We start from the raw sequence: 53,848 nt of genomic DNA on the forward strand, positions 1-53,848 counted from the left end.
CATTACCCAAGGCCTACCGCGAACCACCGAATCGCCGCTCACGAAATCAACACCGGTGGATCAGGGTTCAGTCGCTGATGAGTCGGCGCAGATACCCGGCTACCTCCTCACGTTCGTCTTCCCTTTCGTATTTCTGGATGCCTCAGACTGGCGCGACGGTGTCGCCTGGGCGCTGTTCGCCGTCCTCGCGGCCGCACTGGTCGTGACGACTGACCTCGTCTTGGTCAGCCCGGTCCTGCTGCTCGCGGGGTACCGCATTTACCGCGTAGAGACGACCTCTGGTTACGCAGGCATCATGCTGTCGTCGTTTCGGCCGCACCGACACCAAACGGTCGAGGCTGTGCAACTATCTGCGGGAGCGATCAAGACGGTGAACGTCCAGAACTAGGGGGATGAATGGCCATAAGCCCAGCCCTGTCAGACATCGATCCCGACTCACCAATTTCCCTGTCTGTCGGGTGGCGCTCGGGAACGAAGCTGAGGTTAGCCCAGATGGTGTTGGGGGAAGAGGTAGTCGAGCAGTTCCGACAACTCGTCGCCGACACGCTTGACAGCCTGGAGGAACGGACCTCCGAGGAGTGGAGTCCTGAGGCTGACCTCACGCCGGAGACCTATCTGACACTCAACCGAACCCTCCTGGGTGAGGCTCCGCTGCTCGCTAGCGAGCACGAGGACCTCACGTTCGTTGATGCCCTGCTCGCCCCAGAAGCGCTCCCGGTTCTCCCACCCAGCGACCTCCCGGCGAGAGACCTTGAGCTTTACGCCATCACGGTAGGTTCGCAGCCCGGAGAGAGGGCTTCCTTCGTGAGGAGGTCGAATCCGCGCCGCGGCCTGCGCGCCGGTCGGCTCCTGACCAGCTACCACGACGTCTTAGCGCGCATCGACGCGCCCGTCTTCGGCTTCGACCTCGACATCGACCTCATCCTCGTGGGCGACCTCGTTCATGTCTTGTCTCAGACCACCTTCGCCAAGCTGTTCCGCGACCAGGAAACACTGATCGGGCGTGTGCCTGCGTGGACGGGAGCCGTGGCCGCGCACATTCCGATGGCCGACGAAGGTCGTGCTCGCCTCGAGGCCAAGGTCCTGCGAGATAGCCGTCTTGCGCGCCGCCTGGAGACGATCGCCAACAGAGGGCACCTTGAGGGCATCACCACGGAGGAGATCCGCTCGAAGATGGCGGTCGTGGGGCTTGATCATGAAGTGCTGATAAACGCTCAGGGGGAACTGACGCTAGAGGAGGAACACATCCCCAGCGTTCTCCACTTCCTGAACGAGGACCTCTTCCACGGTGTCTTGACCAACGCCGGTTTCCGGGCAGACCGCAAAGCGCCCCGCTAGACCCTGGATGCATGCCAGCCCGGCGCAGCCATCCGGCGCCGTGTGCAAACTACGCACCGGACGTGTGAAGCTACCCCGATCGCGACCTTTCCCGGCCGCCAATCTGCGCGCAACGGATGATTTCGGGAAAGCCCTCACCGATCTGATGTCCACGACATCGAAGCAGCCCGGACCCCCGTCACGTGGGTCCGGGCTGTGCTGTTTCCACGAGCATCCGCGTCGACTCAGCCGAGTGCCTCGCAGAGGCGCGTGTCGCGCAGCGTCTCGGAGTCCTGGCACTGCTCCTGCGCCCAAGCCCTGACGTCGGCACCGACGCTGCGCAGGATCTCGGGGGAGTCCTGGACCGCGGCGCCGAGCTCGGCCAGGTCGCGGCAGGCTTCGAACACCGGCTCGAGGTTGACGTCGTCCTCGAGGTTCGTCGACTCGGCGGCCCGCGCCACCGCGTCCTGACAGCCGCCTGCTTCCTGGTCGCCGTCCGCTCCCTCGCCGTCCCCGCACGCCGCCAGGAGAAGCGCGCTGAGTGAGAGTGCCGCGACCTGCCGGAGCTTCCTCATGCCGGTCGAGTCTAGTGGCGTGACGCGGCGGCCCGTGGACGCGGCGAGGCCCACAGGGACGGCGGACCCTTGGCGGAGCAGCCTCCGCGTGGGAGCGACGGTCGCGCGATCGGCCAAAGGGCTGTCAGACCACAGGGCATTACGTACCGTTGTGTCCGAACTGGTGAACGGGCAGGGGAAGCTTGATGAGTGGCCAACAGCGTGGCCTCGGACGCGGTGAAGCGGCTGAGCTGCTCGTCGACCTGTCCGAGGCGATCAACTCCAACCTCGACCTCACCGAGGTGCTGCAGGCGGTCACCGACGTCGGCACCGAGATCTCGGGCGCTGCGTTCGGCGCCTTCTTCTACAACGCCGTCGACGATGCCGGGCGGTCGTACCGACTGCACGTGCTCTCCGGCGCCGACACCCAGCAGTTCGTCGGCCTGCCCTCCCCGCGGATCACGCCGCTGTTCGAGCCCACCTTCTCGGGGACCGGCATCGTGCGGATCGACGACCTCCACCACGAACCGCGGGCCGGCACCCTGCCCACCGGGCACCTGCCCGTGCGCAGCTACCTGGCCACCCCGGTGGTGACCGCGGACGGCGAGATCATCGGCGGCCTGCTGTTCGGGCATCCCGAGCCGGGCGTCTTCGGGGAGCGGACGGAGACGCTGGCGCGGACCGTCGCGTCCCATGCTGCCGTGGCCGTGCGCAACGCGCGGCTGTTCGCCGCGGAGAAGGAAGCCCGCCGCCGGGCGGAGGAGATGGCGGCCAGCCTCGCACTGTTGCAGGACGTCACCGCCAAGCTGGCGACCGCCCGGCGCACCGAGGACGTCCTCGACACGCTCGTCGAGGCGATCGTGGAGCCGCTCGGGGCGGAACGGCTCGGTGTGTACGCGCCGGGCCAGGACGGTCGACTCAGGTCGCTCCCGACGGCGGACCTCGGTCCCCGTGTGCGCACCGCCTACTACGAGGTCGTACCTGACTTCCCCTCGCTCGGCAGGCGCGCCTTCGAGGAGGCTCGGCCGCTGTGGCTCACGAACCGGAACGAGCTCGAGAAGGGCTATCCCGAGCTGTCGGCCGACCTCGCCGAGGTGCACGCCCTCATCGCACTTCCGCTGATGGTCGCCGGCATCTGTCACGGCTCGATGGTCCTGACCTGGACCTCCGAGCGCGACTTCGGCACCGAGGAGATCGGCCTGCTCGAGGCGGTGGCGGGGCAGCTGGCCGCCACCATGGAGCGGGTGCGAGCCGCGGAGGCCGAGACGATCGCCCAGGCCGAGCTGCACCAGTACGTCGCCGAGCTGACCGAGTCTTCCCGGACCCTGCAGCGCTCCCTCCTGCCGCAAGCGCTCCCACAGGTCGAGGGCCTCGAGTACGCCGTGCGCTACCTGCCCGGGACCGCCGGCGCCGAGGTCGGTGGCGACTGGTACGACGTCGTGGTCAGCCCGCAGGGCGTGGTCACCCTCGTCGTGGGCGACGTGGAGGGGCATTCCTTCTCGGCTGCCGCGGTGATGGGCACGGTGTCCACCGCGCTGCGCGCCTACCTGCTCGAGGGCCATGCTCCCGAGGTCGCCCTCGCCCGGGTCAACCCGATCGTCGAGCAGACCGGCGTTATCGCGACCTGCTGTCTGGTGAGCCTGGACCCCTCGACCGGCGAGGTCTCGGTGGTCCGCGCCGGTCATCCGTACCCGATCTACCGGGTCGCCGACGGTACGACGCGTGAGGCCGGCGTCGAGGGTGGCCCGCCGCTCGGCGTCGCACCCACGGCCGTGTGGCCGGTGACCAAGGGTTGGGCCGCTGCGGGGGACCGGTTGGTGCTCTACACCGACGGGCTCGTCGAGCGCAGCCAGAAGGCTGACGAGGTCGAGCTCAGCCAGCTCGTCGGCGTGGTCGCCGGAGCCTCGGGTTCGCCCGAGCACGTCGCTGACCTGGTGCTCGACTCACTGCCGGGCAGGGCCGAGGACGACGTCGCCCTCCTGGTCGCAGACTTCACCGGGCGAATCCTCGAGACCTGTGCCCGGATCCGCGTGGAGTCTCAGCAGGAGGTGGCGGTGGCACGGCGGTTCAGCCGGGAGACCCTCCGCGACTGGGAGCTGGTAGGGCTCACCGAGTCGGTCACCCTGCTGGTGAGCGAGATGGTGACCAACGCGCTGCTGCACGCAGACGGGACCGCGGTGCTCGAGCTGCGTCCGGAGCGCGGCGGGGTCCGCGTCTCGGTGACCGACACCACCGCCTTGACCCCGCAGCCTCGCGACGCCGACGGCGATGATGTCAACGGCCGAGGGCTGCTGCTGGTCGAGGCGCTCGCCCAGGACTGGGGCGTGGAGCCGGCGGCCTCGGGCAAGACCGTGTGGGCCCGCGTCGTCGACGCCGAGCCCATGGCCGAGCAGGTCGCTCGCTGAACGCTCCTGCCTGCTGTGCACGACGGACGCCCCGGTCCTCTCGGCCCGGGGCGTCCGTCATCTGTGCTGCACGGATCAGGTGATCCGGATCGCGCCCTTCAGCACGCTGCGGGCCTTGGTTGCCTTGTCGACGAGCACCAGCGTGCGCGCCGTACGACGGGCGCCGGGAGCGACGTACACCCCGACCCGGATCCGGCCTGAACCGATCCATCGGACGGCATCGACCCGAACGCCGGCACCTCGGACGAGCACTGCCGTCGACCGCGAGAAGTTGGCGCCACGCAAGGTGAGCCAGGCGAAGCTGCCGCGGACGAGCGCCTTGCGGCCCATGCCGGCTGCCTTGGGAGCCGGAGCCACCTTCAGGCATCCGGTGCAGGTGAACCTGCCACCGTCCCGGTGAGTCACGGTGAGCGTCCGCGCTCCGACGGCTGCGTCAGGTGCGACCCACAGGCCGAGCCGGACGACCTTCGCGCGCCGGGACAGGATCCGCGTCCGCACGCCCTCGCCGGAGACCGTGACCTTCACGCCGGGCCCGAACTGCCCGAACAGCCGGATCACTGCCTTGCGCGCACCCTGTCCGACGGTGTCGCCGGACATCGCACGCAACCGAGGCCCGAAGCCGGTGCGTAGGCAGCCGCTGCACACAGCGTCCGCCAGGCCCGGCGCGCTCACCGTGAGGTCGCGAGCACCCACCGGTGCGCCCTCGGCAACATCGACCGTCAGCACCAGCGTGCCCGGACCGACGACCTGGGTGCGCCTGACGGTCACGCCGGCACCGGAGATCGCAGCCCTCGCGTCGTCGGCGAAGCCGGCGCCGCGAACCTTGAGCACCAGTCCTTGCGCGCCCTGCGGGAGCACCTTTCGGGTCACCGAGTCGACCCGCATTGCCTCGACGGGAAGCGCGACACCACTCTTCACGATGAACGTCACGGCGTTGCTCGTGCCCGTGTTGCCTGCGTCGTCCTTCTGCGTCGCCTGGGCGGTGTAGGTGCCGGCGGCGAGCTTGGCCGACGTCACGGCCCAGCTTCCGTCCTTGCCCACCTGCGCGGTCAGCTGCTGTGCGGCCTTCCCGCCGGTGGCCGTGCCGGTGAACAGCGACAGCGAGACGCTGCCCTTGTCGCCGGCCCCGGTGCCCGCCTTGCCCGAGAACGCCGGACGGTCGCTGACCGTGCTGCCGTTGGCCGGGCTCGAGATGCTCACGCTCGGTGCCGTGGTGTCGGCAGGCAGTCCGCCGCCACCGCCACCACCGGCCGGGGGAGGCGTGCCGCCACCGCCACCGCCGCCACCAGGCGGAGTCGTGGCGACGTCCACCGTGAACGTGCTGGTGGCTGTCCCGATGTTGCCGGCCTGGTCGGTCTGCGTCGCGACGACCGTGTAGTCGCCGTTGGCCAGGTCGACCTTTGGGGTGGCCGTCCACGTGTTCCCAGAGCCGAGTGCAACATCGGGGTCCGGCATGACTGAACCCGTGCCGGAGTGCAGCGTTACCGTCACGCCGGCGAGGTCGCCGGTGGCCGTGCCCCGGGTTCCACTGATCACCGGCTTGCGGGTGTTGGTCACAGTCGAGCCTGATGCCGGGTTCGTGATCGTGACCGCCGGGTCCGTCGTGTCCGCAACGACCGTCTTGACGGTGAAGGTCACCAGAGCGTGACCGACGTTGTCGGCGTCGTCGCGTTGTGTCACCTGCGCCGTGTAGGTGCCGTCAGCGAGTGGGAGGGAGGTTGCCCAACCGCCCTGCCGGTCGATCGTGACGGATCTGGTCGTAGGCGCGGCACCGACCACGTCAGGAGTCACCCTGAGCGTGACGGTCGCGTCATCGCCGGGCTCCCGACCCGCCGTCCCCCGGATCTCCACGGTGCCTGAGGTGAGGGTGGTCTTGTCTGCCGGTGCGGTGATCCGCACTGCCGGTGCCGTGGTGTCGGGCACCAGCTGGAAGCGGACCGGAACGCTGATGCCGGTGACGCCGGCGTCGGAGGTCACCGAGGCCAGGGCGGTGTAGCTACCGGGCGGGAGCGTCCCAGGCACCGTCGCCGACCAGGTCCCCCCTGCGCTCTGGGCCGTGACGGTCGCGGCCGGGTCTCCCTTGCTGTAGCTGCTGGAGTAGAGACGAACCAGGACGGACCCGTCGACACTGGTCGTCCCGGACATGGTCGCGGGGCTCTCCGCGTCGGTCGCCGGTGCGGGCGTCGAGATCGCAACAGCGGGCACCGCTTGCCCTGCGTTGAAGACCTCCGAGACGGTCTTGACGGAGATGCCGCGAGCGACCTGTTCGGGTGCGGTCAACCAGGCGACGAAGGCGTCGAGCGTCGAGGAGTCGATCGGGCGGGAGCCGTTCATGCATTCGGCGTAGGCCGCGGGATCGGCGGAGGAACAGACCCGATGGAAGAGGACCGGAAGCCAGCCGCCCCCGGCCGTGTGGGCGGTCTCCACGGCTGTCTGCAGACCCTCGAGGGTGAGCGCGGCGCTGCCGACGCCGCCCAGGATCCGGATGCCGTAGGGGCCGTCCACCGGCCCCGCAGGGGGCAGGCGGTCAGCCGACGTCGGGCTGCCGAACTGGAGACCACCGGCCTTGCGCGCGGTCTGGTAGCCGCATGCCTGGACCAGTTCGATCGCCTCGGCGTCGAAGCTGCCTGCCGCGTAGGCGAAGGAGTGAGCGGGGAACCCCTGCTGGGCGAGGCGGATCCGGTCGTCGCACAGCTGGACCCACTTGTCCTCCGGGCTCAACGCCGGTGAGGTGATGTCGATGTGGTCCCGGGTGTGGCCACCGATCTCATGACCGGCGGCAGCGAGCTCTTTGGCCTGGTTCCACGTCATCGTGCCGCCACCGCCGCGCTGGTCGATGGCGCCTGAGTTCAGGTAGAACGTGCCGCGGGCGCCGTGCGCCTCGAGGATGCTCGCCGCGTTGTACTGCGCGGTCAGTCCGTCATCGAAGGTCAGCGAGACGACGACCGGTCCGGCTGCCTGTGCTGGTGCTGCGCTCAGGGCCGTCAGCCCTGTGATGCCGATCGCCGTAGCGACCGCAGCTCGCCCCCACCGGGCGATCCTGCCATGAGTGTCCATCTGGCCCCCCTCGGATTGGCCTCGAACGAGTACGCGGCCTGTCACCGCGTGTAGGGACGATGGAAACAAGGCTTGGGCGTGAGGACGCCCCCAAAGTTGGTCATCTTTGGGGGCGTCCTCGTGAGCGGCGGAGAGTCAATCGATGCGCAGGCCGCGGCGCAGCGCATGGCGTCCCCACGTGGCCGCGTCGGTGAGCACGAGGGTGCGCGGAGTGCGACGGGCACCGGCGGCGACGTCCAGCGAGACCTCGATGCGCGACGGCCCGACGTGCCGCACCCGAACCACGCGCACCCCGCCTCCGGACACGGAAACCCTTGTCTGCTTGGTGAATCCGGATCCGAGCACAGCGACGCTCGTCAGTTCACCTGGCCGCACGCTGCCGGGCTCGACGCGTCGGGCCTTCGGGCCGCGGACGACCTCGAGGCATCGGTCACACGTCACCTGACCGCCCACGCCATCGGTGACGCTCAGGGCACGCGCCCCGGGCCGGGCCGCAGCACCGACCGTCACTGCGACCCTCATCGTCCTCGCGGTGCGGGAGAGGAGCATTGCCCTGGCGCCCTTGCCCGAGACCTGCACCGTGGAGCCGGGCGCGAAGCTTCCGTGGAGCTTCACGACCGCCTTGGAGGCGCCCTGTCCGACCGTCCGGCGCGAGACGCTGTCGATCCTCACCACCGGCCTGGGCACGACTCTGAAGGGCACCGGCACGCTGACCCCGGTGACGCCGCCGGCGGTGACGCGGGCTCTGACCGAGTAGTCACCGTGGGGCAGTGCCGCCGGAAGAGCGACCCGCCAGCTGCCACCGCTGCTGGTCGTGCCGAGCGTGTGCAGGGGTGTGCCGACGCTGTACCTGCCCTGGAAGACCTCGACGGTCACCGGCCCGTCAAGACTGGTCTGTCCACGCAGCTCCGTGGGCTCGGCGACGTTGCCCGCGAGCGGTGCGGTGACGCCCACCCAGGGGACAGCGCGCCCGGAGTTGAACGCCTCGGTGACCGTCCTGACCGAGATCCCCCGAGAGCGTTGGGCAGGGGCGGTCACCCACGCCAGGAACCGGTCGAACACGGCGGCGTCGATCGGCCGGTAGCTGGCCATGCAGTCCTTGAACTCCGGCTGACCCCGGAAGCACACCCGGTGGAACAGCAACGGCAGCCAGCCACCGCCGTGCGCGTGAGCGGCGTCGACCGCGGCCTGCATCGACTCCGCGGTGACCGGGCCGTTGTAGCTCGTTCCGAGTGCTTGGATCCGGTAGGGCCCGTGCAGCGGTGGCACGGTCTCGGCGTAGTGCGGGCCGGTCTCGAGGAGCGAGCCCGCGGTGCGCGCCGACTGGTAGCCGCAGGCCTCGAGGATCTCGATCGAGGTCTCCTCGATGGCGCCGGTGGGGTAGGCGAAGCTCGTCGGACGGAGCCCCTGCTCGTCCAGGCGAGCACGGTCGGCGCAGATCTGCTGCCACCGCCCGGCGTAGGTGAGCTCCTCCCCCGAGAGCGCATAGTGGTCCCGGGTGTGACCGCCGATCTCGTGCCCGGCCCTGACCAGCTGCTTGGCCCAGGCCCACGACATCGTGCCGTGACCACCGCGCTCGTCGATCGCTCCGGAGTTGACGTAGTAGGTGCCGCGCACGCCGTGCTTCTCCATCAGAGCGCCGGCCTTGTACTGCGAGGTCAGCCCGTCGTCGAACGTCAGGGACACGGCGACCGGACCCTCGGCGGCAGCCGAGGGCCGGGCGGTGAGCACGAGGACGCCCGCCGCGCCGACCACGAGGGCGAGCGCGGCACGTGCCTGCCGGACGAACCATCCGCGTGTGGCCATCGGCGTTCCCTCCGTCCGCGCGCACCCTCCCGCCGGGCCGCTGCGACACGTCGATGGAAGCAGTCGCGGAGAGCCCCGTCGTCCTCAGAGTTGGCGAGATGCGGACGGTTGAGGACACAGCACCGCCCGGGCCGATGGGGGATGACGGCCCGGGCGGTGGTCTTCGGGGTGGGTCAGACGAGTGCGGGCTCGCGCTCCTCCGTCTTGCTGCGCAGGGGGCAGCCGGGCACCAGCTTCAGGCAGGCGACGGCGGCACCGGCGAGCACCGCCATGGCGCCGACCATCGGAACCGCCCAGCCGTCAGGAGCCTGCTGCACGAGGACGAACCCGCCCATGACGAGCACGAACCAGCCGAAACCCTTGCGCAGCGCGGCCTCCGGGATGCGCCCGGCCAGGCGTCCGCCGATCACGCTGCCGACGATCGCGGCAGCGGTCACCGCGAGCACGAGGCCCCAGTCGAGGTGCACCGAGCTGAGGTACCCGGCCAGTCCGCCGAGGGACTTCATCGCGATCACCAGCAGCGAGGTCCCGACGGCGACGGCCATCGGCAGGCCGCCGAGGAGAGCCAGTGCCGGCACGACCAGGAAGCCGCCACCGGCGCCGACCAGGCCGGTGACCAGACCCACGACCAGGCCGTCCAGCAGCACCCGGAACACCGGCAGCTCGGTGTGCTTCCTGGTCTCGTCGACCTTGCGGCCGCGGATCATCGCGATCGAGGTGGCGACCATCATCAGCGCGAAGGCGATCAGCAGCAGCTCACCGGGCAGGTGGCCACCGAGCATCCCGCCCAGGAAGGCGCCGACCAGACCTGCCGCTCCGAACAGCAGACCGGTGCGCCAGCGCACCCGTCCGCCGCGAGCGTGGCTGATCGCACCTGCCGCGGAGGTCACACCCACCACGAACAGCGAGGCGGCGATGGCCTCCTTGGGATCCATCCCGGCCACGTACACGAGGATCGGCACCGTGAGGATCGAGCCCCCTCCGCCCAGCACACCGAGGGAGACCCCGATGAGCAGGGAGAGGGCGAGCACGATCACGAGAGTTGCTGACATCTACACATCACGCTTTCTGACGGCTGTTGCGGTTGTGGGGGGAGCGGCTCAGGCGACGATCGGCAGGCCGGAGGCGGCAGCGTTCTCGTCGAAGGAGTCGTCCACGGAAACCACGTCGTAACCGCGGGCGTCGAGGATCGAGGCGACCACGCTGGCGCGGTAGCCGCCGGCGCAGTGCACCCACAGCTTCTTGCGCGGCACGTCGTCGAGGTGCGCGAGGATCGCGTGGATCGGCACGTTGACCGCACCCTCGATGTGCTTCTCGTCGAACTCGGCCGGGCGGCGTACGTCGAGCACCACGATGTCCTCGTCGCCGCTGTCCAGCGCGACCTTGAGGTCCTTGAACGTGGCCACGTCGAAGCGGCCCAGCGGGGCGCCGTCGGCCCACTCGTCGGGCTTGCCGGTGGCCATCGCGGCCGGCTTGGCGAGGCCGATGCGCGCCATGTCGCGCTGTGCCTCGGCGACCTGCTCCGGGCTCTCACCCAGCAGGGTCACGGTGGCGTCGTACGGCATGATCCAGCCGAGGTAGGTGATGAACTGGCCGTCGATGCCGAAGTTCACGCTGCCCATCAGGTGACCGGCGGCGAACGCCTCGCGGGTGCGCAGGTCGACGACCCACTCGCCGGCGTCGATCCGGCGGCGCAGCTCGGCGGGGTCGGCCAGGCTCGGCTCGGACAGGTCCGGCGCGTCCGGGCCGGCGGAGTTGGCCGGACCCATCTGGGCGTAGTAGGCCGGGAACTCCTCGAGGCCGGCGAGCAGCTGCTCGACGTACTCCTCCTCGTCCTGCGTGAGGGCGGGGTTGGCGAGCTTCTCCTGGCCGATGGTGCTGGCGAGGGCCTCGCTCTGGGTGGCCGAGCAGAAGCTGCCGAAGCCGTGGGTCGGGAAGACCTCGGTCTCGTCGGGGAGCTCCTCGGCGAGCCGGTGCGCCGAGCGCCACTGGGCGCGGACGAGGGTGTCGGTGTGGTCGGGGCCGAGCAGGTCGGGTCGACCGGTGGAGCCGTAGAGCAGCGAGCCGCCGGTGAACACGGCGACCGGCTGGTCCCCGTCGCTCAGCGCGAAGGAGAGGTGCGTGTGCGTGTGGCCGGGGGTGTGTACGACGCGCACGCGCATCGTCTCGCCGACCTCGACCACGTCGCCGTCGTGCACGCCCACACGCTCGAAGGAGACCGGGTCGTCGGCGTTCACGTGGTATGCCGCGCCGACCTCCTGAGCCAGCGCGAGACCGCCGGTCACGTAGTCGTTGTGGATGTGCGTCTCGAACACGTGGGTGATCGCGACGCCGGCGGCTTCGGCCACCGCGAGGACTCGGTCGTAGTCACGCTGCGGGTCGACGACCAGGGCCACCTTGCCGTCATGGGCGAGGTAGGTCCGGTCTCCGAGACCGGGAGTGTCGATCGGGGTCACGGTGATCATGCGGGCTGCCTCCTGAAAACTGCATCTGTGGATACCCAGGGGGGTATTACCGTCCTACGGTAACAGTCAATGCGGATACCCCCCGGAGTATTCCCGCCGACGGCAGGTCCATGCCACCGCTAGAGTCCGGGAGGTGGCCGACTGCCTGTTCTGCCGGATCGTCGCGGGGGAGACTCCCGCGCACCTGGTGCTGGAGACCGACGACCTGGTGGGCTTCCTGGACATCCGGCCGGTGTTCAAGGGGCATGTGCTCCTGGTGCCGCGTGAGCACGTGCCCACGCTGCCCGACCTCCCGGTCGGTCTGCGGGACCCCTTCTTCGCCGCGGGCCAGCGCCTGGTCGCGGCAATGGTGTCCGGGCTCGGCGCGCAGGGCAGCTTCGTGGCGATGAACAACGTCGTCAGCCAGAGCGTCCCGCACCTGCACCTGCACGTGGTGCCCCGCACCAAGGGCGACGGGCTGCGTGGCTTCTTCTGGCCGCGCACCAGGTACGACTCGGACCAGGAGATGGCGGGGTACGCGGCACGGGTCAGCGCCGCCCTCGCCGGCCAGTCGACATCGGCACCCGCAGCGGAGGAGGACTGACATGGGCTGGTGGAACGAACAGGTGGTGCCCCGGGCGACCGACCTGCTGCTCGGCGCGGGGGAGGTGCACAAGCTCCGGGCCAAGGTCTGCGAGGGCCTGGAGGGCGAGGTGCTCGAGATCGGCTTCGGGTCCGGGCTGAACATCGAGCACTACCCACCGGCGGTCACGAAGGTCGCCGCGGTGGAGCCGTCGGACGTGGCCTGGCACATCGCGGAGGACAAGCACATCGGCGCAGCGAGCGTGCCCGTCGTACGCGCCGGCCTGGACGGGCAGGTGCTGGACCTGCCGGACGACTCGATGGACTCAGGGCTGTCCACCTTCACGCTCTGCACGATCCCGCACCTCGACGCGGCGTTGAGCGAGATGCGCCGGGTCCTCAAGCCGGGCGGGGTGTTCCGCTTCGTCGAGCACGGTCTGGCGCCAGACCGCAACATCGCGAAGTGGCAGCACCGGCTGACCCCGCTGCAGCGCCGGTTCGCGGCCGGCTGCCACCTCGACCGGCCGATCGCCGAGGCGGTCTCGGCCAGTGGGCTGAAGATCGAGCAGCTGGAGACCTTCTACCTCCCGGCGCCCATCCCCGGCGCGAAGGTCGCCGGACACCTCTACCTGGGACGTGCGGTCAAGCGCTGAGCCCGCGCTGGCTACAGTGAGCCCACTTCCACCTCTCACCACGTCAGCGCCGTGCTGCGGCGCACAGGAGGAGCCCAGATGAGTCGTTACGCAGGTCGTGTCGCCGTCGTCACCGGATCCGCCCGCGGCATCGGTGCCGCCACCGCCAAGCGCTTCGCCGAGGAGGGCGCCGCCGTCGCGATCCTGGACCTCGACCAGGACGCAGCGGCCGCCACCGCGGAGGGCCTCGGCGCCGAGAAGGCGATCGGGCTGGCCTGCAACGTCGCCGACGCCGCGTCGGTGGAGGCAGCCGTGGCCCAGGTCGTCGCAGAGCTCGGCAAGATCGACGTCCTGGTCAACAACGCCGGCGTCACCCGCGACAACCTGCTGTTCAAGATGACCGAGGAGGACTGGGACACGGTCATGAACGTGCATCTGCGCGGCTCGTTCCTGATGAGCCGTGAGGTGCAGAAGCACATGGTCGCGGCGAAGTACGGCAAGATCCTCAACCTCTCCAGCGTCTCCGCGCTCGGCAACCGCGGGCAGGCCAACTACTCGGCGGCCAAGATGGGCCTCCAGGGGTTCACCCGCACTCTCGCCCTGGAGCTCGGGCCCTTCGGCATCAACGTCAACGCGATCGCGCCCGGCTTCATCGTCACGGAGATGACCGACGCCACCGCGCGCCGCGTCGGGGTGGAGCCTGAGGACTACCGCAAGGCCGCCGCCGAGGCCAACCCGGTCCGCCGGGTCGGCTACCCGGAGGACATCGCCGCGGCCGCCGCCTTCCTGTGCAGCGACGAGGCGTCCTACGTCACCGGCCAGACCCTGTACGTCGACGGTGGCGCCAAGATCTGACCGCGCCGGACAGGTCTGCACCACCGTTACCTGTCTGTGATCTCGACCGCACCCGTCACGGGTGATTGAGCGTGAAACGTCCCGCAGATGTGATCTGCGGGACGTTTTCGCGTCCTGAGGATTGGAAATCCTTGCCGACGTCTGTCTAGTCTCTCCGGGCGCTTCGGGGAGGCGTCGCCGACGGGGGTCGGCGGCGTCGAGCCAGGGGCCACCACAACTTCACAACCAGGCAGGGTTTACGCCGAGTCCTACCCGCCCGCGCCTGGTCCTGTCCCGTAACCGATCACCTTGGGTAGGAGTGGGGGACCCACATCGTCACGCGTCCTCCGGACGCTCGGGGTGAAGTCGCCGAACCGGCGGCAGAGCACCTTTCAGCTCTAACCCGACAGCTCACCTCACAGGCGTGGAAAGGGAACTCCTCATGCCTGCGATCATTCGCGCGCGCAGCTTTGCTGTGCTCTCCGTCCTCGTCGCCGCCGTCATGGCGGCCAGCCTCGTCGCCTTCGCCCCGTCCGCCGACGCCGCCACCCGCGGCAAGCGCATCATGAAGGCCTTCGACGTGGTCCGCGCCCAGAAGGGCGACCAGTACCAGTACGGCGCTGCCGGCCCGAACCGCTTCGACTGCTCCGGTCTGGTCTACTACAGCTTCCGCCGGGCCGGTTTCACCAACATCCCGCGTACGTCGAGCCAGCAGGCGCAGTTCGCCGACCGGATCAAGAAGAAGAACATGCGCCGCGGCGACCTGATGTTCTTCTACGACGGCGGCGGCGTCTACCACGTCGGCGTCTTCGCCGGCTGGAAGAACGGCAAGCGATGGATGGTGCACGCGCCGTACGGCTCCAAGAACGTCCAGCGCGGCACCCCGTGGACCAACCGCTGGTTCGCCGGCACCCTGCGGTGACCCAGGGTTGATCCCGAGCTGACACAGCTCACAGTCCGAAACGCAGGGTCGCTGCCCGGTCGGGCAGCGGCCCTGCGTCACACTTGGCCCCATGGTTGGAATCCCGTTGCGCCTGAACCTCTCGGCCCGTCGCGGCCCTCGCCCCGGTCTCCGTCTCGCCGCGCTGGTCCTCGCCGGGTCGGTGGCCCTCGTCGGCTGCGGTGGAGGTGACGAGGAGGGCTCCCCGGAGCCGTCGGAGTCGCCCGACGCGCAGGGGACCGCCGCAGGCGCGACCCTCTCGGGCGAGTGGCCGCTGACCGGCCTGCCCGCCGACGGCAAGGCGCCGGGGCACCCGGTGATGGTGGTCAAGATCGACAACACCTCGCCGAGCAGCCCCCAGGTCGGGCTGAGCGGCGCCGACCTGGTCACCGAGGAGCTCGTCGAGGGCGGCTCGACCCGGCTCGCGGTCTTCTACTACTCCCACGTGCCCGACCGGGTCGGCCCGGTGCGCTCGATCCGGGCCACCGACATCGGGATCGTGAAGCCGGCCAAGGCGGTGATGGTCGCCAGCGGCGGTGCGCCGGTCACGATGGGCCGGGTGAAGTCCGCCGGCATCCGCGTCGTGACCGAGGGCGGCACCGGGTTCTCCCGGGACGGCAGCCGGCGCTCGCCGTACAACCTCTTCATGAACCTTCCGGCGCTCGCGCGCTCGCTCAAGGCTCCGGCCACCCCGCCGAAGAGCTACTTCACCTGGGGTGACGAGGCGGGCTTCCCGGCCGGTCAGAAGGCCGGCCGGATCTCGGCGACCTTCTCCGGCGGACACACCACCCAGTGGGAGTTCCGCAAGGGCAAGTACGTCAACACCAACTCCTACGCCGCCGCCGGTGACGAGTTCCGGCCCGACACCGTGGTCGTGCTCCGCGTCCAGGTCGGCGTGGCGAACTACAAGGACCCCGCCGGCAACCCGGTCCCGGAGACCAAGTTCTCCGGCAGCGGTCCGGCGATGGTGTTCCACAACGGCTCCCTGGTGCGCGCGACCTGGGTCAAGAAGGGCCTCGACTCCCAAGTCAGCCTGAAGACCAAGGCGGGGGAGCTGCGCTTGCCGCCGGGCAAGGTGTGGCTCGAGCTCGTGCCGGCCAACGGCGGCAACGTCACGTTCGGCAAGTAGGTCTCAGCGGGGTCGGGTCTCGACGGGCTCGACCAGCGGGCTGGGCTCGGCCGGCGGTCAGGCCTCCGCGTCGTCCGCCTGCCCGGCCAGCTCGTCGGGGCCGGGCAGCTGGACGCCGGCTTCCGCCTGCTGGCGCAGTCCGGCGAGGATGAACGCGATCGCGGCCTCGACCTCGGCGCTGGCCCGCTTCGTGTCCTCGGCCGACGACACGGCGGCCCCGGCGGCGGACATGGCGCCGAAGAACACCCGGCTGAAGGTCTCCACCATGCTCGGCTCGAGGTCGTAGGTCCGGAGCACGGTGGAGACGATCTCCTGGACGATGCCGAACGTCGAGCGCTCCTCCTGCTCCCGGTAGCGCTCGTAGCCGAGCACGACCGGGCCCTCCTGGATCACGATCCGGCTGTACTCCGGCTGCTGGACGACCTCGAGGAAGGAACGCAGGCCCACCGTCGCCTTCTCCCACGGGTCCCGGGTGGTCCGGATCGCCTTGCGGATCGTCTTGCTGGCATCGGCCTCGACCTTCTCGAAGACCGCCTCGAACAACGCCTGCTTGCCGCTGAAGTGGTGGTACAGCGCCCCCTTGGTGACCCGGGCCCCGGACACGATCGCGTCCAGGCTGGTGCCGGCGTAGCCCTGCTCGGTGAACAGCTCGGCGGCCACGTCGACGAGCGCGCGCTTGGTGGCAGCCGAGTACTGCTGGCGGCGCGAGGAGCCCGACACCTTCCGGAGGACTTTGGTGGTCATGCAGCCGAGCATATGTCCGGCGCGTGGCTGGGGCCGGTGTACGGCGGCCACGTCAGCCAGAACGCGCGCTGTGCCCCAGAACACGGCAGCTGTGCCGCAGAACACGGCGGCTGTGCCGCACAACACCGTTTCAAGGCTGGCCCAGCAGGGCAGTTTTCCATACCGTTGGTACGTACCAACGGTATGTAGAAAGGATGGACCCATGACCTGGGACGCTTTCCACCGCCGCGGAGAGGTACTGCGAAACGTTCTCGCCCACGCCGAGGCCCACCGCGACGGGGTGCTCCCGATGGAGCTGCCCGGCGTCGTGGAGACGTTCGGCGACGAGCTCACCCTGCTCGGCGCGCTGCAGCTTCGCTGGCACACCCGCCTGGCCGGCGCCATCGAGCGTGAGCTCATGAGCCAGCCCCTGGACCTCGAGGCCGCGGTGATGACCGCCTGGCGCACCACCGCCGCCGACCTCGCCGGAGTGCGTGCGATCCTCGACGCGCACACGGCGCAGCCCGGCTCCGAGGAGATCGCGCAGATGCTTGACAAGGCGCACCGCAAGGACTGGACGCTGATGGCGGCCATGGCCGGCAAGGCGAGTCCCGCCGACAAGGGCGCAGCCGCTGTCGGCCGTGCGATCGAGCAGAAGGCCCGCGCGGCCTACCGCCCGACCCCGGCGTCGGGTCCCGCGCGACACGCGGCACAGGGCAGGCAGTCGCTGCTCGAACGTTTCAAGGCACACCTCGTCGCCTGACCCGATCCACCACCGAGGGTCACCGACCCTCACCCGCGCAGCCCCGGCTGCGACGCATCACGCGGCTCGCTTCCGCACCTGCGTCGCCGCCGGGGCTCGTGTGCACCGGCATGACAACATGTGGGCGTGGCAACGACACCGAGCATCTCCTACTCCATCACCGTCCGCCTCGAGGTCCCTGCGGGCGGCGCCGCGACCAGCGAGCTGACCGCGGCGGTCGAGCGGAGTGGCGGCATGGTGACCGCCCTCGACGTGACGGCCTCGGGCCACAACAAGCTCAGCATCGACGTCACCTGCGCCGCCTACGACACCGCCCACGCCGAGCAGCTCGTCGAGGCGCTCAAGCAGGTCGAGGGTGTCGTCGTGCACAAGGTGTCCGACCGGACCTTCCTGATGCACCTCGGGGGCACCATCGAGATGGCCGCCAAGCACCCGATCCGCAACCGTGACGACCTCTCGATGGTCTACACGCCCGGCGTCGCCCGGGTCTGCGAGGCGATCGCCGCCAACCCCGAGGACGCCCGCCGGCTCACGATCAAGCGCAACACGGTCGCCGTCGTCACCGACGGCTCGGCCGTGCTCGGCCTCGGCAACATCGGCCCCGGTGCTGCACTGCCGGTGATGGAGGGCAAGGCCGCGCTGTTCAAGCGCTTCGGCGGGATCGACGCCTGGCCGCTGTGCCTCGACACCCAGGACCCCGACCAGATCGTGGAGATCGTCCGGGCGATCGCACCCGGGTTCGCGGGGATCAACCTCGAGGACATCTCGGCTCCTCGCTGCTTCGAGGTCGAGGCGCGGCTGCGCGAGATCCTCGACATCCCGGTCTTCCACGACGACCAGCACGGCACCGCGATCGTCGTACTCGCAGCGCTGCGGAACGCCCTGCGGGTGGTAGGCAAGGAGATGTCCGCGGTGCGCGTGGTGATGTCCGGCGCGGGCGCGGCCGGCTCCGCGATCCTGCGGGTGCTGCTCGAGGCGGGAGTGACCGACGTGGTGGTCGCCGACATCGAGGGCGTGATCCACCGGGACCGGCCCGGGCTCCACGAGTCGCTGCGCTGGCTGGCCGAGGCGACCAACAAGGCGTCGGTGACCGGCAGCCTGTGCGACGCCCTCCACGGGGCCGACGTGTTCATCGGCGTCTCCGCGCCGAACCTGCTGACCGGTGAGGACATCGCCACCATGGCCGACGGCTCGGTGGTCTTCGCGCTGGCCAACCCGGTGCCGGAGGTCGACCCCGCCGAGGCGCGCAAGCACGCGACGGTGGTCGCCACCGGCCGGTCGGACTACCCGAACCAGATCAACAACGTGCTGGCCTTCCCCGGCGTCTTCCGCGGGCTCCTCGACGCCTCCGCGCGCGGCATCGACAACAGCATCCTGGTCGCCGCCGCGAACGCGGTCTCCGACGCCGTCAGCGAGGACGAGCTCAACGCGGACTACATCATCCCCAGCGTCTTCCATCCCGACGTGCACAAGTCGGTCGCGGCGGCGGTGCGCCAGGCGGCCGAGTCGGCGAGCGCACAGCGCGAGGCAGCCGGAGATCCGGCACTGGCGGGAGGGCGCGATGGCTGACCCGGACGGCACCGTCCTGCGCGCAGGCCGGCTGCTGGTCGCGACGCCCAGGCTCGTCGATCCGAACTTCGAGCGCAGCGTCGTGCTGGTGCTCGACCACGACCCGAGCGGCACGCTCGGTGTCGTGCTGAACCGGCCGTCGCCGGTGCCGGTGGGGGACATCCTCGAGGGGTGGAGCGGACTGGTCGGCGAGCCGCCGGTGCTCTTCCACGGTGGTCCCGTGGCCACCGACTCGGCGTTGGCGGTCGCCGCCGTCCCGCCCGCTCAGGACCCCGAGGGTGACCCGGTCGGCTTCCGGAGGCTCTTCGACGCCACCGGCATGGTCGACCTCGACACGCCGACTGAGCTGCTCGGCGGTGCGATCGAGCGGATGCGGATCTTCGCCGGCTACGCCGGCTGGGGCGACGGTCAGCTGGTCGCCGAGATCGAGGAGGGGTCCTGGTACGTCGTACCGATGGAGCTCGACGACGTCTTCGGCGCCTCGCCGCACGGCCTCTGGGCCCGAGTGCTGCGCCGACAGCCCGGCGAGCTGGCCTGGGTGTCCACCAGGCCGGCCGATCCCACGCTGAACTGACCGGATCCGGGGCGACCGCCGTTAGACTGGGCCGGGTGAGTACCCAGATGAGCCCCGGCGCCCAGACCATCGAGCAGCAGCAGACGGTCCCGACCGACCAAGGCGACCACGAGCGGTTCTCCCACTACGTGCCCAAGGACAAGCTGACCGAGGCGATGGTGATGGGGACCCCCGTCGTCGCCCTGTGCGGCAAGGTGTGGGTGCCCAGCCGCGACCCCGAGAAGTACCCGGTCTGCCCGGAGTGCAAGGAGGCGTGGGAAGAGCTGCGCGACGACTCCGGCGAGGAGTGACCTCCCGCCCGCTCGTCCCGCTCGCACCCACCCGAAAGGCAGTCCGTGGCGTCTGCGAACCGCGCTGACCAGCACCTCGGCAGCCCCGCCGAACCCATCCCTGCCCCGCTCCAGGACCTTCCCCCGGCGTACCCCGACCGGGCCGCCTGGGGCACTGCCACCAAGCTCCGCGCCTGGCAACAGGCGGCCATCGAGCAGTACTTCACCACCAACCCGCGTGACTTCCTCGCCGTCGCGACCCCGGGCGCCGGAAAGACGACGTTCGCGCTGACCGTCGCGGCCGAGCTGCTGTCACGCCGGGTGGTCGAGCGGGTCACCGTCGTGGCCCCGACCGAGCACCTCAAGACCCAGTGGGCCGAGGCTGCCGCGCGGGTCGGCATCCCGATCGACCCGTCGTACTCCGGGAAGAAGGGCCCCACCAGCAAGGACTTCGTCGGGGTCGCCGTGACCTATGCCGGGGTCGCGACCAACCCGCTGGCGCACCGGATCCGCACCGAGCGGTTCAAGACCCTGGTGATCCTCGACGAGGTGCACCACGCCGGAGACGCACTGTCCTGGGGCGAGGCGGTGCGCGAGGCGTTCCAGCCGGCCGCGCGCCGGCTGGCGCTGACCGGCACGCCGTTCCGGTCCGACATCAACCCGATCCCGTTCGTGACCTACGCCCCCGACGCCGACGGCGTGCCGAAGAGCGTCGCGGACTTCACCTACGGCTACGCGCACGCGCTGGCCGACCACGTAGTGCGTCCGGTGCTGTTCATGGCCTACAGCGGCGAGATGCAGTGGCGCACCCGGGCCGGCGACGAGATCGCCGCCCGGCTCGGCGAACCGCTCACCAAGGACATGACCGCGCAGGCGCTGCGCACCGCGCTGGACCCGAAGGGCTCCTGGATGCCGTCGGTGCTCCAGGCCGCCGACCGCCGGCTCGCGGAGGTCAGGCGACACGTCGCCGACGCCGGCGGCCTCGTGATCGCCTCCGACCAGGACTCCGCGCGTGCGTACGCCGCGCTGCTCAAGGAGATCACCGGCACCCGCCCCGTCGTCGTGCTCTCCGACGAGAAGGAGTCCTCGAAGCGGATCGCGAAGTTCTCCGAGAGCGACGACCGCTGGATGGTCGCGGTGCGGATGGTCTCCGAGGGGGTCGACGTACCTCGGCTGGCGGTCGGCGTCTACGCCACCACCGTGTCCACGCCGCTGTTCTTCGCGCAGGCGGTCGGGCGCTTCGTGCGAGCGCGCAGGCGCGGTGAGACCGCGTCGGTGTTCCTGCCGTCGGTGCCCAACCTGCTCGGCTTCGCCTCCGAGATGGAGGTGCAGCGCGACCACGTGCTCAAGCGCAAGGTCAACGACGACGGCGACATCTTCGCCGCCGAGGAGGACCTGCTCAACCAGGCCCAGGCCTCGGAGGCCGCCAGCGCGGAGGAGCTCGGCAGCTTCGAGGCGATGGGCTCCCAGGCCACCTTCGACCGGGTGCTCTACGACGGCGGCGAGTTCGGCCACGCGGGCGAGGTGCACGTCGGCTCCGAGGAGGAGATGGACTTCCTCGGCATCCCCGGCCTGCTCGAGCCCGACCAGGTCCGCGACCTGCTCCACCAGCGGCAGAGCGAGCGGGCCAAGCGGCAGCAGCGCAGGACGTCCTCCACCCCCGAGGACGTCACCCGCGACGTCGCGACCCACGAGCACCTCGCGGTGCTCCGGCGTGAGCTCAACAGCCTCGTCGCCGCCTGGCACCACCGCACCGGCCAGCCGCACGGGGTGACTCACGCCGCGCTGCGCCGTGAGTGCGGAGGTCCTGCCGCCGCCGTGGCCACCGCCGACCAGCTCGCCAAGCGGATCGACCGGATCCGCGAGTGGGCGACCCGCAAGACCTCCTGAGCCTGCGGGCGGTCCAGGGACGCAGCGACCTCGCGGACGGTACGACGGGCACGGCTACTCTGCTGCCCATGGCCGCTGAGACCTCGCAGACCCTCGATCGTGGCCTGCGTGTCCTCGCCGTGCTGGCCGACCACCCCAGCGGCCTCACCGTCACCGAGCTCGCCACCGAGATCGGGGTCAACCGCACGGTCGTCTACCGGCTCATCACGACGTTGGAGCAGCACGGGCTCGCCCGCCGCGACGGGACAGGGCGGCTGCACGTGGGGCTCGGGGTGCTCGCCCTCGCTCGTGGGCTGCAGCCGGTGCTGCGCGAGGTGGCCGGCCCGGTGCTGCGCTCGCTCGCCGAGGACCTCGGCGCGACGGCGCACCTGACCCTGGCCGACGGGGGAGAGGCGCTCGCGATCGCCGTCGTGGAGCCCAGCTGGACCGACTACCACGTGGCCTACCGGGTCGGCGCGCGGCACCCGCTCGACCAGGGCGCTGCGGGGCGGGCGATCCTGCTCGGCCGCGACCTGCCCGGACCCCGGCCCGCCGGGGAGCGGTTCGTGCACACCTCCGGGGAGCTGCAGCCCGGCGCGCAGGGGCTCGCCTCGCCGGTGCTCGGCGTCGAGGGGTTCGAGGCGTCGGTCGGCGTCATCACCCTCGGGGAGATCGAGCTCGAGGTCGCCGGGGCGCGTGTCGTCGCAGCCGCCGACGACATCGCCAAGCGGCTCGGCTAGGCCGGCCCGGACGGCGGCCGGGTCAATGGCCCGGAGGAGCTATGGCGCCGGTGTCGGCGGCGCGCGTAGGTTGCCAGGACCGTCGCGCCTGCTCACCACGACCCGCCGGGGGGCCCGGCACCGGGAGCCGTCATGAGCAACAAAGCAGTCGTCAGCCTGACCACCGGCCTCGAGGACTCCGAGAAGGTGACCGTGGCGTTCCTCGTCGCGGTGGGCGCCGCGGAGAAGGGTCGGCCGACCCTGATGTTCCTCACCAAGGAGGCGGTCCGCCTTGCGATCCCGGGCTTCGCCCACGCGGTCGCGTGCGACGGCTGCCCGCCACTGCGGGATCTCATGGAGCGCTTTGCCACCGCCGGAGGGCGCTTCCTCGTCTGTCCGATCTGTTTCGACGCCCGCAAGCTCGACAAGGGCGACCTGCTCGACAACGCCGAGCTCGGCGGGACCGTCCCGATGTGGGAGTGGATCGGCGACGACGCCGCGACCACGTTCAGCTACTGAGCCGCGGTCAGGTCACGGGGTCGGCTGGTCCTCCACCGCGCCCTCCAGCAGGGGGAGCACCCGGTGCGGGATCTGGGTGGCGAGCGCGATCACGGTCGAGGAGCGCACGATTCCCGAGTCGGACAGGACGGCGTCGATCACCCGCTGCAGGTCGGCGTTCGACCGGGCCACCACCCGCGCCCACATGTCGCCGGCGCCGGTGATCGTGCACGCCTCGAGCACCTCGGGGATCGTCGCCAGGTGCTGGGCGATCACCTCGTGTCCCTTGCCCTGGCGGATCTCCAGGGTCAGGAAGGCGGTGACCGGATAGCCGATCGCCTCCGGGTCGAGCACCGGACCCCAGCCCGCGATCACGCCGGCACGGGTGAGCTTGTCCAGCCGCGCCTGCACGGTGCCGCGGGCCACGCCGAGCCGCCGGGACGCCTCGAGCACCCCGATCCGGGGCTCGTCGGTGAACAGACGGAGCAATGTGGCATCCAGGTGGTCCATGTCACGCCCTTCCGCTGGACAATCTGCCTAGTGTCTCGCCGTACCCTTGCACATCTTGCGGTGAACCGGACATCCTCCCCGGCATGACTGCCACCCCGACCTCTCACGCCCTCACCGCCGACGAGCTGCGGTCCGACCTCACCCTCGAGCAGCTCAAGCAGCTCGTCGGCCTCGTCGAGTACGACGCCAGCTCCGACCCGTTCCCGGTGACCGCCATGGACGCGGTCGGGTTCGTCGTCGGCAACGCCACCCAGACGGCGAGCTTCTACCAGCTCGCCTTCGGCATGGACCTCGAGGCGTACCGCGGCCCGGAGACGGGCTGCCGGGACTCCAAGAGCTTCGTGCTGCGCTCCGGGTCCGCGCGGTTCGTGTTCACCGGCGGGGTCACCCCGGACAGCCCGGTGCTCGACCACCACCGCAAGCACGGTGACGGCGTCGTCGACCTCGCGCTCGAGGTGCCCGACGTGGACAGGTGCATCGAGCACGCACGCTCCCAGGGCGCGACGATCCTCGAGGAGCCGCACGACGTCAGCGACGAGCACGGCACTGTCCGGCTCGCGGCGATCGCGACGTACGGCGAGACCCGCCACACGCTCGTCGACCGCTCCCGGTACGACGGCCCGTACCTTCCCGGCTACGTCGCGCGGAAGACCGCGGTGACCCGCCGCGAGGGGCACCCCCGTCGGCTGTTCCAGGCCGTCGACCACTGCGTCGGCAACGTCGAGCTCGGCCGTATGGACGAGTGGGTGGAGTTCTACAACAAGGTGCTCGGCTTCACGAACATGGCGGAGTTCATCGGCGACGACATCGCCACCGACTACTCCGCGCTGATGTCGAAGGTGGTCGCCAGCGGCAACCACCGCGTGAAGTTCCCCCTCAACGAGCCGGCGATCGCGAAGAAGAAGTCGCAGATCGACGAGTACCTCGAGTTCTACGACGGTGCCGGCTGCCAGCACATCGCGCTCGCGACCGGCGACATCCTGCGCACCGTCGACATCCTGCGCGAGAACGGGATCGAGTTCCTCGACACCCCCGACTCCTACTACGACGACCCCGAGCTGCGCGAGCGGATCGGCAACGTGCGCGTGCCGATCGAGGAGCTGAAGAAGCGCCGGATCCTGGTCGACCGGGACGAGGACGGCTACCTGCTGCAGATCTTCACCAAGCCGGTCGGCGACCGTCCCACGGTGTTCTACGAGTTCATCGAGCGGCACGGCTCGCTCGGCTTCGGCAAGGGCAACTTCAAGGCGCTGTTCGAGGCGATCGAGCGCGAGCAGGAGCGTCGCGGGAACCTCTGACCTGCCGCCGCCAAGCCCGACACTGGTGCGGGGTTGTGGACGCAAAGCACGGGTTGTGCCGCATGGTCAGCGTCCATAACCCCGCGTTACTTGGGGTCAGCCGTAGCGGGCGACGAAGTTGGCCAGGATCCGCGGGGGAGCGGTGACGTGGGTGCGCTCGAGTCGGGCCACCAGCAGGTCGAGCTCGTGCGGCGGGAAGTAGCCGGCGTCCTGGTAGACGTGGACCCGCGTGATGATCCCGGCCTTGTCGAGCTCGGGGTGGAACTGCGTCGCGTAGAGGTTCTCCCGGACCCGGAACATCTGGACCGGGCAGGTCGCGGAGCCGGCGAGCAGGGTCGCGCTGGCCGGGAGGACGCGGCAGGCCTCCTTGTGCCCGACATAGGCGTCGAACTGCGCCGGCATGCCCTCGAGCAGCGGGTCGGCGCGGCCCTCGTCGGTCAGGGTCACGACGACCGCGCCGATCGGTTCGGCGTACGTCCGGTCGATCAACCCGCCCTGGTGTACGCCGAGCGTGCCGACGCCGTAGCAGGCGCCCAGGAACGGGAAGTCGCGCGCGACGACCTCGTCGAGCAGCCGGCCGACCTCCCGCTCGACCCGGTGCTGCACGTCGGACTTCGCGTCTTCCGGGTCGCTGGAGTTGAACGGTCCACCGCCGAGCAGGACGCCCGCGTAGTCGTCGAGGTCGATGTGGGGGAGTGGGCCGGCCTCCATCCGGATCCGATGCAACCGCTCGGGGGGCAACCGCATCTCGCGCAGGAACGCGGCGTACTCCTCGTCGGCGGCGACGTCGTCGGCGCGCGAGGACAGCAGCAGGAACGGCTTGGCCACGACCCCGCCGCTCAGAGCACCTTGGACAGGAAGCCCTGCGTGCGCTCGTGGCTGGGGTTCGCGAGCACCTCGGCCGGGTCGCCCTCCTCGACGATCACCCCGTCGTCCATGAACACCAGCTTGTCGCCGACCTCACGGGCGAAGCCCATCTCGTGGGTGACGACCATCATCGTCATCCCCTCGTGGGCGAGATCCTTCATCACCGCCAGCACGTCACCGACGAGCTCGGGGTCGAGCGCGCTCGTGGGCTCGTCGAACAGCATCATGTCGGGGTCCATCGACAGAGCCCGGGCGATCGCCACGCGCTGCTGCTGGCCACCGGACAGGTGAGCGGGGAAGGCGTGCTCCTTCTCGAGGAGTCCCACCTTCTCCAGGTTCTTGCGGGCGATCTCGACGGCCTCGTCCTTGCTGCGCTTGCGGACCCGTCGCTGCGCGAGGGTGAGGTTGCGCAGGACGTCGAGGTGCGGGAACAGGTTGAACGACTGGAACACCATGCCGATCCGGGACCGCACCTCGTCGATGTTCACCTCGGGATCGGTGATGTCGATGCCCTCGACCACGATGCGTCCCGACGTCGGTGCCTCCAGCAGGTTCACGCACCGCAGCAGGGTGGACTTCCCGGAGCCGGACGGCCCGATCACGCAGACCACCTCGCCGTGGTCGACGTGGAAGTCGATGCCCTTGAGCACCTCGTTGTCACCGAAGTACTTGTGCAGGTCCTGTACGTCGATCGCCGCTGTCACCGTGCTCACCTGGCCTTCTGGGTACGACGCTCGAGCCGGGCGACGAGCCGGGTCAACGGAAGGGTGACCGCGAGATACATCAGCGCGGCGATGGTCAGCGGCGTGGAGTTCGTGGTCGCGGAGACCGAGTCCCGGGCGAAGGTGGTGAGCTCCCGATCCTGCAGGGCCATGCCGGCGATGAAGAGCAGCGAGGTGTCCTTGATCAAGATGACCAGCTCGTTGGTCAACGGGGGGATGACGATCCGCACGGCCTGGGGGAGCACGACGGAGACCATCGTCCAGGATCCCGGCATCCCGAGGGACCTCGCCGCCTCGAGCTGGCCCTTCGGGACAGCCTGGATCCCTGCCCGGAACGTCTCGGCGATGTAGGCCGCCGAGACCACGATCAGCGCCAACAGTCCTGCGCCTGCACTGCCCCCCGGCGGCCGCCACTGGAAGGCGATCGGGATCGCGAAGGCGGAGGCGAAGATGACCAGCAGCGCCGGCAGCCCGCGGAAGAACTCGATGTAGGCCGTCGCCGTCCACCGGTACGGCGCAACGGGCGACAGCTTCATCAGCGCCAGGAGCAGGCCGAGGAACAGGCCGCCGGCGAAGGCGATCGCGGTGTAGAGGATCGTGTTCTTCGCCGCCGTGACGATGACCTCGGGGAACTGGTCCTTGGCGATGTCGACGTTGAGGAACGTCCGACGGATCGCCTCCCAGTCCGCGATGAGCACCAAGGTCACGACGCCGGCGACGAACAACAGGTAGAGGGCGCCACGGCTCAGGCGTCTCTTGGTGGAGCGCTTCACCGTGGCACCTCCGGGCTGGCAGCAGTCTCAGTCACGCGTCAGGAGATCAGTCGACCTTGAAGTACTTGTCGTAGAGCTCCTGGTACTTCCCGCTGTCACGAAGCGCGGACAGCTCCTCGTTGATCGCCTCGAGCAGGGCCTCCTTGCCCTCCTCCTTGACCGCGAAGCCGTACTGCTCGTCGGTGTCGAACTCCTGGACGATCTCGAACTTGCCGCCCTCGGTGTGGTCGAGGTTGACCGGCAGGTCCTGCAGCACGGCGTCGACCGAACCGGACTGGATGGCCGGGTAGAGCTCGGCGTCACTGGGGAACGAGACCACCTCGACGCCGTCGGGGACGTTCTCCTGGGCGTAGGCCGCACCCGTGGTGCCCTGCTGGACGCCGACCTTCTTGCCGACCAGGTCGTCGATGCTGGTGACACCGGAACCCGTGGGAGCGAGCAGTGACTGCTTGGAGTCGTAGTAGGCCTCGCTGAAGTCGAGGTTCTCCTCGCGCTCCTCGGTGATGGTCATGGCGCTGGCGGCCATGTCGCACTGCCCGGCGGCGAGCACCGCGCCGCTCTGCAGGCCGTCGAACCCGACGTCTTGGACCTTCATCTCGAGGTCCAGGTTGCCGGCGATCTCGCGCACCAGGTCCATGTCGAAGCCGGTGTACTGGCCACCCTCTTCGTACTCGAACGGCTTGTAGGGGATGTCCGAGCAGACGGTCAGGGTGCCGGCCGAGATCAGGCCGAGGTCGTCGCCGCCGTCACCAGTGCTGGCGGAGTCGTTGCCGCCGCAGCCGGCCAGCACGGTGGCCAGGAGGAGCGCGCCAGAGGCGTAGATGGTCTTGAGTGCTCGAGTTCGCATGGACCGCAGACTAGTCCCCGATCCTCATGCCGGTCGCACATTGGTCCCGGGTCATCCCGCACACCCGGCACAATCCGGGCTGAACCGGGCTCCAACTCTGTCGCAAAAGTGATGCAACAACTCTTGGGAATCGGACGACCACGTTGCATCCTGTTGTGACGCATCCCGGCGGCCGGTCCCGACGCCGCCGGTAACGGGGAGATGGTCATGACTGCAACACCCTGCGCCGAGTCGCGCAGGCTGGAGGGGTTCGAGCACCAGGCGGTGTTCTACCGCGGCCTGGGCGGACTGGTCGAGGCGGTGCTCCCGTTCATCCGGGAGGGCATCGAGCGCGGTGAGCCGGTCCTCGTCGCGCTGCCGCCGGACCGGCTCGACGCCGTGGAGCAGGCCCTCGGGGCCGACGCCACGCGGGTCGACTTCGTGGACATGAGCGAGCTCGGGGCGAACCCGGCCTGCATCATCCCCGAGTGGCTGCGTTTCCTCGAGGACGTCGCGGAGGGCGGCCCGGTCCGCGGGGTGGGTGAGCCGGTGTGGTCGGGCCGGCGCGACGTCGAGGTGGAGGAGGCCGTGCTCCACGAGGCGCTGGTCAACCTGGCCTTCGACGGCGCGCATGCCTGGCACCTGCTGTGCCCCTACGACGTGGAGAACCTCCCGGCCGAGGTGCTGGAGGAGGCTGCGCGCATCCACCCCGTGGGGGACGGGCCGGTGCGGGCGCCGTACGCCGGGGCGGAGTATGCGCGCACTCGCTTCCGCGGCCAGCTCCCGCCCGCGCCGGCATCGGCGGACACCCTGCCGTTCGGGGCCGAGGACCTGGCAGGGCTGCGGAGCACGGTGCGTCGGCTCGCTGCGCAGGCCGGTGTCTCCCGGGCCGCCGCCGACGACCTCGTCCTCGCCTGCCACGAGCTCGCCACCAACAGTGTCCTCCACGGCGGGGGGCACGGGATGCTGCGTGCCTGGAGACAGCCGGACGCGTTCGTGGTCGAGGTCAGCGACGCGGGCGTGATCGACGACCCGCTGGTCGGCCGCGGGCTGCTCGACGAGTTCGCGGAGAACGGCCGGGGCATCTGGATGGCCAACCAGCTGTGCGACCTCGTGCAGGTCCGCTCGGGCGCCGACGGGACCGTCGTGCGCCTCTTCACCTGGCTCTGAACGGTCCGGCGGACCTCAGCGCGCGGGAAGGATCCGGCCGCTGACCTCGCCGAGACCGATCCGGCCACCCCGGGTGCCGGGCGCGGTCGCTCGGATCACGACCTCGTCGCCGTCCTCGAGGAACGTTCGCGGGTGACCGGCGACGTCGAACGGCTCCTTGCCGCCCCACGACAGCTCCAGGAACGAGCCGCGCTGCTCGCGCATCGGTCCGCTGATCGTGCCGGAGGCGAAGAGGTCACCCACCCGGAGCGAGGCGCCGTTGACGGTCAGGTGCGCGAGCATCTGGGCGGGGGACCAGTACATCGAGGAGTACGGCGGTCGGGTGACGACCTCGCCGTTGAGGAGCACCTCGAAGTCGATGTCGTAGCCGGCGCCGGGGCCGACCCGGAGGTACTCCAGCGGTTCGGGGTCCTGTCCCGGCAGGTCCACGCGGGCGGCCTCCAGCGCCGACAGCGGGGTCACCCAGCCGCTCACCGAGGTCGCGAACGACTTACCGAGGAACGGGCCGAGCGGGACGTACTCCCAGCCCTGGATGTCGCGCGCGGACCAGTCGTTGAGCGGCAGGACTCCGAAGACGTGGTCGGCGAAGGCTGAGACCGGCACTTGGTCGCCGAGCTGGGAGGGGGTGCCGACCAGGAAGCCGAGCTCGCACTCGATGTCCAGCCGCCGCGACGGGCCGTATCGGGGGATCGGCCGCCCCGCGGCGGTCGAGCCTGTCGAGACCATCTGGGCCTGGGGGCGGTGGATCGGCGTTCCCGACACGACCACCGTGCCGGCCCGGCCGTGGTAGCCCACCGGGAGGTGACGCCAGTTCGGCTTCAGCGGCTGCTCGTCGGGGCGCATCATCCGGCCGACGTTGCTGGCGTGGTCCAGCGAGCAGTAGAAGTCGACGTAGTCGGCGATCGCCGCGGGCAGGTGCAGCTGCACCTGGCTCAGCGGGACCAGCAGCGGTTCGACGAGGTCGCGTCGTGACTCGTCGGTCAGCAACGAGACCAGCCACAGCCGCACCGACTCCCAGGTCGGCCGGCCCATCGCCATCAACGGGTTGAGGTCGGGCGCCTCGAAGACGTGGGCCACCTCGAGCATGTCGCCGGCGGCCACCGGGGCCACGTCGAGCACGTGGTCGCCGATGCGCACACCCACTCGCGGTGCCTCGCCGTCGCGGCTGAACACGCCGTAGGGCAGGTTGTCGATGTCGTAGAGCGAGCCGTCGGCGCCCTCGACCCAGGTCCGTGCAGTCGCGGCGGTCATGGCGTCCCCTCCAGGTGTGCGGGGTCGACCACTCCCAGGTCGACGAGGTCCTCGAGCGGTTCGAGCACGCTGCAGGAGCCGAACGAGACGAACCAGCGGCGCGCGGAGGCCAGGCCCTCCGGGCCGGCCTCGTCCAGCCAGCCGCCGACGGTTTCCGCGGCGGTCGTGTCGAGCCGTCGCGCCACTTCAGCCGGCCCGAGGCCGTCGAGCGCGGCGCGGGTCGCGGCCAGCACGTTGAGGAAGCCGTGGTGCTCGAACCCGGTCTCCTCGTCCCGGTGCCGGATCGCGTGGTGCAGCCCGGCGGTGCACTTGAACCTCAGCTCCCGGTCCAGTGCCGCCTCGACGTACGACGCCAGGGCGGTCGCGCTGGGGAAGGCGTCCGCGCTGACCCCGCCGGTGCGGAACTTCAACCGCAGGTCGAGCGCCGCGACCTCGTCGAGGGCGGCCAGCCACGACGGGCCCGGCTCGGGTTCGACGACGGCCGGTGGCTCGACGTACACGGGGGTCTCGTCGTCGAGGTCACCGGAGGCCCGGAGCTGGTCGACGACGGTGGTGACCCGGCGGGCGTTGCGGGGCAGGTCCTGCTCGTCGCGGAGGGCCAGCTCGACAGCGGCCAGCTCGAGCTCCTCAGCCCGGGCGGCCCACCGGACCGCCGGCTCGACGGCTCCCGCGCCGCCGGTGACCACGACCGACACCCGCAGCGGAGCCGGGTCCTCGTCGGCGCGCACGGCCTCGATCAGGTCGGGGAGCGCGACGTCGTTGACGACGAACGGGCCGACGAGGTCGGCGTAGCCGGATCCGCGGTGGGCGCGGTGCTCGGCGAGGGCCTGGGCCAACGGGGTGCTCCCGGGCGGGAAGACCGCTGCGTCGTCGACCAGGTGCCGGTAGGGCTCGGGGATGGTTGACACGCTCGCGACACTAACGCATGGTTTCTGTGATCGGACAACTCCATCCGATTATCGGACGAGAGGCGGCCATGGCTTTCTACCGGCAGGTCGGGACCATCCCGGCCAAGCGGCACACGCAGTTCCGTGACGACGACGGCCGGCTCCACTACGAGGAGCTGATGGGGGAGGAGGGATTCTCCTCGGACTCCTCGCTGCTCTACCACCGGGGCGTGCCGTCGGCGATCGTCGACAGCCAGGTGTGGGAGCTGCCGGACCTGACGACGCAGGCCAACCACCCGCTGAAGCCACGGCACCTGAAGCTGCACGGGCTGTTCGAGGACGACGCCGCGGGGGAGTGCGACGCTGTGCAGGACCGGCGGCTCGTGCTCGGCAACGCCGACGTCCGGATCTCCTACGTCGTCGCGGGCAGCGTCTCGCCGTACTACCGCAACGCCGTGGGCGACGAGTGCGTGTACGTCGAAGCCGGGGAGGGTGTCGTGGAGACGGTGTTCGGCGAGCTGTCCTACCGCACCGGCGACTACGTGGTGATCCCGCGCGCCACGACCCACCGCTGGGTGCCGCGCGGCGACGGCGGGCTCGACCGGCTCTACGTCGTCGAGGCGAACAGCCACATCAGTCCGCCGAAGCGGTACCTCTCGCGCTACGGCCAGTTCCTCGAGCACGCTCCGTACTGCGAGCGCGACCTCTACGGCCCCGACGAGCCGCTGCTCGTCGACGGGGAGGACGTCGAGGTGCTGGTCAAGCACCGCGGCTCCTCGCCGAGCGGCCTGGTCGGCACCCGGATGACCTACGCGACGCACCCTTTCGACGTCGTCGGCTGGGACGGCTGCCTGTACCCCTACACGTTCAACATCGCCGACTTCGAGCCGATCACCGGCCGCATCCACCAGCCGCCGCCGGTGCACCAGGTCTTCGAGGGCCACAACTTCGTGATCTGCAACTTCGTGCCCCGCAAGGTCGACTACCACCCGCTCGCGGTGCCGGTGCCCTACTACCACTCCAACGTCGACAGCGACGAGGTGATGTTCTACGTCGGCGGCGACTACGAGGCCCGCAAGGGGTCTGGCATCAACATCGGCTCGATCTCGCTGCATCCCGGCGGCTACGCCCACGGTCCCCAGCCCTCGGCGATCGAGGCGTCGCTCGGTGCGGAGGCCTTCGACGAGACCGCGGTCATGGTCGACACCTTCCGGCCGCTCGACCTCGGCGAAGGCGGGCTGGCGGCCGAGGACCCGGCGTACGCCTGGACCTGGGCTGGCCGCGGGCCGCAGCCGGGCTGACGCGTCGCCGCGGTGTGGTTGGCTGAGCCCCATGCCGAGCTACGTGGCCTTCCTCCGCGCGATCAACCTGGGCAGGACCCGCAAGTTCCCGATGGCCGAGCTGCGCTCCTGCGTCGAGGCGGCGGGCTTCCGCGACGTGGAGACCTACATCCAGACCGGCAACCTGCGGGTGAGTACGTCGATGAGGTCGGCCGACCGGGTCGCCGCGCTGCTGGAGGAGGTCTTCGAGGCCGACCGCGGGTTCGCCGTACCCACGGTGGTCCTCACGCCCGACGAGCTGCGCCAGGTGCACGACGACGCCCATTCCCTCGAGCCGCTCGTCGAGGGCGATGTCCGGCGCTACGTCACCTTCCTGCGGTCGCCGGCGCCGCCGGATGTCGCCGCCGAGATCGCGGCGATCGAGGCCGAGGGCGAGGCCGCTCGCGCGATCGGCCGGGCCGTGCACGTCTGGGTCCGTGACGGCTACCAGTCCGCGCGCATCAACAACGCCCGGATCGAGCGGCGGCTCGGTGTCGCGACCACGCGCGACCTCAAGGTGGTCACGACGCTGACGCAGCGCTGGGGAGGATGAGAGACATGGATCAGACCGAGGGCATGCAGGTCGGCGTCGACCGGGGCGTGCTGACGCTGACCCTGGACCGGCCCGGGCACTTGAACGCGCTGACGGCTGCGATGGCGGACCGCATCGCCGAGGAGATCGAGCGCGCCGCCGTCCGCGAGGACGTGCGCGTCGTCGTGCTACGCGGGACGGGTCCGGCGTTCAGTGCCGGTGCCGACATCGGTGGCGCGGACGCGCACGAGAACTTCGACGTGACCAGCCTCGACCGGGCCAACCGGATCATCCGTGCGATCACCGGCTCCCCGAAGCCGTGCGTGGCCGCGGTCAACGGCGTCGCGGCGGGCGTGGGCTGCTCGGCGGCGGTGGCCTGCGACCTGGTCGTCGCGTGCGAGTCGGCGAGCTTCCTGCTCGCGTTCTCGCGGATCGGGCTGATGCCCGACGGCGGAGCCACGGCGACCGTGGCGGCGTCGGTGGGCCGGGTCCGCGCGATGCGGATGGCGTTGCTCGGCGAGGCGCTGTCGGCCCGCGAGGCGTACGACGCCGGGCTGGCGTCGCACGTCGTGGCCGACGACGAGCTCGACGAGATGGTCGCGGCGATCGTCGCGCGGCTCGCCGCGGGCCCACCGCTGGCCTACGCGGCGACGAAGAAGGCGATCAATGCCGCGACCCTGGACCGCCTCGAGGAGGCGCTCGAGCGCGAGCGGCGCGGCCAGACCGTGCTGCTGCGCACCGAGGACGTCGCCGAGGGGATGCGTGCGTTCGGGGAGAAGCGCCGGCCGGTCTTCCGCGGCGAGTAGCCGGGCTCAGCCGGTGCGGCGGCCGGCGTCGGGGTGCAGCGCGACGAACAGCGACCACGCCTCGGCGTCCGGAGCGGCGGGGCGGGACCGGAACTCCTCGAGCAGGGCGTCGAGGCGCCGTCGCAGCTCGGCCACCTCGTCCCCGGTGAGCCGCAGGCCCAGGCGACTCGTCTCCAGCTGTTCGGCAGGCACCTGCTCGGCCTCGGCGAGGAAGGCGGCGAGCACTGCCTGCCCTACCCCGGGCACGTCGAGCTGCCAGGACTTCCCCGTCGCACGGTAGGGCACCTCGCGCGAGCCCCGGGTGCCGCGTCGTACGGGCTCGGCCCGGAGAAACCCTGTGTCGACAAGGGTCCGCACGTGGTGCAGCACCGACGCGGGATTGCGGCCGACCTTCTCCGCGATCTCCTTGTTGGTCAGCGGCTCGTCGAGGGTGAGCCGCAGGATCTGCAGGCGCAGCCCGGAGGCGAGCGCGCGGGCCTCGGCGTCGGTCGCAGGGCGTCGCGCGGACTCGTCGGGGAGGGCCATGGACGCAGCGTAGAGGCTTTGCCGACGCCGCGGCAGCCAGTGATTGACAAATCTCAATCAGTGGGCGAGGTTGTCTCCGTGAGCACCGCCAAGCCCGCCGGCGACACCGCCGCAACCCCGAGGCGCAGCCTCGTCCACCACCACGACTTCCGGCAGCTGTGGATGGGCGACGCGGTCAGCCAGCTCGGGGTCCAGCTGGTCGGCCTGGCGATGCCGATCCTGGCGGTGCGGCTGCTCGACGCCGACGAGTTCCAGATGGGCCTGCTCGGCACCTTCGAGATGCTCGCGTTCCTGCTGGTGGGCCTGCCCGCCGGCGCCTGGGTGGACCGGTGGCGCAAGCGCCGCGTCGTGATCGTCGGCGACCTGGTCCGGGGGCTGGTGCTGCTGAGCCTGCCGGTCGCCTGGGCGCTGGACTCGCTCACCATGCTGCACGTCTACGGCGTCGCGCTGGTCGTGGGCACCGCCACGGTGTTCTTCGACGTCGCGCACCAGAGCTACCTGCCCGACCTGGTGCACTCGGACCAGATCGGCGAGGCCAACGCCAAGATCATGGCCACCGGCGAGGTCGCCCGGATCGCCGGCCCGGCGCTCGGTGCCGCGCTGATCCGACTGGTCGGGTCACCGCTGACGATCGCGGTGACCGCGCTGTCGATGGCCGCCTCGACGCTGTTCGTCCGCCGGATCCGGCACGACGAGGAGCCGCCGTTGAAGGCGGACCGGCGTCCGCTGCGCACCGAGGTCGGGGAGGGGTTGTCGTTCGTGCTCCGGCAGCCGCTGCTGCGCCGGATCGTGCTGTGCACGGCGCTGAGCAACACCGCTGCGGCGGTGTCGTCGGTGCTGCTCGTGCTCTACGTCATCCGCGACCTCGGCCTCACCGAGGCGACGCTGGGGCTGGTGTTCTCCGTCGGCTCGGTCGGCGGGCTCGCGGCGGCGCTCACCGTGACCCGGGTGTCCCGGCTGGTCGGGGAGGGTCGGACGATCCCGGCGATGGCGCTGCTCACCGTGCCGTTCGCGGCGCTCACCCCGGTGGCCTCCCAGGTGCCGCCGGTGCCCGCGCTGGCGCTCGGCGCGTTCGGCGTCTCCTACGGCGCGGTCGGCTACAACGTGATCCAGGTCAGCTTCCGGCAGCGGCTGTGCCCCAAGCCGCTGCTGGGCCGGATGAACGCCTCGATCCGGTTCATCGTGTGGGGGAGCATGCCGATCGGCGCCTTCGCCGGTGGCCTGCTCGGAGAGTCGCTGGGCGTCGTACCCACGCTCTGGCTGACCGTCGCGGGCTTCCTGCTCGCCGCGCTGACCGTGCTGTTCTCTCCGCTGAGCCGGATGCGGGACCTGCCGCGCGAGCTCGACGCCCACGCCTGAGCGCTCACACCAGCGCGGCGCCGGCGGTGCGCACCTCCTCGAGCGCGGCCGTCGAGGTCTCCGTGGCGACCCCGGCGACCAGGTCGGTCAGCAGCCGGACCCCGAACCCCTCCTTGACCGCGTCCAGCGTGGTCGCACGCACGCAGTAGTCGGTGGCGATGCCGCACACGTCGACGTCGGTGATCTGGTGGCGGCGCAGCCAGTCCGCGAGCATCTCGCCCTCGGCGGTGTGACCCTCGAACCCGGAGTACGCCGCGGCGTGCTCGCCCTTGTAGAAGATCGCGTCGAACGGCTGCGGGTCGAGGTTGGGGTGGAACGCCTCGCCGTCGGTGCCGACCACGCAGTGCGCCGGCCAGCTCTCGACGAAGTCCGGCTCCTTGGAGAAGTGGCCACCGGGGTCGATGTGGTGGTCCCGGGTGGCCACGGCGACGGCGTAGTCGGGTGCCTTCGGGTCCTTCGACGTCCAGTGGTGCAGCAGCTCGCCGATCCGGAAGGCGACCTCCGCGCCACCGGCGACCGGAAGGCTGCCGCCCTCGCAGAAGTCGTTCTGGACGTCGACCACGATGAGTGCGCGCTTCATGCTCGTCACGCTAGCCGAGGCCGCGCCCGGTGGTCACCGGGCCGAAGGACCCCACCCGGATCAGTCCAGGTGGACGGTCGGGATCACCGGTTCGCCGCGCGAGAGCATCCGCGCCGGTAGCGGCAGCTCCTCGCGCACCCGCAGGTGCCGCTCGCGGGCGGCCTCGAGCGGCTCGCGGCCGACCACCTCGCCGTCGCGCACCAGCGGTTGGAGGAGCAGCCGGTCGCCCTCGCCGACCTCGACACCGACACGGCCGTCGTCGACCGGGGTCGGGTCGATGCCGATCACCTCCGCCTCGGCGACACCCGAGGCGTTGTGCCGGCGCAGCGCGTACTTCCGCCCGCCGATCGAGGCCTTGTCCTTGCTCTTCTTGGCGACCGAGACCATCTGGCCGTCCTCGCCCTCGCGTGCGACCAGCTTGTAGACGAAGCCGGAGGTGGGGTGGCCGCTGCCGGTCACCAGCGAGGTGCCCACGCCGTAGCCGTCGACCGGCGCCGCGGCCAGCGCCGCGATCGCGTGCTCGTCGAGGTCGGAGGTGACGATGATCCGGGTGTCCTTCGCGCCGAGCGCGTCGAGCTGCTCCCGCACCTGCTGCGCGAGCATGCCGAGGTCGCCGGAGTCGATCCGGACCGCGCCCAGCTCGGGGCCGGCCACGTCCACGGCGAGCTTCACCGCCTCGGTGATGTCGAAGGTGTCGATCAAGAGGCTGGTGCCCTTGCCGAGCGACTCCACCTGCGCGGTGAACGCGTCACGCTCGGTGTCGTGAAGCAACGTGAAGCTGTGGGCGCTGGTGCCGGTCGTCGGGACGCCGTACCGCTGTCGGGCGGCGAGGTTCGAGGTCGAGGCGAAGCCGGCGATGTACGCCGCTCTCGCCGCCGCGACGGCTGCCTCCTCGTGGGTCCGGCGGGACCCCATCTCGATGCACGGCCGCTCGCAGGAGCACCACGTCATCCGCGACGCCGCGGAGGCGATCGCCGAGTCGTGGTTGAGGATCGACAGCATCAGGGTCTCCAGCACGACCGCCTCGGCGAAGGTGGACTCCACGACCATCAGCGGCGAGTACGGGAAGTACACCTCGCCTTCCGGGTAGCCCCAGATGTCCCCGGTGAACCGGTAGCCGGCCAGCCACTCCAGCGTCGGCTCGTCGACCACCTGGCCCTCGCGGAGCACCTCGAGCACCTCGTCGTCGAACCGGAACCGCTCGAAGGCGTCGAGCGCCCGGCCGACACCGGCCACGACGCCGTACCTGCGGCCCTCGGGGAGGCGACGTCCGAACAGCTCGAAGACCGAACGCCGGTGGGCGGTCCCTGCGCGCAGGGCGGCCTGCACCATGGTCAGCTCGTAGTGGTCGGTCAGCAGCGCCGTCGAAGCAGTCACCTGCCACAGCCTAGGATGTGACTCGTGTCCGCACCCATGCCCGTCGAGATCGAGCAGCCGGAGACAGGGGACCTGACGCAGCTCGCGCGACCCTGGGTGACCATCGTGTGGAACGACCCGGTGAACCTCATGTCGTACGTCACCTACGTCTTCCAGACCTACTTCGGCTACCCCCGCAAGAAGGCCGAGAAGCTGATGTGGGAGGTCCACAAGGACGGCAAGTCGGTGGTGTCGACGGGCTCGCGCGAGGAGATGGAGCGCGACGTGCAGGCGATGCACGAGTACGGGCTGTGGGCGACGATGGAGAAGGCGGACGCGTGAGCGGGTTCGAACCGCGCGGTGCCGGCGTGATGGCCACGTTCTCCGGCTTCGAGGCCGACCTGCTGCGCTCGCTGGCCTCCCAGCTCGTCGAGCTGCTGCGCAACGAGGCGGCCGCGCCGACCGACACCAAGGACCCGCTCGAGGCGCTGCTGGACTTCACCGGCCCGACCACCGAGCCCGAGGACCCGGTGCTCGCCCGGCTCTTCCCGACCGCCTACCCCCACGACGAGGAGGCGGCCGGGGAGTTCCGCCGGTTCACCGAGGGCACCCTGCGCGACGGCAAGGCCCGCGACGCCGCGCTGATCATCGACACCCTCGAGGAGTCCGGGCTGCCGCCGGAGCTCGACGAGGACGGGCTCTGGATCGAGGTCGAGCTCGACGCCGCGCAGGCCAACGCCTGGCTGCGCTCGTTCACCGACATCCGGTTGGCGCTGGCCACCCGGCTCGAGATCGAGGAGGGTGACGAGGACTACTGGGCGTCGCTGCCTGACGACGACCCGCGCACCCACGTCCACGACATCTACGAGTGGGTCGGCTACCTGCAGGAGACCCTGGTCGCCGCGCTCTCCCGCGGACTCTGAGCACCTGGGTCTCAGAATCCGGACGTACGACGGACGGGGCGGGTCGTCCAGCCACCCCCGATACGCTCGACGGGTGCTGAAGATCGACCGCTCCGTCTACGACGCCATCGTGGCCCACGCCAAGAAGGACCACCCCGACGAGGCCTGCGGCGTCGTCGCCGGCCCCGAGGGGTCGGACCGGCCGGTGCGCTTCGTGCCGATGGTGAACGCCGCGGGGTCGCCGACGTTCTACGAGTTCGACTCGATGGAGCTGCTCGCGCTCTACAAGGAGATGGACGCCCGCGACGAGGAGCCGGTCGTGATCTACCACTCGCACACCGCCACCGAGGCCTACCCGTCGCGCACCGACATCGGGCTGGCATCCGAGCCCAACGCGCACTACGTGCTCGTGTCCACACGGGAGCACGGGAATAGTGAGGGCCCTGTGGAGTTCAGGTCCTACAGGATCGTCGACGGCGAGGTCACCGAGGAAGAGGTCTCGGTCGTGGAGTCCCCGGACTCCTGACGCCGCCGCCGACCGGCCACGACGACCGCCGGCCGGTCACGACGACCGCCCCGACGCACACCCGCACGACTGCCGACCAGACATCAAGGAGCCAGACCACGATGGCGATCGACGTACGCATCCCGACCATCCTCCGCACCTACACCGGCGGCGAGAAGGTGGTGACCGGCGAGGGCAGCACGCTCGCCGAGCTGATCGACAACCTCGAGGCCAACCACCCCGGGATCAAGGAGCGGCTGATCGACGGCACCGAGCTGCGCCGGTTCGTCAACGTCTACGTCAACGACGAGGACGTCCGGTTCACCGGCAGCCTGGAGACCTCCCTCGGCGACGGTGACGAGGTCGTCGTGCTGCCCGCGGTGGCCGGCGGCGCCCGCTAGATGCTGTTCGACTCCCTCCTCGACTCGGTGGGGGGCACGCCGCTGGTGGGCCTCCCGCGGCTCTCGCCCACGCCCGAGGTGCGGCTGTGGGCGAAGCTCGAGGACCGCAACCCGACCGGCTCGATCAAGGACCGCGCCGCGCTGAAGATGTTCGAGCAGGCCGAGAAGGACGGCACGCTCACTCCCGGCTGCACGATCCTCGAGCCGACCTCGGGCAACACCGGTATCTCGCTGGCGATGGTGGCCAAGCTCCGCGGCTACCGGATGGTGTGCGTGATGCCGGAGAACACCTCCGAGGAGCGGCGCACGCTGCTGCGGATGTGGGGCGCCGAGATCGTCTCCTCGCCGGCGGCCGGCGGCTCCAACGAGGCGGTACGGGTCGCGAAGATCCTGGCGCAGGAGAACCCCGACTGGGTGATGCTCTACCAGTACGGCAACCCCGCCAACGCACTCGCGCACTACGAGGGGACCGCGCCGGAGATCCTCGCCGACCTGCCGACCGTCACGCACTTCGTGGCCGGCCTCGGCACGACCGGCACCCTGATGGGCAGCAGCCGGTTCTTCAAGGAGCACGCCCCGCACGTGCGCGTCGTCGCCGCGGAGCCCCGCTACGGCGAGCTGGTCTACGGTCTGCGCAACATGGACGAGGGCTTCGTGCCCGAGCTGTACGACCCGTCGCTGATCGACGCCCGGTTCTCGGTCGGGCCGCGGGACGCCGTACGACGGGTCCGCGAGCTGCTCGAGCAGGAGGGCATCTTCGCCGGCATCTCCACCGGCGCGATCCTGCACGCCGCGATGGCGCAGGCGAAGAAGTCGACGAAGGCCGGGGAGCGCGCCGACATCGTGTTCGTGGTCGCCGACGGCGGCTGGAAGTACCTCTCCACCGGCGCCTACGAGGGCACGCTCGAGGAGGCCGAGGAGCGTCTCGACGGCCAGCTCTGGGCCTGACGCTGCTCGGCGTCGGCCGACGTCGCCGTCACTCGTGCACGGGGTGCGCGGTGGTGCAGGGGATGAACACCTCGGTGCGCGGGTTCTCCACCTCGGGACCGTCGAGGTAGCACTCCCACGGCGCGCCCACGGTGACGCAGCCCTCGTCGGTCAGCCAGGCCGTCGCGGCCTCGTAGGCCTTGTCGACCTCGTCGTAGGCGCCGACGTGCATGGTCCGGGCCACCCGGCCGGCGGGCAGCTCGTCGGCCTCCACCCGGCCCTCGGGCTTGACCACGTCGGAGACGGGGAAGCCGGCCTCGACGTCGAACTCCTGGTCGGTCACCCGGTAGCGGGCGAACGGCGCACCCGTCGGGTGCAGCCCCTGCTGGTCGATGACCTTGATGACCTCGGTGAACGCCGAGCCGAGGAACTCGCCGATGCCGGCCAGCGGCACGTGCCCCTTGACGACCGCCGTGTGCTGCGCCTGCAGGTCCACGAACTGTGTCTCGTACCTCATGAGCCCAGTCTTCGCCGGCCTGCCCGGACGGGGCAGAGGCAAAGGTCCCCGGGCCGGCGACGTGACCACGGTCGCAGCGTGACGTGAGTCGCTCAGGCGGGAGATCGACCCCGTCGACCACTAACCTTGCTGCGTGGCGGACGCTCCGATCGGCATCTTCGACTCAGGCTTCGGTGGACTCACCGTGGCCCGTGCCGTCATCGACCAGCTCCCGCACGAGCCGATCCTCTACCTCGGTGACACCGCCCGCCAGCCCTACGGCCCCAAGCCGATCGGCGAGGTCCGGGAGTACGCCCTGGAGTGCCTCGACCACCTCGTCGACGAGGGCGTCAAGGCCCTGGTCATCGCCTGCAACTCCGCGAGCGCCGCGGTGCTCCGCGACGCCCGCGAGCGCTACCCGGTCCCGGTCGTCGAGGTGATCTTCCCAGCGACCCGCCGTGCGGTCGCGGCGAGCCGCACCGGGCGGATCGGGGTGATCTGCACCCGCGCGACGGCGGAGTCGATGGCCTACGACGACGCGTTCGCCGCGGCCCCGCACGTGGACCTGCACACCCAGGCCTGCCCGCGGTTCGTGGAGTTCGTGGAGGCCGGCGTGACCAGCGGCCCGGAGCTGCTCGCGGCCGCCCACGAGTACCTCGACCCGCTGATCTCCGAGGGCATCGACACCCTCGTCCTGGGCTGCACGCACTACCCGCTGCTGACCGGCGTGCTTTCCTACGTGATGGGCGACCAGGTCACCCTGGTCTCCAGCGCGGAGGAGACCGCCAAGGACGTCTACAAGCTGCTGGTCCGGCACGGCCTCGAGCGCGACCCGTCGCTCGGCCCGCCCGAGCACCGGTTCCTCACCACCGGCAGCCCCGACGAGTTCGCCCGGATCGGCAGCCGCTTCCTGGGCCCGGAGCTGCAGTCGGCCAGCCAGCTCGCCCAGCAGACCCGGTGGACCCGGCAGCCGGCGGGGGAGCCGGCATGAGGGTCACCGTGATCGGCTGCTCCGGCTCCTACCCGGGCCCCGAGTCGCCGGCGAGCAGCTACCTGGTCGAGGCGACCGCGGGGGAGCGCACCTGGCGGATCCTGCTCGACCTGGGCAGCGGCGCGCTCGGCGGCCTGCAGAAGGTCGTCGACCCGCTGTCGATCGACGCGGTGTTCCTCACCCACCTGCACCCCGACCACTACTTCGACCTCAGCGGCTACTACGTGATGCGCAAGTACCACCCGGCCGGCCCGCCCCAGCGGATCCCGGTCTGGGGCCCGCGCGGCACCGCCGGCCGGCTCGCGGCGGCGTACGGCCTGCCCCCGGACCCGGGGATGACCGAGGAGTTCGAGTTCCACGGGTACGACGAGCAGGGGCCGGTCACGATCGGGCCGCTGACCGTCGAGGTCGCGCAGGTCGCACACCCGGTGGAGTCCTACGCGATCAAGGTGACCCACGAGGGACGGGTCCTGGTCTACAGCGGCGACACCGGCCCGTGCGACGCGCTGGTCGATCTCGCCCGGGGCGCGGACCTGCTGCTCGCCGAGGCGGCGTTCCGCGACGGGGAGGACAACCCGGTCGACCTGCACATGACCGGTGGCCAGGCTGCCGACACCGCGGTGCGCGCCGGCGCCTCCCGGCTGGTGCTCACGCACATCCCGCCCTGGTATGACCCGAGCGTCGCCTTCGACGAGGCGCGTCCGATCTTCGACGGCAAGCTCGACCTCGCCCGCTGCGGCGCCACCTACGACATCTGACGTGTCCGTGGCCGGCACCGGGCCGGTGCGTCAGCCCAGGCCGGCGCCGGTGGTGCTGGGCAGGCTGCCGGGCCGCGCGAGGCGCTCCCTCGCCTGGCTGCTGCGGTCGGTACAAGATGGCCGACACCCGCGCCGGGGTGTGGCTGCTCGCGGCGATCGTGGTGATCACCGCCGCGATCATGGTGATCTTCCTCTTCGCCGCTCCGCAGGAGGAACGCACCTTCATCAACTTCATGGGCATCAGCGCCGTGCCGCAAGGCTTCCTGCTGCCCGTCCTGGCGATCCTCCTGGTGACCAGCGAGTGGTCGCAGCGCACCGCGCTGGTGACGTTCTCGCTGGTGCCCAGGCGGATGACCGTGCTGGTGGCGAAGGTGCTCGCCGCGCTCGTGATCGGCCTGGCGGCGATCGTGGTCGTGTCGGCGATCGCCGCGCTCGCGACCGTGCTCGGCGGGGCGGACAACGCCTGGGACGGCATCGGCTGGGACTCCTTCGGCAAGTTCGGCCTGCTCCAGGGCTTCGGCATCCTGCAGGGCCTGGCGTTCGGCCTGGCGCTGCTCAGCTCGCCCGCCGCGATCGTGCTGTTCTTCGTGGCGCCGACGGTCTTCTCCGTCGTCTCCTCGGTGTGGAGCGCGATGGCCGACGTCCAGCCGTGGGTGGACTTCTCCTACTCGCAGGAGCCGCTGTTCGGCAGCGCTGACATGACCGGCGAGCAGTGGGCACAGCTGCTGACCGGTTTCCTGATCTGGGTGGCGCTGCCGTTCGCGCTCGGCATCGTGCGGCTGCTGCGCAGCGAGGTGAAGTAGCCGGCTGACGGGCCGCGGTCACCCGGGATCGGGAGAGCGCGGCCCCTCGGTAGGGTCGGGGCCATGACTTCCCGACCCGACGGCCGCGAGAACGACGAGCTGCGCCCCATCAAGATCACCCGCAACTGGCTCGACCACCCCGCCGGATCGGTGCTGGTGGAGTTCGGCAGGACCCGGGTGCTGTGCGCGGCATCGGCCACGATCGGCGTACCCCGCTGGCGCAAGGACTCCGGGCTCGGCTGGGTCACCGCGGAGTACGCCATGCTGCCCTCGGCGACCCACACCCGCTCCGACCGTGAGTCGGTCAAGGGCCGGATCGGCGGCCGCACCCACGAGATCTCCCGGCTGATCGGACGCTCGCTGCGCGCCGTCGTGGACTACAAGGCGCTGGGGGAGAACACCATCGTCCTAGACTGCGACGTGCTCCAGGCCGACGGCGGCACCCGCACCGCGGCGATCACCGGTGCGTACGTCGCTCTCGCCGACGCCTGTGCACACCTGCGGGAGAAGGGCGCCCTGAAGGGCGAGCCGCTGACCGGATCGGTCGCGGCGGTGTCGGTGGGCATCGTCGACGGCGAGATCCGGCTCGACCTTCCCTACGAGGAGGACGTCCGCGCCGAGACCGACATGAACGTCGTGATGACCGGCGACGGGCTGTTCGTGGAGGTGCAGGGCACCGCGGAGGGGGAGCCGTTCGACCGGCGCAACCTCGACGGGCTGCTGTCGATGGCCGAGAAGGGCTGTGCCGACCTGACCCGGATCCAGCAGGAAGCGCTCCGTGGCTGACACCCGCCCCCAGGTGTTCCTCGCCACCCGCAACCCGGGCAAGCTCGCCGAGATGCAGCGGATCCTCGAGCCGTTCGTGCCGCACGTCGAGGTGCTCGGGCTCGACGACGTGGAGCACTACGACGAGCCGGCGGAGACCGAGCCGACGTTCGAGGGCAACGCGCTGCTCAAGGCACGCGCCGCCGTCGAGGCGACCGGGCTGCCCTCGCTCGCCGACGACAGCGGGCTGTGCGTCGACGCCCTGAACCAGATGCCCGGCGTGCTCTCGGCCCGCTGGAGCGGACTCGCCAAGGACGGGACCACCGACGTCGACCGGGCCAACAACGAGCTGCTGCTCGCCCAGCTCGCGGACGTGCCCGAGGAGCGGCGCGGGGCACGGTTCCGGTGCGCGGTCGCCTTCGTGCACCGCGACCCCGGCGGCCGGCTCGTGGAGCACGTCGAGCACGGGGAGATGCCGGGCCGGATCATCCGCGAGATGCGCGGCAGCGGCGGCTTCGGCTACGACGTGCTGTTCGTCGCCGACGGGCACGACGCCACCTCCGCCGAGCTGCCGGCCGACGAGAAGGACGCGATCTCCCACCGAGGTCAGGCGCTGCGCCGGATCGCCCCGGTCGTCGCCGACACGCTGCGCCACGACTGACGTGGACTCTGTCCGGAGCTCTCCGTGCAGCTGGTGCGCGAGAACTTCCGGACAGACGCTGCTAGTCCACGCCCTGGGACACGACGTCCTGGAAGCGTGCGTGCACAGACTCCTCGCCGGTGCGCTCCAGGGCGTTGACCGTCGGCCGGCCCCACAGCCAGCAGTCCAGGTCCGCGGCAGCGCCCTCGACGGTGGCCGCGACCGGCTCCCCGGAGTCGGCGTCGGCCACGTCGATGGCCGGCTCGTCGACGTACTCCTTGCCGTCGGGGCTGGTGCCGCTGAACCTGCCGAGCGTCACGAGCCAGGAGTGGCCGGTGTCGGTGCAGCGCACCCGGAGCGTCGCCGCCGGGTCGACGTCGATCCGTCCCCACGGCGGGCAGCCACCGAACATGATGCGCAGCGCCTCGTCGACGCCGTCGCCGGCCAGCTCGGGGTCCATGGGGGCGCGGGCGACGTCGGCGGTGAGCTCGGCGTCGACCCGATGGATCAGCGCCTCGTGGGCCTGCCGGCGCCGGATGAAGCCGGCCGTCCGGTCCTGCGACCAGGTCCACCGCGGCTCCTCCGGCGCGGTGTCGGCCAGTGCGCGCTGGAGCTGCTTGGTGGACTCGTCGAAGAACGACAGCAGCGACGCACGGTCCTGGGGCCGCTCGACGCGGTCCAAGCCGTCGGGGTCCTGGACGTCGTCGCGCACGATCGTGCCCCAGAACCACTGGACCTCACCGAGGTGCCACAGCAGGTCGTCGGTGTCCCAGTCGGGGCAGCTCGGCACCTGTCCGTCGGCCGGAGCGTCGCGGAGCACCGAGACGAAGCGGGCGGACTCCTCGCGGAGATGGGCCAGGTAGTCGATCGTCATGGCAGCAGCAAAGCACCCACAGCCGACTGATGTCAGGGCGTGACCACGATCTTTCCGCGCGTGTGGCCACTCTCCGAGGCCCGGTGCGCATCGGCGATCCGCTCGAGCGGGAACACCTCCGCGACGTCGACGCGCAGCTTCTCCTCGTCGACCAGCGCCGCCAGCGCGTCGAGGTGGTCGCGCTCGGGCCGCACGAAGACGTAGCGGCCGCCGAGGCCGAGGACGGTCTGGGCGTCGATGATCGAGACGATGCGCGAGGTGTCCTTCACCTGGCGTGGTGCGTCCTCGAGGGCCTCCCCGCCGACCAGGTCCAGCACGGCGTCGACCGGCTCGCCGAGCTGCGCGCTGATCGGACCGGCGTGGTAGTCGATCACCTCGGTGACACCGAGCTCGCGCAGCGCGTCGTGGTTCTCGGGGCTCGCCGTCCCCACCACCTGGCAGCCGCGAGCGGCCGCGATCTGGACCGCGAACTGGCCGACCCCGCCGGCGGCGGCGTGCACGAGCACTCGCTCCCCGGCCTGCACGTCGAGGGCCTCCACCAGCGCCTGGTAGGCGGTGAGCCCGGCCAGCGGCACGGCCGCGGCCTCCTCGAAGGAGAGCCCGGCCGGCTTGAGGGCCACCGTGCGCTGTGGGGCCGGGACCAGCTCGGCAGCCGTGCCCCACTGCACGTCGTCGCGCCGGACGTAGCCCCACACCTCGTCGCCGACCTTCAGGCCCGTCACGACGGCCGGGCCGACCGCCTCGACCACGCCCGCGACGTCCCAGCCCGGGATGATCGGCAGGTGGTGGGGGTAGGCGGCCTGGAGGTAGCCCAGCCGGATCTTCCAGTCGACGGGGTTCACGCTGGTCGCCTTGACCCGGACCAGCACCGTGTCGGGGCCGACCGGCGGGTCGTCGTGCTCGCGGACGGTGATCACGTCGGCGTCGCCGTACTTGTCGTAGACGGCTGCTCTCACGGTCTGCCTCCTCAGGATATCGTGGTCGGCCCTGACGGTGTCCCACACAGGGCCCGCCAAACCTCAGGCTCCCGGGTAGATCCGAAAGCCGGTCATCTGCTTGTGCTCGAAGGTCTCGTAGAACTCCTCGGCGTCGTCGGTGATCAGGTCCATCCGCTTCGTGCCGGTGGCCTGGAACGTCGCGACGGTGAGCAGCCGCGCGATCCCGCGGCGCCGATGGTCGGGATGCACCGCGAGGAAGCTCAGGTGGGACTGCAGGACGCCGTCTCCGAGCGCCTGGGCGAAGCCGACGACGCGGCCGGAGACGAGAGCGGTGTACGCCGAGGAGCCCGGTGCCGTGCAGACCCGGCGTACGACGTCGGGGTCGGTGAGCGAGGGCCACTGCACCGTGGTGCACAGCCGGGCGATGCCGGTGGCGTGAGCCTCCTCGAACGGCACGATCTGCACGTCGCTCATGTGGCCCGACGATAGACCGCCGGGTGCGCCGACGAAGGTCGGCGGCACGGTGCCAGAGGGGGGACTTGAACCCCCACGCCCGAAGGCACGGGTACCTAAAACCCGCGTGTCTGCCTGTTCCACCACTCTGGCTGCGGAGGCAAGTCTAGGGTTTCGGGCGGCAGCCCGGCCCTAGTCGAGGCCGAGGTCCCGGCGGAGCTTGGCGACGTGGCCGGTGGCCTTGACGTTGTACTGCGCGAGCTCGATCTTGCCGTCCTCGTCGACAACCATCGTGGACCGGATCACGCCCTGGACCACCTTGCCGTACAGCTTCTTCTCGCCGAAGGCGCCCCACTGCGTCATCACCGACCTGTCGGCGTCCGACAGCAGCGTGATCGTCAGCGCGTCGCGCTCACGGAACTTCGCGAGCTTCTCGGGCTTGTCCGGGGAGATGCCGAGCACCTCGTAGCCGGCGGCCTTGAGGGAGTCCAGCGAGTCGGTGAAGTCGCAGGCCTGCTTGGTGCAGCCTGGGGTCATCGCCGCGGGGTAGAAGTACACGATCACCTTGCGGCCGCGCAGCTGCGACAGGGTCACCGTCGAGCCGTCGTCGGTCGGCAGGGTGAAGTCGGGGGCGACGTCACCGGGGGAGAGGCGGTTCTCGCTCATGGTGCTCCTCAGCATCGTGCCTGCCCGGGAGACCGGGAATAGGCCCTTATTGCGAATCGTTGGCAATAACGTACAGTGCTCAGACAGCCGCTGCCCGCTGCCCGGACGACGGCGCCCAACCAACGTATTGCCCCTCGCCGACAGCCCGGCACCCGGCTCGACCAGGAGGACGACCCGCATGCACGTGCCCGACGGATTCCTCGACGCACCGACGTCGATCGCCACCGGCGTCTTCGCGGCCGGTGCTCTCGGGGTCGCGTTGCGCAAGGCCCGCAACGAGCTCGACGACCGGACCGCACCGATGGCCGGGCTGGTGGCGACCTTCGTCTTCGCCGCGCAGATGGTGAACTTCCCCGTCGGCCTCGGCACGAGCGGGCACCTGCTCGGCGGTGCACTCGCCGCGGTGCTCGTCGGACCGTGGACCGGGCTCCTGGCCGTGAGCGTCGTGCTCATCGTCCAGGCCCTGCTGCTCGCCGACGGCGGCATCACCGCCCTTGGCACCAACATCACGCTTCTGGCGGTCGCCGGCGTCGTGGTCGGCTGGCTGGTCTTCCGCGGCCTGCAGAAGCTGCTGCCCACCCGGATCGGGCTGGTGCCCGTCCTGGCCGCCGTCGGCGCTTTCGTCTCGGTGCCGGCGGCCGCGATCGTGTTCGTCGGTCTCTACGCCGTGGGCGGCACCGCACCGGTCCCGCTCGCCGGGCTCACCACCGCGATGCTCGGCTGGCACACGCTGATCGGTCTCGGCGAGGCGGTGATCACCGGCCTGGTCGTCGGCAGCGTGATCGCGCTGCGTCCCGACCTCGTGCACGGCGCCCGTCCGGCCCTTCGCGCCAAGGCGCTCGAGATCCGCTCCGGGCGTACCCTGCCGGAGGCGGCGGCATGAGGACCCGCACCTTCTTCGTCGTCGCCCTGGTCGCGGCCCTGCTCGTGGCCGGTGGCGTGAGCTACTTCGCCTCCAGCAACCCCGACGGCCTGGAGTACGTCGCCGAGAAGGTCGGGTTCGCCGACGCTGCCGAGGACCACGCGGCTGCCGACTCACCGCTGTCGGACTACCAGGTCAAGGGCGTCGAGAACGACGCGCTCTCCGGCGGGCTCGCCGGGGTGCTCGGCGCGCTCGTCGTGCTCGTGCTGGCCGGCGGGCTCGCCTGGCTCGTACGGCGGCGCGGCGATGCCCCCGACGAGCCGAACCATGGGAATCCGCGCGACGCGCACGAGAACCCGGTGCTCCTCGACCGTCGCGAAGGCCAGGACTGACATGGGCGCCGGTCACGGCCACAAGCTGCACTACCACGGCCACTCGCCGCTGCACCGTGCCCCGGCGCACCTCAAGGTGCTTGCCCTGCTGGGGTTCATGCTCACCGTGGTCGCCACTCCGCGGGAGTGGTTCGCGGTCTTCGCCGGCTACCTGGCGCTGCTGCTCCTGGTGATCGGTGTCTCGCGCGTGCCGTTCGGCTACATCGGCAAGCGGATGGTCGTCGAGGTCCCCTTCGTGCTGTTCGCGCTGCTGATGCCGTTCGTCGCGACAGGGCCGCGGATCGACGTACTCGGGCTGTCGGTGTCCGAGGCCGGGCTGCTGGCCGGTTGGGGGCTGCTCGCCAAGGGCACCCTCGGCGTGGTCGCCAGCCTCACCCTGGCCGCAACCACCGAGCCGCGCGACCTGCTGGCGGGGCTCGAGCGGCTGCGGGTGCCCTCGCAGCTGGTGCAGATCATCGGCTTCATGATCCGCTACCTCGACGTGGTCACCGACGAGATGCGCCGGATGCGGATCGCCCGCGAGTCCCGCGGGTTCAGCGGACGTGGCGTGCGCGCCTGGCCGGTGTACGCCCGCACGGCCGGTGCTCTGTTCATCCGTTCCTACGAGCGCGGCGAGCGGGTGCACCTCGCGATGCTCTCCCGCGGCTACTCCGGCAGGACCCGATGAGCCCTGCGGCCGCTGGGGAGCCGAGGAACGAGGCGTCTCGAAGGGTGCTGGACGTCCGGGGCCTCGCCTACGCCTACCCCGACGGGCACCAGGCGTTGTACGGCGTGGACCTCCACGTGCACCGCGGCGAACGGGTCGCCCTGCTGGGCCCCAACGGCGCCGGCAAGACCACGCTCGTGCTTCACCTCAACGGCATCCTCAACGCCGGAGCGGGCACCGTCGAGGTCTCCGGCCTCCCGGTGAGCAAGGAGAACATCCAGGAGATCCGTCGCCGCGTCGGCGTGGTGTTCCAGGATCCCGACGACCAGCTGTTCATGCCGACGGTGCGTGACGACGTCGCGTTCGGGCCGGCGAACCTCGGCCTCAAGGGCCCGGCGCTCGAGGCTCGGGTCATGGCGGCGCTCGAGCAGGTCGGGATGGCCGACTTCGCCGACCGGCCGCCGCACCACCTCAGCTTCGGCCAGCGGCGCCGCGTCGCGGTCGCCACGGTGCTCGCGATGGAGCCGGAGGTCCTCGTCCTCGACGAGCCTTCGTCGAACCTCGACCCGGCCTCCCGCCGTGAGCTCGCCGACATCCTGCGCGGCCTCGACGTGACCGTGCTGATGGTCACCCACGACCTCCCGTATGCCTTCGAGCTGTGCCCCCGCTCCGTCGTGCTGTCCGACGGGGTGATCGTCGCCGACGGGTCGACGTACGACGTGCTCACCGACGACGCGCTGATGGCCGCCCATCGCCTCGAGCTGCCGTTCGGCTTCGATCCCCGGGCGATTGCGAACCCCACTGCCGGGTAACCTTCGACTTGTCGTGCCCGCCCGCGGGCGCGGGACCGACATCGCAGACGAGGAGACCGACGTGAGCCAAGCCGAGAAGCCGGCTGACACTCGTGCACCCCAGACGATCGAGGCCGAGATGGACGCCACCCGCGCCCGCCTCGCCGAGACGATCGACCAGCTCCTCTACCGGTCGAGCCCGAAGACGATCGCCAAGCGTGAGGTGAACAGCGTCAAGGCGTACTTCGTCGACCCGCAGACCGGCCAGCCGCGCACCGACAACATCGTCAAGGTCGCCGCCGGTGTCGGTGGCTTCCTGCTGGTCATGCTGGTGGTCCGGAAGGTCGCCAAGTAGACCCGTGTCACAGGAGAAGCTCCCGATCCGGATGCTGCACGACCGGGTCCTCGTGGAGATCGACAAGGACGCGGGGGAGCGCCGCTCCAGCGGCGGCATCGTGATCCCGGCGACCGCGGCGATGGGCGCCAAGCGGCTCGCGTGGTCGCGGGTGGTCGCCGTGGGCGCACACGTGCGCACCGTCGAGGTCGGCGACCGGGTGCTGTTCGACCCCGAGGACAAGGCCGAGGTCGAGGTGCAGGGGGCGACCTACTTCGTGATGCGCGAGCGCGACATCCATGCCGTGGCCGCCGAGCGTCTCGGCGACAGCCAGACCGGCCTCTACCTCTGACTTGTGTCCGTGCGGGCCCATCGGGGGTCACTGACGTGACCCGTGCCCGGCGTCGCCGGCACCACAACTCGTCAGCCCCACGAATCCGGAAGGGCCCCCACCGCGCTGTGCGGTGAGGGCCCTCCCGTAGGCGCGGTCAGGCGCGGTGGGCGCCGCCGGTGTGGTGGCTCTCCTCGGTGGTGTCGGAGCGGTGCGGCTGAGCGGCGTCCGACGTCGGCTCGGCTCCGTCGGCCGGGGCCCGACGCGCCTGCGTCGGGATGTCGTGACCCTCGGGGTCGGTCGTCGGCGCCGGGTGCTTGACGTCCGGGTCGAGCTCGTCGGCCTTGCGCAGGTGCTCCTGATGCTCCTGGCGGTGCCGGTCGGCGGCCTGCGCCCGGTCTTGAGCCTCCGCCTCGAGCCGCTCCGCCTCGGCGGCCTTGCGCTCGGCCTCGGCTCGCGCAGCCGCAGCCTTGGCCTCGGTCTCCTTGGCGAGCGCCTCCCGGCGCTGTACGTCGCTCACCTGCTCGGCCGCCTGCTCCCTCAGCTCGGCGGCGTGGGCGCGGTTGCGCTCCTTCTTCTTCCGGCTCGCCGCGACCGCGATCGCCGCGAGGAGCGCGACGACGGCGATCGCGATGACCACGATCAACACGATGGTCGAGGTGTCCATGGGTTCCCTCCTGTCCTCAGGCAGCCGTGGTACCCGTCACACCGTCGGCCAAACAGGCGCGACGACCGGCGGCCGGCCGATGACTTCTCCCCGCACAGGAGGTCAGAGTGTCGACAGACGACCCTGACCAGAGGAGACCGCCATGCCGACGAGGCTCAACCCCTACCTCAGCTTCCGCGACACCGCCCGCGACGCGATGGAGTTCTACCGGACCGTCTTCGGTGGTGAGCTGACCCTCAACACCTTCGCCGAGCTCCACGCCAGCGAGGACCCGGCCGAGCAGGACAAGATCATGCACGCCATGCTCGAGGCGCCCAACGGCCTGGTGCTGATGGGTGCGGACACCCCCGACAGCATGGGCCTCACCCCGGGCGACAACGTGGCCGTGTCGCTGAGCGGTGAGGACGAGGCGGAGCTGCGTGGCTACTGGGACAAGCTGTCGGCCGACGCGGCGATCACCGTCCCCCTCGAGAAGGCGCCCTGGGGCGACCACTTCGGGATGCTGGTCGACAGGTTCGGCATCCACTGGATGGTGAACATCTCCGGCGGGCCTCAGGGGTAGCGGCCATAACTTGTTCCAGCTCACGGCGTTGAGGTAGGCGTCTGTCCCTCGACCAGGAGACCCCATGGGATTCCCACGCCGCCTCACCGCGCTGCTCGCCGCCTTCGCCCTGATGCCTGCCCTGACCGCCGTGGAGGCGGTGACGTCGCCGGAGCGGGCCGAGGCCGCGGAGTCGTTGCTCCGGCCTGGCGGCGGGGTCTACAAGGCGACGATCAGGCGCACCAACTTCGGGATCCCGCACGTGGTCGCCAAGGACTACGGCTCGCTCGGCTTCGGCCACGGCTACGCCACCGCCGAGACCTCGATCTGCTCCCTGGCCGACACGCTGCTGACCGCCCGAGGTGAGCGGTCGCGCTACCTCGGCCCGGACGGGCGCTACAACGACCAGGTCACGCTCAACGCGACGAACCGGCAGACCGACGCGCTGTTCACCGACATCCACAACCGCAAGGTCGTCGAGAAGCTGCTGCGTGACCCGAAGCGCGGACCGGGCGCCGAGGCCCGGGCGATCGTCCGCGGCTACGTGGCCGGCATCAACGAGTACCTCCGCTCCGTCGGCGGTGCCAAGGGCATCCCCGACCCGGCCTGCCGCGGCGCGAAGTGGATCCGCCCGACCGCGACGCCGCTCGACCTCTGGTACGGCGTGTACGCCGCCAACCTGCTCGCCTCGACCGGCGTGTTCGTGCCGCAGATCGTCGACGCGGCACCGCCGAGTCTCGACAACCCGAACGTCCCGGCGCTGCCGGTCAAGGCGGGCTTCGCCGACGTCCCCGAGAGGCTGCCGTCGCGCAAGGCGCTGCTCACCGCGCTCGGCAAGGACCCGGACACGCCGTTCGGGTCCAACGCCACGGCGGCGGGCTCGGCAGCGACCACGACCGGCCGGGGGATGGTGCTCGGCAACCCGCACTTCCCGTGGCGCGGGCGCTACCGGTTCGCCCAGGCGCACCTGACGATCCCGGGGGAGTACGACGTCGCCGGTGCCAGCCTGCTCGGAGCGCCGGTGATCAACATCGGCTTCAACCGCAACGTCGCCTGGAGCCACACGGTGTCCACGGCGTACCGGTTCACCCCCTACGAGTACCCGCTCGTCCCGGGCACGGGCACGACGTACCTCACGACCGAGGGCCCCAAGGAGCTCGAGCAGCGGATCGTCACGTTCAAGGCGCGCACCAAGGACGGCTCGCTGACCACGATCACCGAGGACCTCTACCGCACCGACGAGGGCTACGTCCTGCACGCCCCCGACGTGCTGATGAACTGGACGCCGGTCAGCGTCTTCGCCCTGCGCGACGCCAACGCCGAGCACCTGCGCACGATCGACACGTTCCACGAGATGGCCAAGGCGAAGAACGTCCGGCAGCTGCTCGCCGCCCAGGACCGGGGCGCGGGGATGCCGTGGGTGAACACGATCGCCGCGGACCGCGCCGGCAACGTGCTCTACGCCGACCACTCGGTGGTGCCCAACGTGCCCGACGACATGGCCGAGGCCTGCATGACCCCGATCGGCCGGGCCCTGTCCACGGTCGCGGGGCTGCCGGGACTCGACGGCACCCGCGCCTCGGGCGACTGCGCGTGGCGCACCGACCCGGACGCCAGCCGGCCGGGGGTCTTCGGGCCCAAGAACCTGCCGCACACCCTCCGCAAGGACTGGGTGGTCAACGCCAACGACAGCTACTGGC

The 53,848-nt window shown here is 70.8% G+C and carries 61 protein-coding genes, 1 tRNA gene and 1 riboswitch (1 of these 63 cut by a window edge); of the genes, 39 read left to right on the top strand and 23 right to left on the bottom strand.

All coding sequences use genetic code 11. The features are described from left to right. On the top strand, positions 1-388 hold a 388-nt coding region (locus ACYVIH_RS15200; RefSeq protein ID WP_460870312.1), incomplete at its 5' end, for a hypothetical protein. A gap of 104 nt (positions 389-492) precedes the next feature. Further along, positions 493-1,338: a hypothetical protein gene (locus ACYVIH_RS15205; RefSeq protein WP_460870314.1), complete on the top strand. Its 846-nt coding sequence runs from the start codon at positions 493-495 to the stop codon at positions 1,336-1,338. 224 nt (positions 1,339-1,562) lie between these two features. On the opposite strand, the gene ACYVIH_RS15210 is transcribed toward ACYVIH_RS15205, so the two are convergent. Next, complete coding sequence (locus tag ACYVIH_RS15210) at positions 1,563-1,892, bottom strand: hypothetical protein (RefSeq protein WP_460870315.1); 330 nt, start codon at positions 1,890-1,892, stop codon at positions 1,563-1,565. Positions 1,893-2,077: 185 nt separating this feature from the next. Between ACYVIH_RS15210 and ACYVIH_RS15215 the strand changes: the two genes are divergently transcribed. Continuing rightward, complete coding sequence (locus tag ACYVIH_RS15215) at positions 2,078-4,276, top strand: SpoIIE family protein phosphatase (RefSeq protein WP_460870316.1); 2,199 nt, start codon at positions 2,078-2,080, stop codon at positions 4,274-4,276. A 75-nt stretch (positions 4,277-4,351) separates the two neighbouring features. On the opposite strand, the gene ACYVIH_RS15220 is transcribed toward ACYVIH_RS15215, so the two are convergent. The 4 genes from ACYVIH_RS15220 to ACYVIH_RS15235 form a co-directional block, all read right to left on the bottom strand. Continuing rightward, a complete protein-coding gene (locus tag ACYVIH_RS15220; protein WP_460870317.1) occupies positions 4,352-7,333 on the bottom strand; it encodes an Ig-like domain-containing protein in 2,982 nt (993 codons plus the stop codon). A 135-nt stretch (positions 7,334-7,468) separates the two neighbouring features. Beyond that, positions 7,469-9,139 (bottom strand): polysaccharide deacetylase family protein, encoded by a 1,671-nt coding sequence (locus tag ACYVIH_RS15225; RefSeq protein ID WP_460870318.1) that lies wholly within the window; start codon positions 9,137-9,139, stop codon positions 7,469-7,471. A 173-nt stretch (positions 9,140-9,312) separates the two neighbouring features. Then, complete coding sequence (locus ACYVIH_RS15230) at positions 9,313-10,191, bottom strand: sulfite exporter TauE/SafE family protein (RefSeq protein WP_460870319.1); 879 nt, start codon at positions 10,189-10,191, stop codon at positions 9,313-9,315. A 48-nt stretch (positions 10,192-10,239) separates the two neighbouring features. Further along, positions 10,240-11,604, bottom strand: coding sequence for an MBL fold metallo-hydrolase (locus ACYVIH_RS15235; protein WP_460870320.1), 1,365 nt, complete (start codon positions 11,602-11,604; stop codon positions 10,240-10,242). Positions 11,605-11,737: 133 nt separating this feature from the next. Here ACYVIH_RS15235 and ACYVIH_RS15240 point away from each other — a divergent pair, with 133 nt between their 5' ends. The 5 genes from ACYVIH_RS15240 to ACYVIH_RS15260 all read left to right on the top strand — a co-directional run bounded on the left by ACYVIH_RS15240 (position 11,738) and on the right by ACYVIH_RS15260 (position 15,700). After that, a complete protein-coding gene (locus ACYVIH_RS15240) occupies positions 11,738-12,187 on the top strand; it encodes an HIT family protein (RefSeq protein WP_460870321.1) in 450 nt (149 codons plus the stop codon). 1 nt (position 12,188) lies between these two features. Next, on the top strand, positions 12,189-12,818 hold the full coding sequence (locus ACYVIH_RS15245) for a class I SAM-dependent methyltransferase (protein WP_460870322.1): 630 nt from the start codon (positions 12,189-12,191) through the stop codon (positions 12,816-12,818). 78 nt (positions 12,819-12,896) lie between these two features. Then, positions 12,897-13,652, top strand: coding sequence for a 3-oxoacyl-ACP reductase FabG (gene fabG / locus ACYVIH_RS15250; protein WP_460870323.1), 756 nt, complete (start codon positions 12,897-12,899; stop codon positions 13,650-13,652). A gap of 261 nt (positions 13,653-13,913) precedes the next feature. After that, positions 13,914-14,070: riboswitch (cyclic di-AMP (ydaO/yuaA leader) on the top strand. 3 nt (positions 14,071-14,073) lie between these two features. Further along, entirely contained in the window at positions 14,074-14,553 is a 480-nt protein-coding gene (locus tag ACYVIH_RS15255; RefSeq protein WP_460870324.1) for a C40 family peptidase, read from the top strand. A 91-nt stretch (positions 14,554-14,644) separates the two neighbouring features. After that, the gene (locus ACYVIH_RS15260; RefSeq protein ID WP_460870325.1) at positions 14,645-15,700 is read left to right on the top strand and encodes a DUF3048 domain-containing protein; all 1,056 of its coding nucleotides are present in this window, start codon (positions 14,645-14,647) and stop codon (positions 15,698-15,700) included. A 57-nt stretch (positions 15,701-15,757) separates the two neighbouring features. Here the strand turns inward: ACYVIH_RS15260 and ACYVIH_RS15265 are convergent, their stop codons facing one another. After that, on the bottom strand, positions 15,758-16,444 hold the full coding sequence (locus ACYVIH_RS15265; protein ID WP_460870326.1) for a TetR/AcrR family transcriptional regulator: 687 nt from the start codon (positions 16,442-16,444) through the stop codon (positions 15,758-15,760). A 202-nt stretch (positions 16,445-16,646) separates the two neighbouring features. Here ACYVIH_RS15265 and ACYVIH_RS15270 point away from each other — a divergent pair, with 202 nt between their 5' ends. The 7 genes from ACYVIH_RS15270 to ACYVIH_RS15300 all read left to right on the top strand — a co-directional run bounded on the left by ACYVIH_RS15270 (position 16,647) and on the right by ACYVIH_RS15300 (position 22,705). Further along, positions 16,647-17,186: a hypothetical protein gene (locus ACYVIH_RS15270; RefSeq protein WP_460870327.1), complete on the top strand. Its 540-nt coding sequence runs from the start codon at positions 16,647-16,649 to the stop codon at positions 17,184-17,186. Between the two features lie 126 nt (positions 17,187-17,312). Beyond that, positions 17,313-18,755, top strand: a complete 1,443-nt coding sequence (locus tag ACYVIH_RS15275) for a malic enzyme-like NAD(P)-binding protein (RefSeq protein WP_460870328.1) — start codon at positions 17,313-17,315, stop codon at positions 18,753-18,755. After that, on the top strand, positions 18,748-19,329 hold the full coding sequence (locus ACYVIH_RS15280; RefSeq protein ID WP_460870329.1) for a YqgE/AlgH family protein: 582 nt from the start codon (positions 18,748-18,750) through the stop codon (positions 19,327-19,329). The genes ACYVIH_RS15275 and ACYVIH_RS15280 overlap by 8 nt, the downstream gene beginning before the upstream one ends. 35 nt (positions 19,330-19,364) lie before the next feature. Next, positions 19,365-19,619, top strand: a complete 255-nt coding sequence (locus ACYVIH_RS15285) for a DUF3039 domain-containing protein (RefSeq protein WP_460870330.1) — start codon at positions 19,365-19,367, stop codon at positions 19,617-19,619. Positions 19,620-19,715: 96 nt separating this feature from the next. Continuing rightward, positions 19,716-21,488 (top strand): DEAD/DEAH box helicase, encoded by a 1,773-nt coding sequence (locus tag ACYVIH_RS15290; RefSeq protein ID WP_460870418.1) that lies wholly within the window; start codon positions 19,716-19,718, stop codon positions 21,486-21,488. 68 nt (positions 21,489-21,556) lie between these two features. Beyond that, entirely contained in the window at positions 21,557-22,207 is a 651-nt protein-coding gene (locus ACYVIH_RS15295; protein ID WP_460870331.1) for an IclR family transcriptional regulator, read from the top strand. 132 nt (positions 22,208-22,339) lie between these two features. Beyond that, positions 22,340-22,705 carry a DsrE family protein gene (locus ACYVIH_RS15300; RefSeq protein WP_460870332.1) on the top strand — a complete coding sequence of 122 codons (366 nt, stop codon included), beginning with the start codon at positions 22,340-22,342 and terminating at the stop codon, positions 22,703-22,705. A 12-nt stretch (positions 22,706-22,717) separates the two neighbouring features. Here ACYVIH_RS15300 and ACYVIH_RS15305 read toward each other — a convergent pair whose 3' ends face one another. Further along, the gene (locus ACYVIH_RS15305) at positions 22,718-23,194 is read right to left on the bottom strand and encodes an Lrp/AsnC family transcriptional regulator (protein WP_460870333.1); all 477 of its coding nucleotides are present in this window, start codon (positions 23,192-23,194) and stop codon (positions 22,718-22,720) included. 83 nt (positions 23,195-23,277) lie between these two features. Between ACYVIH_RS15305 and hppD the strand changes: the two genes are divergently transcribed. Then, positions 23,278-24,492, top strand: coding sequence for a 4-hydroxyphenylpyruvate dioxygenase (hppD, locus tag ACYVIH_RS15310; RefSeq protein WP_460870334.1), 1,215 nt, complete (start codon positions 23,278-23,280; stop codon positions 24,490-24,492). A gap of 96 nt (positions 24,493-24,588) precedes the next feature. On the opposite strand, the gene ACYVIH_RS15315 is transcribed toward hppD, so the two are convergent. Genes ACYVIH_RS15315 through ACYVIH_RS15330 form a run of 4 tightly spaced genes read right to left on the bottom strand, consistent with a single transcriptional unit; the run spans position 24,589 to position 27,701 of the window. Then, on the bottom strand, positions 24,589-25,320 hold the full coding sequence (locus ACYVIH_RS15315; protein ID WP_460870335.1) for a glutamine amidotransferase: 732 nt from the start codon (positions 25,318-25,320) through the stop codon (positions 24,589-24,591). 11 nt (positions 25,321-25,331) lie between these two features. Beyond that, positions 25,332-26,072 (bottom strand): amino acid ABC transporter ATP-binding protein, encoded by a 741-nt coding sequence (locus ACYVIH_RS15320; protein WP_460870337.1) that lies wholly within the window; start codon positions 26,070-26,072, stop codon positions 25,332-25,334. Then, entirely contained in the window at positions 26,069-26,854 is a 786-nt protein-coding gene (locus ACYVIH_RS15325; protein ID WP_460870338.1) for an amino acid ABC transporter permease, read from the bottom strand. Before ACYVIH_RS15325 ends, ACYVIH_RS15320 begins: the two co-directional genes overlap by 4 nt. 46 nt (positions 26,855-26,900) lie before the next feature. Continuing rightward, complete coding sequence (locus tag ACYVIH_RS15330; protein ID WP_460870339.1) at positions 26,901-27,701, bottom strand: basic amino acid ABC transporter substrate-binding protein; 801 nt, start codon at positions 27,699-27,701, stop codon at positions 26,901-26,903. Between the two features lie 207 nt (positions 27,702-27,908). On the opposite strand from ACYVIH_RS15330, the gene ACYVIH_RS15335 reads away from it, so the two are divergent. Then, on the top strand, positions 27,909-28,850 hold the full coding sequence (locus ACYVIH_RS15335) for an anti-sigma factor RsbA family regulatory protein (protein WP_460870340.1): 942 nt from the start codon (positions 27,909-27,911) through the stop codon (positions 28,848-28,850). A 15-nt stretch (positions 28,851-28,865) separates the two neighbouring features. Here the strand turns inward: ACYVIH_RS15335 and fahA are convergent, their stop codons facing one another. Both fahA and ACYVIH_RS15345 read right to left on the bottom strand, forming a co-directional pair. Further along, positions 28,866-30,101: a fumarylacetoacetase gene (gene fahA, locus ACYVIH_RS15340; protein ID WP_460870341.1), complete on the bottom strand. Its 1,236-nt coding sequence runs from the start codon at positions 30,099-30,101 to the stop codon at positions 28,866-28,868. After that, positions 30,098-31,009, bottom strand: a complete 912-nt coding sequence (locus tag ACYVIH_RS15345; protein ID WP_460870342.1) for a hypothetical protein — start codon at positions 31,007-31,009, stop codon at positions 30,098-30,100. Before ACYVIH_RS15345 ends, fahA begins: the two co-directional genes overlap by 4 nt. Before the next feature lie 68 nt (positions 31,010-31,077). Here ACYVIH_RS15345 and ACYVIH_RS15350 point away from each other — a divergent pair, with 68 nt between their 5' ends. Genes ACYVIH_RS15350 through ACYVIH_RS15360 form a run of 3 tightly spaced genes read left to right on the top strand, consistent with a single transcriptional unit; the run spans position 31,078 to position 33,645 of the window. Beyond that, positions 31,078-32,289 (top strand): homogentisate 1,2-dioxygenase domain-containing protein, encoded by a 1,212-nt coding sequence (locus ACYVIH_RS15350; RefSeq protein WP_460870343.1) that lies wholly within the window; start codon positions 31,078-31,080, stop codon positions 32,287-32,289. A gap of 31 nt (positions 32,290-32,320) precedes the next feature. Beyond that, positions 32,321-32,860, top strand: a complete 540-nt coding sequence (locus ACYVIH_RS15355; protein WP_460870344.1) for a DUF1697 domain-containing protein — start codon at positions 32,321-32,323, stop codon at positions 32,858-32,860. Positions 32,861-32,865: 5 nt separating this feature from the next. After that, complete coding sequence (locus ACYVIH_RS15360; protein ID WP_460870345.1) at positions 32,866-33,645, top strand: enoyl-CoA hydratase; 780 nt, start codon at positions 32,866-32,868, stop codon at positions 33,643-33,645. Between the two features lie 6 nt (positions 33,646-33,651). On the opposite strand, the gene ACYVIH_RS15365 is transcribed toward ACYVIH_RS15360, so the two are convergent. Beyond that, positions 33,652-34,170, bottom strand: a complete 519-nt coding sequence (locus tag ACYVIH_RS15365) for an ArsR/SmtB family transcription factor (protein ID WP_460870346.1) — start codon at positions 34,168-34,170, stop codon at positions 33,652-33,654. Positions 34,171-34,248: 78 nt separating this feature from the next. Between ACYVIH_RS15365 and ACYVIH_RS15370 the strand changes: the two genes are divergently transcribed. Beyond that, positions 34,249-35,529 (top strand): MFS transporter, encoded by a 1,281-nt coding sequence (locus ACYVIH_RS15370; RefSeq protein WP_460870347.1) that lies wholly within the window; start codon positions 34,249-34,251, stop codon positions 35,527-35,529. 4 nt (positions 35,530-35,533) lie between these two features. Here the strand turns inward: ACYVIH_RS15370 and ACYVIH_RS15375 are convergent, their stop codons facing one another. Together ACYVIH_RS15375 and ACYVIH_RS15380 are read right to left on the bottom strand one after the other, a co-directional pair. Next, entirely contained in the window at positions 35,534-36,109 is a 576-nt protein-coding gene (locus ACYVIH_RS15375; protein WP_460870348.1) for a nicotinamidase, read from the bottom strand. 60 nt (positions 36,110-36,169) lie between these two features. Beyond that, complete coding sequence (locus ACYVIH_RS15380) at positions 36,170-37,486, bottom strand: nicotinate phosphoribosyltransferase (protein ID WP_460870349.1); 1,317 nt, start codon at positions 37,484-37,486, stop codon at positions 36,170-36,172. A gap of 36 nt (positions 37,487-37,522) precedes the next feature. Between ACYVIH_RS15380 and clpS the strand changes: the two genes are divergently transcribed. The 5 genes from clpS to ACYVIH_RS15405 all read left to right on the top strand — a co-directional run bounded on the left by clpS (position 37,523) and on the right by ACYVIH_RS15405 (position 40,221). Further along, complete coding sequence (gene clpS, locus ACYVIH_RS15385) at positions 37,523-37,807, top strand: ATP-dependent Clp protease adapter ClpS (RefSeq protein ID WP_460870419.1); 285 nt, start codon at positions 37,523-37,525, stop codon at positions 37,805-37,807. Continuing rightward, positions 37,804-38,388, top strand: a complete 585-nt coding sequence (locus tag ACYVIH_RS15390; RefSeq protein ID WP_460870350.1) for a DUF2017 domain-containing protein — start codon at positions 37,804-37,806, stop codon at positions 38,386-38,388. Before clpS ends, ACYVIH_RS15390 begins: the two co-directional genes overlap by 4 nt. Before the next feature lie 73 nt (positions 38,389-38,461). After that, positions 38,462-38,893 carry a M67 family metallopeptidase gene (locus tag ACYVIH_RS15395; protein ID WP_460870351.1) on the top strand — a complete coding sequence of 144 codons (432 nt, stop codon included), beginning with the start codon at positions 38,462-38,464 and terminating at the stop codon, positions 38,891-38,893. A 101-nt stretch (positions 38,894-38,994) separates the two neighbouring features. Further along, positions 38,995-39,273 carry a MoaD family protein gene (locus ACYVIH_RS15400; protein WP_460870352.1) on the top strand — a complete coding sequence of 93 codons (279 nt, stop codon included), beginning with the start codon at positions 38,995-38,997 and terminating at the stop codon, positions 39,271-39,273. Further along, positions 39,274-40,221 (top strand): PLP-dependent cysteine synthase family protein, encoded by a 948-nt coding sequence (locus ACYVIH_RS15405; protein WP_460870353.1) that lies wholly within the window; start codon positions 39,274-39,276, stop codon positions 40,219-40,221. It abuts the gene before it with no gap. A 28-nt stretch (positions 40,222-40,249) separates the two neighbouring features. On the opposite strand, the gene ACYVIH_RS15410 is transcribed toward ACYVIH_RS15405, so the two are convergent. Further along, positions 40,250-40,717 (bottom strand): GyrI-like domain-containing protein, encoded by a 468-nt coding sequence (locus ACYVIH_RS15410; RefSeq protein ID WP_460870354.1) that lies wholly within the window; start codon positions 40,715-40,717, stop codon positions 40,250-40,252. A gap of 133 nt (positions 40,718-40,850) precedes the next feature. Between ACYVIH_RS15410 and murI the strand changes: the two genes are divergently transcribed. From murI to rdgB, 5 genes are all read left to right on the top strand, one after another. Then, a complete protein-coding gene (gene murI / locus ACYVIH_RS15415; RefSeq protein WP_460870355.1) occupies positions 40,851-41,687 on the top strand; it encodes a glutamate racemase in 837 nt (278 codons plus the stop codon). After that, positions 41,684-42,445, top strand: a complete 762-nt coding sequence (locus ACYVIH_RS15420) for an MBL fold metallo-hydrolase (protein ID WP_460870356.1) — start codon at positions 41,684-41,686, stop codon at positions 42,443-42,445. Before murI ends, ACYVIH_RS15420 begins: the two co-directional genes overlap by 4 nt. Before the next feature lie 116 nt (positions 42,446-42,561). Continuing rightward, positions 42,562-43,248: an ABC transporter permease gene (locus ACYVIH_RS15425; RefSeq protein ID WP_460870357.1), complete on the top strand. Its 687-nt coding sequence runs from the start codon at positions 42,562-42,564 to the stop codon at positions 43,246-43,248. A 63-nt stretch (positions 43,249-43,311) separates the two neighbouring features. Next, positions 43,312-44,034 (top strand): ribonuclease PH, encoded by a 723-nt coding sequence (gene rph, locus ACYVIH_RS15430; RefSeq protein ID WP_460870358.1) that lies wholly within the window; start codon positions 43,312-43,314, stop codon positions 44,032-44,034. Then, positions 44,027-44,674 carry an RdgB/HAM1 family non-canonical purine NTP pyrophosphatase gene (gene rdgB, locus ACYVIH_RS15435; RefSeq protein WP_460870359.1) on the top strand — a complete coding sequence of 216 codons (648 nt, stop codon included), beginning with the start codon at positions 44,027-44,029 and terminating at the stop codon, positions 44,672-44,674. Before rph ends, rdgB begins: the two co-directional genes overlap by 8 nt. Before the next feature lie 61 nt (positions 44,675-44,735). Here rdgB and ACYVIH_RS15440 read toward each other — a convergent pair whose 3' ends face one another. From ACYVIH_RS15440 to bcp, 5 genes are all read right to left on the bottom strand, one after another. Continuing rightward, positions 44,736-45,527 carry a maleylpyruvate isomerase family mycothiol-dependent enzyme gene (locus ACYVIH_RS15440; RefSeq protein WP_460870360.1) on the bottom strand — a complete coding sequence of 264 codons (792 nt, stop codon included), beginning with the start codon at positions 45,525-45,527 and terminating at the stop codon, positions 44,736-44,738. Between the two features lie 32 nt (positions 45,528-45,559). Further along, positions 45,560-46,483, bottom strand: coding sequence for an NADP-dependent oxidoreductase (locus ACYVIH_RS15445; protein ID WP_460870361.1), 924 nt, complete (start codon positions 46,481-46,483; stop codon positions 45,560-45,562). Between the two features lie 63 nt (positions 46,484-46,546). Next, positions 46,547-46,939 (bottom strand): GNAT family N-acetyltransferase, encoded by a 393-nt coding sequence (locus ACYVIH_RS15450; protein ID WP_460870362.1) that lies wholly within the window; start codon positions 46,937-46,939, stop codon positions 46,547-46,549. 50 nt (positions 46,940-46,989) lie between these two features. Next, positions 46,990-47,071 (bottom strand) — tRNA-Leu (locus ACYVIH_RS15455). A 39-nt stretch (positions 47,072-47,110) separates the two neighbouring features. Continuing rightward, positions 47,111-47,584 carry a thioredoxin-dependent thiol peroxidase gene (gene bcp, locus ACYVIH_RS15460; RefSeq protein ID WP_460870363.1) on the bottom strand — a complete coding sequence of 158 codons (474 nt, stop codon included), beginning with the start codon at positions 47,582-47,584 and terminating at the stop codon, positions 47,111-47,113. A 178-nt stretch (positions 47,585-47,762) separates the two neighbouring features. Between bcp and ACYVIH_RS15465 the strand changes: the two genes are divergently transcribed. The 6 genes from ACYVIH_RS15465 (at position 47,763) to ACYVIH_RS15490 (ending at position 50,961) form a co-directional block, all read left to right on the top strand. Beyond that, the gene (locus ACYVIH_RS15465; protein ID WP_460870364.1) at positions 47,763-48,467 is read left to right on the top strand and encodes an energy-coupling factor ABC transporter permease; all 705 of its coding nucleotides are present in this window, start codon (positions 47,763-47,765) and stop codon (positions 48,465-48,467) included. Next, positions 48,464-48,838, top strand: a complete 375-nt coding sequence (locus tag ACYVIH_RS15470) for a PDGLE domain-containing protein (RefSeq protein WP_460870365.1) — start codon at positions 48,464-48,466, stop codon at positions 48,836-48,838. Before ACYVIH_RS15465 ends, ACYVIH_RS15470 begins: the two co-directional genes overlap by 4 nt. 1 nt (position 48,839) lies before the next feature. Continuing rightward, the gene (gene cbiQ / locus ACYVIH_RS15475) at positions 48,840-49,505 is read left to right on the top strand and encodes a cobalt ECF transporter T component CbiQ (RefSeq protein WP_460870366.1); all 666 of its coding nucleotides are present in this window, start codon (positions 48,840-48,842) and stop codon (positions 49,503-49,505) included. Continuing rightward, on the top strand, positions 49,502-50,296 hold the full coding sequence (locus ACYVIH_RS15480) for an energy-coupling factor ABC transporter ATP-binding protein (protein WP_460870367.1): 795 nt from the start codon (positions 49,502-49,504) through the stop codon (positions 50,294-50,296). Before cbiQ ends, ACYVIH_RS15480 begins: the two co-directional genes overlap by 4 nt. 61 nt (positions 50,297-50,357) lie before the next feature. Further along, complete coding sequence (locus tag ACYVIH_RS15485) at positions 50,358-50,630, top strand: DUF3618 domain-containing protein (RefSeq protein ID WP_460870369.1); 273 nt, start codon at positions 50,358-50,360, stop codon at positions 50,628-50,630. A gap of 31 nt (positions 50,631-50,661) precedes the next feature. Beyond that, entirely contained in the window at positions 50,662-50,961 is a 300-nt protein-coding gene (locus tag ACYVIH_RS15490) for a GroES family chaperonin (protein ID WP_460870420.1), read from the top strand. Positions 50,962-51,097: 136 nt separating this feature from the next. Here ACYVIH_RS15490 and ACYVIH_RS15495 read toward each other — a convergent pair whose 3' ends face one another. After that, entirely contained in the window at positions 51,098-51,607 is a 510-nt protein-coding gene (locus ACYVIH_RS15495; RefSeq protein ID WP_460870370.1) for a hypothetical protein, read from the bottom strand. Positions 51,608-51,749: 142 nt separating this feature from the next. Here ACYVIH_RS15495 and ACYVIH_RS15500 point away from each other — a divergent pair, with 142 nt between their 5' ends. Beyond that, positions 51,750-52,169 carry a VOC family protein gene (locus ACYVIH_RS15500; protein WP_460870371.1) on the top strand — a complete coding sequence of 140 codons (420 nt, stop codon included), beginning with the start codon at positions 51,750-51,752 and terminating at the stop codon, positions 52,167-52,169. Between the two features lie 64 nt (positions 52,170-52,233). Then, a protein-coding gene (locus ACYVIH_RS15505; protein ID WP_460870372.1) for a penicillin acylase family protein crosses the window boundary here: on the top strand, positions 52,234-53,848 show its 5' portion. Its footprint extends 851 nt past the window's final position; only the first 1,615 of its 2,466 coding nucleotides appear in the window; the start codon lies at positions 52,234-52,236; its stop codon lies beyond the right edge, outside the window.

The organism is Nocardioides pakistanensis (assembly GCF_054781215.1).

Bases quoted from the DNA above. Each gene is read 5' to 3' on its own strand.
- ACYVIH_RS15300 (WP_460870332.1), top strand. From the start codon at position 22,340: ATGAGCAACAAAGCAGTCGTCAGCCTGACCACCGGCCTCGAGGACTCC.
- ACYVIH_RS15335 (WP_460870340.1), top strand. From the start codon at position 27,909: ATGACTGCAACACCCTGCGCCGAGTCGCGCAGGCTGGAGGGGTTCGAG.
- ACYVIH_RS15500 (WP_460870371.1), top strand. From the start codon at position 51,750: ATGCCGACGAGGCTCAACCCCTACCTCAGCTTCCGCGACACCGCCCGC.
- ACYVIH_RS15255 (WP_460870324.1), top strand. From the start codon at position 14,074: ATGCCTGCGATCATTCGCGCGCGCAGCTTTGCTGTGCTCTCCGTCCTC.
- fahA (WP_460870341.1), bottom strand. From the start codon at position 30,101: ATGACCGCCGCGACTGCACGGACCTGGGTCGAGGGCGCCGACGGCTCG.
- ACYVIH_RS15225 (WP_460870318.1), bottom strand. From the start codon at position 9,139: ATGGCCACACGCGGATGGTTCGTCCGGCAGGCACGTGCCGCGCTCGCC.
- ACYVIH_RS15425 (WP_460870357.1), top strand. From the start codon at position 42,562: ATGGCCGACACCCGCGCCGGGGTGTGGCTGCTCGCGGCGATCGTGGTG.
- ACYVIH_RS15450 (WP_460870362.1), bottom strand. From the start codon at position 46,939: ATGAGCGACGTGCAGATCGTGCCGTTCGAGGAGGCTCACGCCACCGGC.
- bcp (WP_460870363.1), bottom strand. From the start codon at position 47,584: ATGAGCGAGAACCGCCTCTCCCCCGGTGACGTCGCCCCCGACTTCACC.
- ACYVIH_RS15420 (WP_460870356.1), top strand. From the start codon at position 41,684: ATGAGGGTCACCGTGATCGGCTGCTCCGGCTCCTACCCGGGCCCCGAG.
- ACYVIH_RS15375 (WP_460870348.1), bottom strand. From the start codon at position 36,109: ATGAAGCGCGCACTCATCGTGGTCGACGTCCAGAACGACTTCTGCGAG.
- ACYVIH_RS15220 (WP_460870317.1), bottom strand. From the start codon at position 7,333: ATGGACACTCATGGCAGGATCGCCCGGTGGGGGCGAGCTGCGGTCGCT.
- clpS (WP_460870419.1), top strand. From the start codon at position 37,523: ATGCCCGTCGAGATCGAGCAGCCGGAGACAGGGGACCTGACGCAGCTC.
- ACYVIH_RS15330 (WP_460870339.1), bottom strand. From the start codon at position 27,701: ATGCGAACTCGAGCACTCAAGACCATCTACGCCTCTGGCGCGCTCCTC.
- fabG (WP_460870323.1), top strand. From the start codon at position 12,897: ATGAGTCGTTACGCAGGTCGTGTCGCCGTCGTCACCGGATCCGCCCGC.
- ACYVIH_RS15215 (WP_460870316.1), top strand. From the start codon at position 2,078: ATGAGTGGCCAACAGCGTGGCCTCGGACGCGGTGAAGCGGCTGAGCTG.
- ACYVIH_RS15235 (WP_460870320.1), bottom strand. From the start codon at position 11,604: ATGATCACCGTGACCCCGATCGACACTCCCGGTCTCGGAGACCGGACC.
- ACYVIH_RS15410 (WP_460870354.1), bottom strand. From the start codon at position 40,717: ATGAGGTACGAGACACAGTTCGTGGACCTGCAGGCGCAGCACACGGCG.
- ACYVIH_RS15405 (WP_460870353.1), top strand. From the start codon at position 39,274: ATGCTGTTCGACTCCCTCCTCGACTCGGTGGGGGGCACGCCGCTGGTG.
- ACYVIH_RS15230 (WP_460870319.1), bottom strand. From the start codon at position 10,191: ATGTCAGCAACTCTCGTGATCGTGCTCGCCCTCTCCCTGCTCATCGGG.
- ACYVIH_RS15360 (WP_460870345.1), top strand. From the start codon at position 32,866: ATGGATCAGACCGAGGGCATGCAGGTCGGCGTCGACCGGGGCGTGCTG.
- ACYVIH_RS15210 (WP_460870315.1), bottom strand. From the start codon at position 1,892: ATGAGGAAGCTCCGGCAGGTCGCGGCACTCTCACTCAGCGCGCTTCTC.
- ACYVIH_RS15465 (WP_460870364.1), top strand. From the start codon at position 47,763: ATGCACGTGCCCGACGGATTCCTCGACGCACCGACGTCGATCGCCACC.
- ACYVIH_RS15355 (WP_460870344.1), top strand. From the start codon at position 32,321: ATGCCGAGCTACGTGGCCTTCCTCCGCGCGATCAACCTGGGCAGGACC.
- ACYVIH_RS15270 (WP_460870327.1), top strand. From the start codon at position 16,647: ATGACCTGGGACGCTTTCCACCGCCGCGGAGAGGTACTGCGAAACGTT.
- ACYVIH_RS15495 (WP_460870370.1), bottom strand. From the start codon at position 51,607: ATGGACACCTCGACCATCGTGTTGATCGTGGTCATCGCGATCGCCGTC.
- ACYVIH_RS15305 (WP_460870333.1), bottom strand. From the start codon at position 23,194: ATGGACCACCTGGATGCCACATTGCTCCGTCTGTTCACCGACGAGCCC.
- ACYVIH_RS15350 (WP_460870343.1), top strand. From the start codon at position 31,078: ATGGCTTTCTACCGGCAGGTCGGGACCATCCCGGCCAAGCGGCACACG.
- ACYVIH_RS15480 (WP_460870367.1), top strand. From the start codon at position 49,502: ATGAGCCCTGCGGCCGCTGGGGAGCCGAGGAACGAGGCGTCTCGAAGG.
- cbiQ (WP_460870366.1), top strand. From the start codon at position 48,840: ATGGGCGCCGGTCACGGCCACAAGCTGCACTACCACGGCCACTCGCCG.
- ACYVIH_RS15260 (WP_460870325.1), top strand. From the start codon at position 14,645: ATGGTTGGAATCCCGTTGCGCCTGAACCTCTCGGCCCGTCGCGGCCCT.
- ACYVIH_RS15205 (WP_460870314.1), top strand. From the start codon at position 493: ATGGTGTTGGGGGAAGAGGTAGTCGAGCAGTTCCGACAACTCGTCGCC.
- ACYVIH_RS15490 (WP_460870420.1), top strand. From the start codon at position 50,662: ATGCTGCACGACCGGGTCCTCGTGGAGATCGACAAGGACGCGGGGGAG.
- ACYVIH_RS15265 (WP_460870326.1), bottom strand. From the start codon at position 16,444: ATGACCACCAAAGTCCTCCGGAAGGTGTCGGGCTCCTCGCGCCGCCAG.
- ACYVIH_RS15470 (WP_460870365.1), top strand. From the start codon at position 48,464: ATGAGGACCCGCACCTTCTTCGTCGTCGCCCTGGTCGCGGCCCTGCTC.
- ACYVIH_RS15280 (WP_460870329.1), top strand. From the start codon at position 18,748: ATGGCTGACCCGGACGGCACCGTCCTGCGCGCAGGCCGGCTGCTGGTC.
- ACYVIH_RS15245 (WP_460870322.1), top strand. From the start codon at position 12,189: ATGGGCTGGTGGAACGAACAGGTGGTGCCCCGGGCGACCGACCTGCTG.
- ACYVIH_RS15365 (WP_460870346.1), bottom strand. From the start codon at position 34,170: ATGGCCCTCCCCGACGAGTCCGCGCGACGCCCTGCGACCGACGCCGAG.
- rph (WP_460870358.1), top strand. From the start codon at position 43,312: ATGACTTCCCGACCCGACGGCCGCGAGAACGACGAGCTGCGCCCCATC.
- ACYVIH_RS15440 (WP_460870360.1), bottom strand. From the start codon at position 45,527: ATGACGATCGACTACCTGGCCCATCTCCGCGAGGAGTCCGCCCGCTTC.
- ACYVIH_RS15400 (WP_460870352.1), top strand. From the start codon at position 38,995: ATGGCGATCGACGTACGCATCCCGACCATCCTCCGCACCTACACCGGC.
- hppD (WP_460870334.1), top strand. From the start codon at position 23,278: ATGACTGCCACCCCGACCTCTCACGCCCTCACCGCCGACGAGCTGCGG.
- ACYVIH_RS15295 (WP_460870331.1), top strand. From the start codon at position 21,557: ATGGCCGCTGAGACCTCGCAGACCCTCGATCGTGGCCTGCGTGTCCTC.